The sequence below is a fragment of the Microbispora siamensis genome, assembly GCF_016863095.1.
Classification (GTDB): domain Bacteria; phylum Actinomycetota; class Actinomycetes; order Streptosporangiales; family Streptosporangiaceae; genus Microbispora; species Microbispora siamensis.
The window spans coordinates 1-56,929 of record NZ_BOOF01000004.1 but is presented as its reverse complement, the minus strand read 5'-3'; the positions used below and the strand labels follow the sequence as shown (position 1 = coordinate 56,929).

Here is a 56,929-nt window from a genome sequence, read left to right as displayed (position 1 = left end):
GACGGACCGGTCGGCCGCGCGGGCCCGGATGGCCGAGGTGGAGCACGAGGGGGACGCGGCGCGGGCCGAGCTCGTGGAGACCCTGCGCCGGGTGCTCGCCACCCCCATCGACAGGGAGGACCTGTTCCGGCTGTCCCGGTCCATCGACGACGTGCTCGACCACCTGCGCGACTACGTACGCGAAACCGACCTGTTCGGGCCGGAGGACCTCGGCTTCGCCGTCGAGCCGCTGCAGGCGGTGATCGACGGCCTGGCCGAGCTGGACGCGGCCGTGCTGAAGATGCTCGACGACCCCGGCTCGGTGACCGTCGCCGTGCTCGCCACCCGCAAGTGCTGCAACCGCCTGCGGCAGCTCTGCCAGGCCCGGCTCGCCGAGCTGTTCAGCGGCCCGCTGCGGATGGAGACGCTGCGCGAGCGCGAGCTGCTGGCCCGCCTCGACGCGGTGGGCCGGCGACTCGGCGAGGCCGCCGACGCGCTCGCCGACGCCATGCTCAAACGCAGCCACTGAGCCGCGTCCCACCAGGCGGAAACCCCGCTCCGCCGCGCCCAGAGACCCGACGGCCCGATCCCCGCCCCTTCCCGACATCCCGGCAACGCTGAAAGCGGGGCCCCGCACCCCGGCGGTCCCCGACCTCGAAGGAAGTACCCCCCATGGCTGTTGTGACCAAGGCGGAGACGCCGCCCCGACCACCCAGATCGCGCAGGCTGCTCTATCGGCTGCGCGTCCTGCGCCACGACCCGACCGCCGCGCTCGGGCTGATCCTCGTCGTCCTGCTCGGCTACCTCGTCGTGGCGCCGCTGGTCGCCGTGCTGTCCGACGCCTTCCGCCTGCAGTACGGCGACGACGTGCACGCCGGGCAGGCGGTCGGCGAATGGACCGGCTACTACCTCTGGCGGGTCTTCCGCTCCCAGATCAGCGGGCTGCTGTTCTGGCAGCCGCTGCTCAACACGCTGGTGGTCGCGCTGGGCACCGTGCTGTTCGCCCTGGTACTCGGCGGCGGCATGGCGTGGCTGGTGACCCGCACCAACGTGCCGGGACGCAAGTGGCTGGCCGGCGCGCTGGTGATCCCGTACATGCTGCCGTCGTGGACCTTCTCGCTGGCGTGGCTCACCCTGTTCAAGAACGAGCGCGCCGGCGGTCAGGTCGGGTTCCTCCAGGCGCGGGGCGTGCACACGCCCGACTGGCTGGCGTACGGCGCGCTCCCGATCATCGTGACCCTCGGGCTGCACTACTACCCGTTCGTGCTGCTCCTGGTCGGCAACGCGCTGCGGCGCATCGACGCGCAGCTCGTGGACTCGGCGCGCATCCTCGGCGCGCCCCAGCGCACGGTGGTGCGCCGCATCGTGATCCCGCTGATGCTCCCCGCGCTGTCGTCGGCCGTGCTGCTCGTGGTCGGCCGGGTGCTCGGCACGTTCGGCACGCCGTACGTGCTGGGGCTGCCGGCCGACTTCCGGGTGCTGTCGACGGGGCTGTTCCAGTCGATCCGCGACCGCAGCACGGGCGTGGCCTCGGTGCTCGCCACGGTCATCGTGGTCGTTGGGGTGGTGATCGTGCTCGCCGACACCCGGATGACCCGCGAGCACCGCCGGTTCGTCACGGTCGGCGGCAAGGGCAGCATGGACCGGCTGAGCGACCTGCGCCGCCTGCGCTGGCCGGCGTTCGCGCTCGGCCTGGTGGTCTTCGGCGTGAGCGTGCTGGTCCCGGTCTTCACGCTGCTGCTGTCCACGGTCACCCGTACGCCGCTGGACCTGTCGACCTTCACCCTCGACTACTGGTTCGCCGAGCGGCTGCCCGGGGCGGTCGGGTTCCCGCACGGCGTCTTCCGCGGCTCTGAGCTGTGGGCGGCGGCGTGGAACTCCCTGCGCATCGTCGGCCTGGCCTCGGTGATCTGCGCGGTCGCCGGGCTGCTGGTGGGGTACGTCGTGGTGCGCGGGACGGCCCCGCGCGTCGCCTTCTTCCTCCGCCAGGTCTCCTTCCTGCCCTACCTCGTCCCCGGCATCGCGTTCGCCGCCGCGTCGCTGTCGCTGTTCGCCGTGGCCCGCGGCCCGATCCCCGCGTTGTACGGCACGACGTTCCTGCTGATCCTGGTCATGGCGGTGACCCACCTGCCGTACAGCTCGCGCTCGGGCATCGCGGCGATGACCCAGCTCGGCCGGGAGCCGGAGGAGGCGGCGCAGATCGCCGGCGCCCCCTGGTTCCAGCGGATGGGACGGATCATCTTCCCGATCCAGAAGGGCGCGCTCGTCACCGGGATCGTGCTGCCGTTCATCTCCGGGCTCAAGGAGCTCAGCATCGTGGTCATGCTCACCACGACCGGCACGGAACTGCTCACGACGCTGTCGATCGGCCTCGTGGACTACGGATACACCCAGCTCGCCAACGCGGTCGTCCTCGTCATCGCGTTGGTCTCCTTCACCATGACGTACCTGACCCAGCGGCTGACCAAGAGCAGCCTGGCGTCCGGGCTAGGAGGATAGATGCCAGCCATCACGTTGACCGGAGTCGCCAAGAGCTACGGCGGCGGCGAGCACGCCGTGAAGAACCTCGACCTCACCGTCCCCGACGGCGCGTTCATGTGCCTTCTCGGGCCCTCCGGCTGCGGCAAGACCACGACCCTGCGCATGATCGCCGGTCTGGAGCAGCCCACGGCCGGCACCATCGCCGTCGGTGACCGGGTGCTCGACTCCGTCGAACGCGGCCTGTACGTCCCGCCGGAGAAGCGCGGCATGGGCCTGGTCTTCCAGAACTACGCGCTGTGGCCCCACCTGTCCGTACGCGACAACGTGGAGTTCGGCCTGCGCATGCGCAAGGTGCCGGCCCCCGAGCGCAGGGCCAGGGCCGAGGCGGCGCTGAAGATGGTGCACGTCGACGCCGCCATGGACCGCTACCCCTCCCAGCTCTCCGGCGGCCAGCAGCAGCGCGTCGCGCTCGCCCGCATGCTCGCCGTCAACCCCTCCGTGCTGCTGCTCGACGAGCCGCTGTCGAACCTCGACGCCCGGCTGCGCCTGGAGATGCGCGCCGAGCTCAAGCGCATCCACGAGGAGTCGGGCGCGACGATCGTCTTCGTCACCCACGACCAGCTGGAGGCCCTCACGATGGCCACCGACGTCGCGGTGATGAACGAGGGCGAGCTGCAGCAGGTGGCCGCGCCGATGGACATGTACGACCGGCCCGCCAACCGCTTCGTCGCCGAGTTCGTCGGCAGCCCGCCGATGGTGATCGTCGACGTCGGGCCGTCCCCCGCCGGCCTGGCCGGGTCGCTGCTGCGCTTCGCCGAGTCCCGCCTCCCGGAGTGTTCCCCCGCCGCCGTCGGCATCCGGCCCGAGGCGCTGCGCCTCGGCCCGCCGCCCGGCGCCACCTGGTGCGAGGAGGCCGTCGTCGAGGCCGTGCTGCCGGCCGGGTCGTCCTGGACCGTACGGCTGCGCGTGCTCGACACCGAGCTGTACGCGGTGTCCTACACCCCGGTCGAGGCGGCCCCCGGCGACGTGGTGACCTGCTGGACCGAGCGGATGCACCTGTTCGGCGCGGACGGCGCGCGGCTGTCCGCCTGGGACGGAATGGGAGCTGTGGCGTGATCAGGCCCGTGGCGTTGCTGCTGGACTTCGGCGGCGTGATCGTGGAGACCACCCGCCGCCCGTCCTGGGCGGCCGAGCTCGCCGCCGAGGTGCACGGACTCCTGCGCCGGGCGGGCTTCGACGGCCTCACTGCGGAGGAGGTCGAAAGCGACATCCAGGCGGGCGCGCGCGCCGACAAGTACTGGAAGGACTCGACCTCCCGGCGGTTCGCGCCCGAGGAGATGACACACCGGGAGTTCTGGGCCGACTACGTCGCCGGCGACTGGCCCGAGCAGGCCCGCACCCTGGTGACCGCCGAGGCGACCCCGCTGTGCCGCCGGATGGGCGAGCTGCGCAGCGGGCGCAAGCTGCGGCCGGGGATGGAGGAGCTGCTCGATGCCTGCTGGGCGCACGGCGTCACCCCGGCGATCGTCAGCAACGCGCTGTGCGGCGCCGTCCATCGCGACTTCATGACGACGGCCGGGCTCGACCGCCAGGTGGCCGTGCAGGTCTACAGCGACGAGGTCGGCGTGCGCAAGCCCAACCCCGAGATGATCTGGATCGCCTGCCGGGCCCTGGGTGCCGACCCCGCACAGGTCTGGTACGTCGGCGACAACTACGACCGCGACGTGGTGTGCGGCGCCAGGGCCGGAGTCGGGGCGACCGTCCTGATGGTCTCCGGCAGCACCGACAAGATCCCCTACCGGGTGCGCCAGAGCCCCCAGGCGACCGTGGAGGACCCGCGCGGCCTGCTGACTTTGCTGGAGGAGACATGGACCTGAACACCTCACGTGAGCTGGCCGCCATCGCGGTCAGGGCGGCCAGATCGGTCGGCGACCTGCTCCGCCACGCCTTCCGCTCCAGACCCGAGATCACCACGAAGCGCGACTTCCACGACCCGGTGACCGAGCACGACAAGGCGGCCGAGGCCCGCATCCGGGAGGTCATCGACCGCCTGTGCCCGGGCAGCGTGGTGGTCGGCGAGGAGGGCGGCGTACGCGGCGAGGGCGAGGTCCGCTGGTACGTCGACCCCATCGACGGCACCGCGAACTTCGCGGCCGGGCTGCCGTTCTTCTGCACCTCGATCGCCGCCGCCGTGGACGACGAGGTGGTGGCGGGCGTCGTCTACGACCCGGTGCGCGACGACGAGTTCACCGCCTCGCTCGGCGGGGCCTTCTGCAACGGCGTGCCGCTGCGCAGCTCCGGCGCCCGCACCGACCGGGAGGCGGTGCTGCTGTCCAGCTACCCCACTCCCCGCGACCTCACGGCGGAAGGCGACGACGCGCTGCACCGGTTCGCCCGCATCCAGCACGCCTTCGCCACCACCCGCCGGCCAGGCAGCGCGGCCATGAAGCTCGCGCACGTCGCCGCCGGCTGGTCCGACGTCGCGCACGGCACGAACATCAACGCCTGGGACGTGGCGGCCGGGTCGCTGTTGGTCCGGCAGGCGGGCGGCGTGTTCGTCCCGCTGTCCGGCAGCGTCTTCACCCCCGGCGGTTACGTCGCGTGCGTCGGCGGGTTCGACCTCGCCGGGTCGGTGATGGCCGAGGTCTTCCCGGACATCTCGGCCGCGGTGGCGGCGGGGGCGGCCTCGGGACAGGTGGCCTCGTGATCCGCTGGATCGTGACCGACCTGGACGGCACGCTCGTGGGGCGCGACCTCGCCATGGTGCCGGCCAGCAGGGACGCGCTGCGCCGCTTCCGCGCCGCGGGCGGGGAGGTCGTCATCGCGACCGGGCGGATGGAGCTGTCGGCCCGGCCGTTCTACGACGAACTCGGGCTCGACGGGGCGGCGATCCTCTACAACGGCGCCCGTACGGTGGACCTCGGCACGGGAGCCGTGCTGCGCTCCCGTCACCTGCCGCCGCGTGCGTGGCGGACGCTGCTGGGGATGTTCGGCGACCTGCCCGAGGGCGTCTATCCGGTGGCGTTCTGCGGCGGCGAGGCGCTGGCCGTGGACGACGTGCCCGAGCTGCGGGACTACGCCCGGCGCGACGGCATCGACCTGCGGGATCCCGGCGACTGGTCGGCCCTGCCGCCCGGTGGGATCACCAAGTGCATGCTGATCGGCGACCCGCTCCCCGAACTGGCGATCCCCGGCACCGTGACGGTCCGGTCCGAGGCCACCTACCTGGAGGTGCTGCCGGAGGGCGCGACCAAGGGCACCGCGCTCCGCGCGCTGGCGGCGGCCCACGGCGTGCCGCTCGAACAGATCGCCGCGGTCGGGGACAACCCCAACGACATCGACATGATCGCGATGGCCGGGCTCGGGGTGGCGGTCGGCGACGGCCACCCGGACGTCCGTGCCGCGGCGGACGTCGTGGTCGGCGCGTGCGCCGACGGCGCCGTCGCCGACGTCGTCGAACTCGCCCTCTCCGGCTGAACGGGCACGCCGGGCGGCGAGCCGGTGGGCCGGCGGGGCGCGGTCTTGACGATCAGGGCGGGGGCGATCACTCTGCACTCGGCGCCGGCCCGGGGAGCGTTTCCGGTCTCGCCGGCGGCCTCGTCCGATCCGACGCGAAGGGTGGGCGTTGACCCCCACGTCATCCGCGCCCCGGCCGAAGATCCGCGGCCCGGCGGCCCGTCGTGCCGCCGCGCCGCGGTCGCCATCGGCACCCCTCGCCGCACCCGCGTCCGTGAAACGTTCAGTGCCGCCCGCACGGGGCCCGGCCGGGTGTGACGGCCCGCGGCGTCCACGGGCGGGGAGAAGGAGAGACCGTGCGACACACGCTCAAGGCGGCGCAGGCCGTGCTGGCGCTGACCGCCGCGCTGCTGCCCGCGGCCGCCCACGCCACCACCTCGCCCGAGACGACGGCGGTAGGCAAACCCGCGCCTGCCACGGCGCACACCGCCGGCCGGGTCGAGGTCGTGGGGAACTCGGTGCGGTACAGCTGGCCCGGCGTCTACTTCGAGGGCCGCTTCCGCGGCACCGGCGTCGGGATCGTGATCGACGACGCGGTGAACGACTACGACGTCCAGATCGACGGCGCCACCGTCGCCACCCTGGTGACCCCCGGCCGCACCACGTACTGGGCCGGGAACCTGAGCCGCGGCGTGCACAGCGTGCGGCTCGTCAAGCGCACCGAGAGCCCGTGGTCCACCGGTGAGTTCGGCGGGTTCGTCGCCGCCCCCGGCGGCGCCGTCCTTCCCCCTCCGGCCGGCCGTCGCCGGCAGATCGAGTTCATCGGCGACTCCTACACCGCCGGTTACGGCAACATGTCCGACACCCGCGACTGCCCCGCGCCGGGCCAGATCGACAGGAACACCAACACCGACCTCAGCTTCGGCGCCCTCACCGCGCGCCGCCTCGGCGCCGACTACCAGATCAACGCCTTCTCCGGCCGCGGCATGGTGCGCAACTACAACGGTGTCGAGCCGGGCACCGACTACCGCACCTACTACGACCGGGCCCTGATCGGCGTGCCCGGCGACGTCTGGAAGAACCCGGGCACCTGGCACCCGCAACTGGTCGTGATCGGCCTCGGCATCAACGACTTCTCCACCGCGATCAACCCGGGCGAGCCGTGGACGCCGGAAACCCTGGTCTCCGCGTACAAGACCGCCTATCACGGCTTCATCGACAAGCTCCGGGCCCGGTACGGCAAGCGCGCGGTCATCGTGGTCAGCGCCACCTACATGTACAACACGACGGCGTTCGCCGACGCGGCGCGGCAGATCGTCCAGGAACGCAACGAGCGGGGCGACGACCGGGTCCGCTACTGGTACTACGACAATTCGGAACTGGACTACGGCGGCTGCGACTGGCACCCCTCGGCCCACGACCACCGGATCATCTCCCAGCGGCTCGACGACTTCATCGCCACGCTGCCGCTGAACTGGTGAGCGGAGCGGGGGCCCGGAGGACTCGGGCCCCCGCTCACGTCACAGCAGGCCGTTCTGGGTGAGCCAGTCCTTGGCCACCACGGGCGGGTCGTCCTTGTCGACGGAGATCCGCTTCATCAGGGAGACCAGCGTCTGGGTGTCGAGCTTGGCGGAGACCGCGTTCAGCGTGGAGGTCACGGTGTCGTTCACCCCGGCCTTATAGACGAGGGGCGTCACGTTCTCCGAGCCGAAGGCGTTCTTGTTGTCCTGCAGCGGCACGAGGTCGTTCAGCACGATCTTGGGGTCGGTGGTGAACACGTTGCCCACCTGGACCGTGCCGCTCTTGATCGCGTCAGCGGTGGTGTCCCCGGTCGGCTTCCACTGCTTGAACTCCAGGCCGTAGACGTTCTTGAAGTTCTCCTCCTGGCGCTGCTTGAACTCCGGCGGCCCGCCGACCACGAAGTCCTTCGCCACCTTGGCCAGGTCCTCGATGGTCGTCAGCTTGTACTTGTCGGCCGTGGCCTTGGTGACCGTGAGGGAGTTGTTGTCCTCGGCCGCCGCGGGCTCCAGGATCTCCAGCTCCGGGGGCAGCTTGGCCTTCAGGCCCGAGAGGATCTCGTCCTTGGTCCTGGCCGTGCTGGACTTGTCGACGAACGCCAGCAGCGACCCGGCGTACTCGGGCAGCACGGTCAGGCCGCCGCTCTTGATCTGGTCGTAGACGACCTCGCGGCTGCCGATGTTGGGCTTCTCCTCGACCGTGACCCCCTTGGCCTGCAGGGCCTGGGCGTAGATCGAGGCGAGCAGGACGCTCTCGGGGAAGTTGAAGGAGCCGACCACGACCTTGGCCGCGGCCGCGCCGCCCGAGCCCGACTCCGACGGTGCGGCGGACGCGGTCGTGGACAGCGGGTCGGAGCCCCCGCAGGCCGATAACGAGAGCGCCGCGGCCAGGGCGACCGCCGCGACGCCGATAATACGCCTCATACCAGAAAATCCCTTCATTCTAGGGGGATAATAGCGAGATTAGCGGACCTGGCGGACACCGGGCGAGACGACCACCCGGTCGAGCAGGACGAAGGCGAACTGGACGGCCAGGGCGAGGGCGGCCACCAGGACCGCTCCCCCGATCACGTCCGCGTAGGTCTTGGTGGCCAGGCCGTCGATGATGAACCGGCCGAGCCCGCCCAGCCCGACGAACGCCGCGACCGTGGCGGTCGAGACGACCTGGATGGCGGCGAGGCGCAGGCCCAGCAGGATCAGCGGCAGCGCGACCGGGGTCAGCGTCTGGAACAGCACCTGACGCCCGCGCAGGCCCATGCCGTACGCGGCGTCGCGCAGGTCGGCGTCCACCCCCCGCACGCCCTCGTACGTGTTCACCAGGATGGGCGGGACCGCGAGCACGATCAGCGGGATCAGCACCGGCAGGACGGTCCCCACGCCCGCCAGCAGCACCACGAGCACGAGCAGGCCGAGCGTCGGCAGGGCCCGGGCGGCGTTCGCCGCGACCACGACGAGCAGCGCGCCGCGGCCGGTGTGGCCGATGAGCAGGCCGAGCGGCACGGCGATCAGCGCCGCGACGAGGAAGGCCGCCGCCGAGAACTCCAGGTGCTCCAGCAGCCGGACCGGGATGCCGTCCGGGCCCGACCAGTGCGCCGCGTCGCCGAAGAAGTCGGCCAGCCAGTTCACGCCGTCCTCCTCGCCCGGGACCAGGGGGTCAGCAGCCGCTGGGCGAGCACGAGCAGCCCGTCGGCGAGCACGGCGAGCACGACGATGAGCACGATCCCGACCACGATGGGGGTGTAGAACTGCCGCTGCCAGCCGTCGATGAACAGGTTGCCCAGCCCGCCCTGGCCGATCAGCGCGCCCACGCTGACCAGGCTGATGCTGGACACGGTCGCGACCCGCAGCCCGGCCAGGACCACCGGCACCGCGACCGGCAACTCGACCCGGAGCAGCCGGCGCACGGGCCGGAACCCCATGGCCACCGCCGACTGCCGTACGGGGTCGGGCACCGAGGCCAGGCCGTCCACCACGGCGGGGATCAGGACCGCGAGCGCGAAGAACGTCAGCGGGATGACGACGGTCGACCGGGTGAGCCCGGTGATCGACAGGAAGATCGAGAACAGCACGAGGGACGGCAGCGAGTAGGTGACGTTCATCAGCGCGACCGTCGGCTGGTAGAGCCAGCGCCAGCGTACGCAGGCCAGGCCCAGCGGCAGAGCCACGACCAGCCCGAACAGCACGGGCAGGAAGGCCATCACGACGTGGTTCTCCAGCAGGGCGCTGATCGCGGTGGGGCCGCCGTTGGCCCAGTTGCGCGCGATCCAGTCCCAGCGGACCAGGGGCTCCTCGGTCACGCGGGCGCCCCCTCGGAGTCGCCGGCGCCGGAGGAGGAGCCGCCGCCCGAGCCGCTTGCGCCGCCGCGTGCGGGGCCGGCGGCGGGCGGCGCGTATTCGGCGAGCAGTTCGTCGATCGCGTCCCGGCCGGCCACGCCGCGCACGCGGCCCTCCTCGTCCACGGCGACCGCGGTGCCGTTGGGCGACAGCAACGCGGCGTCGAGCGCCACGCGCAGCGAGTCGGTCTCGGGATTGAAGGTGCCGTACGCCGCGAGCCCGTCCGCGGTCCGCCAGCCGAGCGGCCCGCCGTTCTCGTCGGTCTCCAGGTCGGACGGTGCCGGGCTCAGCCGCACCTCCTTGGCCGAGATGAACGACAGCCGCCGGATGCCGCGGTCGCGGCCGAGGAACTCGCGGACGAAGTCGTCGGCGGGCTCGGTGAGCAGCGTGGCCGGGCCGGCCATCTGGGCCAGCCGCCCGCCGACGCGCAGGACGGCCACCGTGTCGCCGAGCTTGACCGCCTCGTCGATGTCGTGGGTGACGAACACGATCGTCTTGCGCAGCTCCGACTGCAGCCGCAGCAGCTCGTCCTGGAGGCTGGCCCGCACGATCGGGTCGACGGCGCTGAACGGCTCGTCCATGAGCAGCACCGGAGGGTCGGCCGCGAGCGCCCGGGCCACGCCGACACGCTGCTGCTGCCCGCCCGAGAGCTGGAAGGGGTAGCGGCGGGCCAGGCCGGGGTCGAGCCCGACCAGCTCGAGCAGCTCCATCGCGCGGGCGCGCGCCTTCTTCTTGTTCCAGCCCAGCAGGTACGGCACGGTCGCCACGTTGTCCACGATCTTGCGGTGCGGGAACAGGCCCGCCTGCTGGATCACGTACCCGATGCCGCGCCGGAGCGTGGCCGGGTCGATCTCGCGCACGTCCTGACCGTCCAGGGTGATGCGGCCGGAGGTGGCGTCGATCATCCGGTTGATCATCCGCAGCGACGTGGTCTTGCCACAGCCGGAGGGGCCCACGAACACGGTGATCGCACCCGTGGGCACCTCCATGCTGAGGTCGTCCACGGCCACCGTGCCGTCCCGGTAGCGCTTGGTGACGTCTTCGAACGTGATCACGCCGTCTCGCCCTCCGAAAGAGTGTGCGACCAAGGCAACGTCGGGAGGCCTACTCGCTCTTCCCCGTCAACCTCCCCGATATCCAAACGCGACCCGTTCCGGACACACCACCCGGCGGCCAGCCTACGGTGGGAACCTCCGATATCCGGGCCTAGATATCTATCAATAGGGCATCTCATGATGCGTGGCGCGGTGATGTGTTGGCATGATTACTCTCACGCCTCTCCCGTCCCTCCGCCGCGTCCCTCCGATAGGACCAGCCACGAAATACAGAGGAGCCGGTCGTGACTCCACCGCTCACCGGTCAGCGCTCCAGGAGCGAGCTGATCGCCGAGCTCTACGAGCGTCACGCCGCGGGCTTGTTCGCCTACTGCCACGACCAGCTCGGTGAGACCGCGTCCGCCGCCGACGCCGTGGTGGCCGTCTTCACCGCCGCTCCGACCGCCGAGCCGCCCTCGCGCGCCGCGCTGTACGCGCTGGGGCGCCGGGAGATCTACCGCCGGGACGTCAGCTACGCGCTGCCGGCCGTCGACTCCGTCGCCGACCCCGCCACCTCCTTGATCGAGCGGGTGTTCCGGGACATCCGGCCGCACCAGCGGGAGGTCCTGCTGCTGTCGGAGGTGTGCGGCCTCACGGCGCCCGAACTGGCGCTGGTCCTCGATGTCGCGGCCGACACCGCCGAGGAGCTGATCGCGGGAGCGGCGCGCCGCTTCGCCCAGACGCTGGAGACGGCGGTCACCGCCGCGAGGTCGGCGCCGTTCGTGCCCGCCTCCGTCGCGGAGGTCTACGACGCCATCGGCGTCTCCCCCCTCGGCGACGTGCTGGCCCGGCTGCCCTGGCGGCGGCCGGGCGCGTCCGTACGCGACCGGGTGCTTTCCGCGCTGCCGTACGAGGAGCCGGGGAGCGCCACGACGGGCGGGGAGCAGTCCTCCGGGCTGGTCACCAAGAGGCTGTGGCCGACCACTCCGACCTGGCCGCTGCCGCTGAGCGACCCCGACCAGGTCACCAACACGTGCGTGGTCAAGACCGACGCCATCGCGCAGCCCCAGGGCTCGCGGCGCAGGGCCAAGCACGAGGCGACGACCGAGCCCATGCCCCGGCTGCGCGGTGCGCTGCTCAACTCGCTCGGCGAGAGCCGTCTGCGCAGGAAGCGCACCGGGCGGCCCACGCCCGCGGAGCGACCGGCGGCCCTGGCCGCGCCCGTGGAGCCGCAGCCGTCCGCGCAGGAACCCCCGCAGACCGCGCCCGCCACGCCGCCGCCCGCCCCGGAGGTCCCGGAGACCACCGCCAAGCCGTTCGACGCGTTCGGCACGTCGGATGCCTCACATCGCGCGGACCCGTTCGACGCCTTCGGCACCACGGGCGCGCCTCGCCCTGTGGAGCCCTTGGATGCTTTCGGCACCGCCCCGCGCCCGGCGGAGCCCTTCGACGCCTTCGGGACTTCCAGCGCACCCCGCCCCGCGGAACCGTTCGACGCGTTCGGCACCGCCCCGCGCCCGGCAGAGCCCTTCGACGCCTTCGGGACTTCCAGCGCACCCCGCCCCGCGGAGCCGTTCGACGCCTTCGGCGCCGCCCCGCGCCCGGCTGAGCCGCTGGAGGCGTTGTTCGACACGCTCCGCTTCGCCGTGCCCTTCGACGCGTTCCGTACGGCCGAGACGGCGGGCACGCCGCGGCAGGCCGAGTCCACCGGCGCCTTGCCAGGGACCGAGGAGCCGTCCGGCTTCCCACGGGCCGAGGAGCCGTCCGGCTTCTCACGGGCCGAGGAGCCGTCCGGCTTCTCACGGGCCGAGGAGCCGTCCGGCGAGGCCACGCTGACACCGCCCGCCGAGTCGCTTCTCCCGGCCGTTCCCCCCGTGGACGCGTTCGCGCCCGCGCCCCGGGAGGCCGAGCGACCCTCGGAACAGCTCGCCGAGCCCTTCCTCCCCGCCGAGGAGCCGTCGGCGGAGGCGGACGGCGAGCGTGCCGCCGAGGAGCCTCCGGCGAAGACGGACACCCTGGTGCACCCGGCCGCCGCGGCGGTCCGCGTTCCCGCGCCCGCCGCCTCCCGCCGTCAGGGCCGCAAGCACACGGCGAGCAGGAGCACGGCGAGCAGGAGCGCGGGCAGGGGCCGCCGGGGCAAGGGCGACCGGCACTACGACTGGCTGTGGGAAGTCGTCGGCATCCTGATCTGCCTGATCATCGCGCTGATCGTCTTCTTCAACGTGCCGACCGTGTTCACGCCCTGAGCCCGGAACGCCGGTAGCGCCGGGCGCGTCCTCATCGTGGCGGTTTGGGCAGCCCGAGCCCGAGCATGGCGATCAACTCGCGCTGGACCTCGTTGACACCGCCGCCGAAGGTGAGCACGAGCGCGCCCTTGACGCCCCGGTCCACCCGCTCGATCAGGTCGCGCGTCTCCTCGTCGTACGGATCGCCGAAGCGGGCCAGCGTGTCGCCGACGATCCGGCCGACGTCCTGCACCCGCTCGGAGGCGTAGATCTTGGTGGCCGACGCGTCGGGCGCGCCCAGCCAGCCGAGGTCCATCGACGCCGCGACCTGCCAGTTCAGCAGCTCGTTCGTGCGGAAGTACGCGTACACCTCGGCGACGGCCCGCCGTACGTCGGGGTGCTCCCACAGCGGCGCGCCGTCGCGTCCCCGATTGGTCCTCGCCCAGCGGGCGAAACGGTCGAGAGTGTGCCCGATGTTGCCGGCGGGCCCGAGCGTGACGCGTTCGTGGTTGAGCTGGCTGACGATCAGGTCCCAGCCCTTGTCCACCTCGCCGACGACCATGTCGAGCGGGACGCGCACGTCCGAGTAGTACGTCGCGTTGGTGTGGTGGCGGCCGTCCATCGTGATGATCGGCGTCCAGGAGAACCCGGGGTCCGTGCAGTCGACGATCACCATGGTGATCCCGCGGTGCTTCTTCGCCGCCGGATCGGTGCGCGCCGCCAGCCAGACGTAGTCGGCGTGGTGCGCGCCCGAGGTGAACACCTTCTGGCCGTTGACCACGTAGTGGTCGCCGTCCCGCACCGCCGTCGTCCGCAGCGACGCGAGGTCGGTGCCCGCCTCCGGCTCGCTGTAGCCGATCGCGAAGTGGCACTCTCCGGCCAGGATGCGCGGCAGGAAGAACTCCTTCTGCGCCTGCGTGCCGTACCGCATCAGCGTCGGGCCGACCGTCTGCAACGTGATCAGGGGGTACGGCACCTCGGCCCGGGTCACCTCGTTGGCGAAGATCTGCTGCTCGACCGGGCCGTAACCGCCCCCGCCGTACTCCTTCGGCCATCCGAGGCCGAGCTTGCCGTCGCGGCCCAGCCTGCGGCAGTGCGCCATGTACGCCTCGCCGAACGGGTCGCGGCCGATCTCGGCGCGCTGCTCGGCGGTCAGACAGGACGCGAAGTACTCCCGCAGGTCGTCGCGGAGCCGCCGCTGCTCCGCCGTCAGCTCGATGAACATCAGACCAGGGCTCCGATCAGGTCGAGTTGGGCCTGCCCGCCGCCGAGCAGATGGGCGAGGTGCTTGCCCAGGCCGAAGTGACGATGCAGCGGATAGGTCAGGTCGAGCCCGATGCCGCCGTGCAGGTGCTGACAGGTGTAGAGCGCCCGTACGGCATCTGCGGCCGCGTTGTAGGCGGCGACGGCCAGGTCCCGCTCCGCGGGCAACCCCTCGCCCAGCCGCCACACGCCCGTCCACATGGCGACGTCGAGCGCCCGTGAGGCGATGTAGACGTCGGCGATCTGCATGGTCACGGCCTGGAACTCGGCGAGCACCCGGTCGAACTGCCTGCGCGTGGCGATGTGTCCCTTGGTCAGCGCGAGCGCGCCCGCGAGGACCCCGGAGGCGGTCGCGGTCACGGCGGCCAGGGTGTTCAGCCGCAGCGCGGCGACGGCCGCGCCGCCCGGCTCCCCCACCATCTCCCCCGGCGCGTCCTCCAGGGTGACCACGGCCGCGGGCTCCCCCGTCGTCGTCGCCACCGGCCGCACCTGAGCGTCCCCCGGGCGGACGAGGAACAGCGCGGCCTCGCCGCCGGAGAGCGCGGGCACGACGATGGCCGACGCCTCGGCGGCGTACGGGACGATTCCGGGCCGCCCGGTGATCCTGCCGTCCCTGGCCGTCGCGGCCGGCGGGTCGCCGGGGCCCGCCCCGGCCTCGCGGAACGCGACGGTCAGCACCTCCTCCCCCTCGCCGAACGGCGCGAGCGCCCGCCGCTGCGCGTCCGTCCCGTGCCCGGCGACGGTCAGCGCGGCGATCAGGCCGGGCAGCGCGGGGACCGGCGCGACGCGGGCCCCCACCTCCCGCAGGATCACCGCCGTCGCGAGCGGGCCGAGCCCGGCCCCGCCCGCCTCGGGCGGCAGGCACGCGCCGAGCAGGCCCGCCTGCGCCAGCGCCTTCCACGCCCCCGCGTCGTACGGCCGGCCGCCGCGCTCGTGCGCCTCGATCCTGGCCTGGTCCGCCTCCCGGTCCAGCACCGACGCGGCCAGCGCGCGCAACTCCGCATGGGTCTCGTCGAGATCGAAGTCCACCGGACCTCCCGCGTGTTCCACGGACCTGTCTGCGGGGCGGGATCCCCACCCAGAACCGCAAACTAGAACGGATTCTAATCTCTGTCCAGAGGGAGGCTCACGAACCGGCGACGACACGCGACTGAAACACCAAAGTCATATAGCCGCCAGCGCTTTTGTGACTCACGGGTAACCATCCGGAAGGAGCGGAAATCAGATAACGTGTTCCTATGCGCACTTCGCATGCAGTCGCCGACGCTCCACCACCGCTTCCCGAAGGCCCCTCCGCCGCGGCCGGCCATCCGGCCCCGGCCACCCCCGGGGTCCGCACGCGGAGCCAGCACCAACGGCGCCGGCGCATCGTCCAGGCGGCGGCCGCCCTCGCCTCCCGCGGAGGCGTCGAGGCGATGCAGATGCGCACGGTCGCCGAGCGCGCGGGCGTCGCCCTGGGAACGCTCTACCGCTACTTCCCCTCGAAGATGGACCTGGTCGTGGCGGTGGTCGGCGAGGAGATCGACCTGCTGGAGTCCAGCATCGAGCGGCGCCCGCCGCACGCCGCCCACCCCGCCGGCCGCGCGGTCGACGTGCTGATGCGGGCCACCCGGGGCCTGATGCGCGAGCCGGAACTCGCCGACGCGCTCATCCGCTCCCTGATCATGGCGGAGGTGGAGGCGCCGTTCGGCGACCGGATGGCGAGCCTGCTGCTGCGCGTCGCCACCGACGGCCGCACGGTGAACCTTCCCGCGGAGGACCAGCTCGCGCTCACCGGCTCCCTGGCGGGAGTCTGGGTGCAGGAGTTGCTGGAGATGCTGCGCGGGCGGCGCACCTACGAGCAGATCCAGCACCGCATCGAGATCGCCGCCGAGCGGCTGCTGGCGGGTTTCTAGATTCTCCCCGGCCACGCGATGAAATTCGCGCGGCCCCGCGGTGACGCGACGTCCGCGGCCACGGGTAAGACGGATATGCCAGATGGGCCGGCCGTCGTCTCACACTAGAACGAGTTCCAGTCTTATTGGAATAAAATTCCAATTGCGGGAAAGCGCCTGGACCGGCCCTGCCGGTTCTGGTTCCATGACAGGGTGACGAGCACCCCCGAGATCCCGGCGGCCCGACGGGACGCCGCCGCTCCGCGCATCCCCTCCGCCCGCGCGGCCTGGGGGCCGCTCTCCCTGTCGTACGCGACGGCGCAACTCGTCGAGGTGTTCCTGCACGAGGGATCACACGCGCTGGCCGCCCGGGCGCTGGGGTTCCATCCTGCCATCGGCCAGTTCGTCGAGTTGCACGTGCCCTCGCCACACCGCGCGCAGGAGGCCCTGGTGGCCGCCGCCGGCCCGGTCGGCAGCCTCGTCACCGGCCTCGTCTGCTGGGCGCTGTACCGCCGGCGCGGGCCCTCCTATCCGCGACTGCTGCTGATGTGGCTGGCGATGACCGGCGTCGTGGCGTTCCTGGGCTACCTGGTGGTCACACCGCTGCTCACGGTGGGCGACACCGGGGTTCTGGCCCGTCTCTACCATGTGCCCGTCGCCGTCCAGTTCCTCGTCGCCGCCGCCGCGATGGCGGTTCTCTACCTGGTCACGCGGCCGCTCAGCCGGATGTACCTCGACTCGCTGCCCGCGAGCGTGCCCCTGGACACCCCGCGCGCCCGCAAGGCGGCCGTGACGCGCCTGTGGATCCCCTACCTGATCGGCCTGGCGCTGCTGGTGCCCGCCGGTCTCGGCGGCGACCCCGAGGTGGTCTTCTACGGCATCCTCGGCTGCTGGGGGCCGGGAATGGCGCTGGTCGGATTCATGACGCCGAGCGCGGGCCGGCCGTACGAACGCGAGGAGAGGCCGGGCACCGGCTGGCGGCTTCCCGTGTGGGCGTTTTTCGGCTACGCCGCGGTGGTCGCGTTCTATCTGCTCGTGCTGCGGCCCGGCCTGAATATCTGACCTCCCGGAATACGCATACGTACGCCCCCGGGATCCGGATGCGTAATAACCGGAATCACCCTGGACGGCCCCCGGGACATGGCCGATGATGCGTTCGCCGAATTCTTTTTCCCTCGGGGAGCCGTCATGGGACTGGGCAACATCCGCCTCATCGTGCCGCTGGTGTACGCGATCGCGGTCGTCGTGTCGCTGATGATCGACAAGACCGTGGGGGTGGTCGTCGTGATCGTCGGGGCGCTCCTCGTGGCCGCGTTCTTCATCTGGTTCCGCCCGCGGAGCGGGACCGGCCGTCCCTGACTCCGAACAGCGCGCCCCACGGGTCGCGCACCACCGCCTCACGCCCGTCGTCCCCCGCCTCGGCGACCCGGCCGCCTGCCCGTTCCACGGCCACGGCCGCCGAGGGCACGTCGTCCACGAGGAAATACGACACCCACTGCGGGGACACGCCGTGCGGCACGCCGCGCACCTCCCGCCCGTGCCCCGGATCCTCCCCGAAGAGCCCCGCGTAGAAGGCGCGGGCGGCGGCGGGATCGGCCGCCCACAGCTCGTGGCCGCAGGTCGCGCCGTACTCGTCGATCAGGACGATGCCCTCCGCCCAGTGCCCCTGCCAGAAACCGACCGACACCCCCGTCGCGTCGACCGCGAACAGGAACCGCCCGTCCTCGCCGGCGCCGAGCGGCCCGAACACCACCGTGCCGCCGAGCGCGGTCACCCGCCCGGCCACCGCGTCGGCGTCCTTCGCCGCCAGGTAGGTGTTCCAGGTGGGCGGCAACCCCCGTCCCGGTGGCACCCGGCCGAATCCTCCCACCACCTCCCCGGCCTGCCGCGCCAGGCGATAGCCGTACTCCTCGGGCTCGTCGAAGGTCCAGCCGAACAGGCGCGCGTAGAAGTCCCGCGCGCCCTCCGGGTCGGCCGCCATGTAGTCCACCCAGCAGGGCGAGCCCTGCGCGTACGTCTCACGCCTGGGCATCTGCCCGGCTCCTTTCCAGGTGGGACCGGATGAGCCGCGCGGCGGCCTCCGGGCGCTCGATCAGGCACAGGTGGCCGGCGTCCGCCATCTCGACCACCCGGCAGCGGGGGACGAGCCCGCCCAGCCGGTCGGCGTTGGCCGCGAACGTCGGCATCTCGGCGTCCCCGACGAGGACCAGGGTGTCGGCCCTGATCGCGCCGAGCGCCTCGTCGGTATGCGTGTGCCGGTGGAACGCCGCCATCGCGCCGGTGCGCAGTTCGTCCCAGCCGTGCCGGGCGATGACCGTCCGCAGGCTCGCCCGCAGCCGGGGGTGCGCCTGGGTGCCGCGGAAGATGTCGGGCGGGGAGGACATCCAGACGTCCGCAAGCGCGGCGCCGTCGGCACCGGCCCGCCGCAACGCCATCAGCTCGCGGTAACGCGGGGCCGTCCCCGGCTCGCTGGGGGCGCCCGCGATGGTGGGAGCCGCCACGACGAGGCGCCGTACGACGTCGGGCGCGTCCACGGCGAGCTGGATCCCCGCCAGCGACCCGAAGGACAGGGCCACGACGTCGTGCGCCCCCTCGGCCCGCGCGACGGCCGCGATCTCGGCCGCCAGGTCCGGCAGCGTCGTGCCCGGCCACATCGGACCGGACCCTCCGTGGCCCGGCAGGTCGACGCCGACGTGCCGCCGGCCGGGCAGCAGCGCCCACAGGTCGCGCCAGGTGGAGGAGTCCATCGTGTAGCCGTGGAGCCACAGCACGGCCGGGCCGCTCCCGCTCGCGTGCACTCGCATCACGCCTGCTCCCCCGTCACCGCCGCGGAAGGGGTTCCGGCCGGTGGAACGGCGCCGAAGGTCGCGCAGAACCGGCGGAAGGCCAGCACGGGCCGGTCGCCGGCGTCGTAGCGCTGCGGCGCGTCCGGATCGAGGTGGTCCCAGACGACGCGGTCCTGCTCGAAGGCGTACCGCGCGCCGTGGACCAGCGCGTCGAGCGCCTCGGCGCGCTCCGGCGGCAGTGCGATGGCGACCCGCCCCACACAGCCGCCGGAGGTGGGCACCGCGCCCGTGATGATCGTGTACGGCGCGTCCGCGGTGCCCAGCTCGGTCACGACGAGGCTGGGACTGAACGCCCGGGCGTAGAACCGGGAGGCGAAGTCGAGCCGGCGCTCCCGCTCCCACGGCGGGGCCTTGGTGCGGAACTCCCCTTCGATCGCCAGCTCGCCGTCGGGGCAGGGCGAGACCCGCATGCCGATCACCCGGGGCACGAGGTGGACCTGGTGGAAGTGCTCGGCGTCGAAGGCGTTCTCCACCACGTACTCCGAAGGGACCGCCACCGGCTGGATCACCGCGCCCACGACGAGGTTGCCGTCGGCCACCTCCTTGATCGCCCGCTGGAAGCCCCGGTCGTCATCCGCGGACAGCCGCACGAACACCGCCGCGCCCGCCCGCTCGACCGCGTACTCGGCGACCGACCAGCGTCGCGCCGTGTCCCCGAGTGCCACCCGCTTGCCGTGGAAGGGGCAGATGACGCAGTCGCCGTCCAGGGTGCCGCCGTGGCCCAGGGCCGCACCCCGGTGCGGGCACAGCCCGTCGAACACGCGGATTCGCGACCCGTCCCGTACGGCGAGCAGCCTGCGCCCGCCGAGCAGCAGAGGGTTCAGCCCTTCGGCGAGTTCCTCCTCGAACGCCAGCAGATACCAGCCCGTGTGCACTTTCCCGATCATCGCCCTACCGCCTCCAGGACCTCTCCGGCCGCGCGGTCACCGCTGGCCATGGCCGCCTGAACCATCGGGACACCGGCCGCCGTGGCCTCGCCCGCGAAGAACACCGTGCCGCCCATCGGCTCCGCCCACGCCGCCCGCGCCCACAGGCCGCCGACCCGGGGATAGGTGAACGCACCGGTCGCCCAGGCGTCCGCGCCCCAGTCGGCCGCCTCGACGTGCTCGGACCGGGCGTCCCCGGCCCAGGGCAGCACCCGGCCCAGTGGGGGCGGCCCTCCGCGGGCCGCCTCGCGCGCCCGCGCGGCGGCCCCGGCCTTGGCCACCACCAGGACGCGTGTGCTGCCGGCGGTGCAGGTGACGAAGCCGAGCCCGCCCTCGGCGTCGAACACGACGGCCGACTCCGGGGCGGGCCGCGACAGCGTCACCACCCCGCACCAGGCGTCGCCGAGGCGCAGCGACTCGGCCGCCGCCCGCTTGCGGTCCGGCATGTCCGCGATCGCGAGCGCCCCGCCCGCGACCACGGGCGGAGGCACGGTCACCACCGCCGCCGTGGCCGTCACCGCGCCCTCGTCGAGCCGGGCCTCCACCCGGCCAGGCGACCAGGCGATGCTCCTGGCCGGGCTGCCGGGCCGTACGTCGAGCCCGTGGGCCAGCAGGCCGGGCAGCCGGTCGAACCCTCCGCGGACGGCGAACCGGCCCTCGCCGACGTCGTCGGCGCGGCGTCCGGCGGCCATGCCCGCCTCGCTGAGGGACTCGGGGTCGGCGGCCCAGTTCTGCCGCAGCCACTCGGCCTGGGCGCCGGAGGTGAGCCGCCCCGCGACGGGCACGTCCTCCCCCGGGTCCCGCAGCAGACTCTGCTCGACCGCCCACGGCGGCCGTCCCCGCCGGGCGAGCACGCCCAGCGGCAGCACCCGCCCCGCCGAGGCGACAAGGGCCGTGCCCGGCCGCAGCGGCTCGGCCGCGTCCGGTTCCAGCACGTCCCACACGGGGTTGCGGTCGCCGTGGACGACCTGAGCCCCCAGCTCCATCGGGGGGCCGCCGTCGCCGGGGCGGTAGGTGCGTACCCGCCCGCCGACGCGGTCCCTGGCCTCCAGCACCGTGACGGCGAGACCGGCGGCGCGCAGCCGCCGTGCGGCGGTCAGGCCGCTGACGCCCGCGCCCACGACCACTACATCGACCCGCATCGCTGCCTCCCACTGGCCCGTTCGGTCCGCAGTTGTTCGCATTCATCCCGGCGGCGGCCACTCTGTAGTAGCGTGGCCGTGCCGTGATCTTGTAGCCCGTGATCGTGTGACCCGTGATCTTGTGAGCTCAGCACCGAGGGACCGCCGATGACCGCTCCCCTCCGGCTTCCGGCCGGTCTGGCCCACCCGTTCTCGCCTGCGGGGAGATCCGACCCGTATCCGGCGTACGACTGGCTGCGGGCCAACGATCCGGTCCACTTCGACGTCACGTCCCGGATGTGGCTGCTCACGGCGCACGAGCACTGCGCGAGCGCGCTCAGGGACCCCCGGTTCTCGGCCGCCCTCGGACAGCGCGAGCGGGTGCGCGACGACGACCTGCCCGCGTCGATGCTGACCACCGACCCGCCCGAGCACAATCGGCTGCGCGCCCCCGGCATGGCCCTGCTCGGCCCCGCCGCGGTGCGCGAGCTCGCCGACGGCATCGCCACTGTCGTGGACGGCCTGCTCGACGGGCTGGCGGACGCGGTGGAGGTCACCCGGGACCTCGGCGAGCCGTTCGCGACCGGCGTGCTGGCCCGGACGCTGCTCCTGCCTCGCGAGGACGAGGCGGCCTTCGCGGACCTGGCGCGGCGGGCCTCGGTCAACCTCGACCCGCTGGCCGGGCCGCAGGCCGCGCGGGAGGGCCGCGTGGCGATGGGCGAGCTGACCCGCTTCCTCGACGCGCACGTGGCGCGCGGGCCCGGCGGGTCGATCGGGCGGCTGGCCGCGGACGAGCGGCTGACCCGGCCCGAGATGCTGGGCATCCTCTCGCTGGCCGTCGTCGGCGGCTGGCGCCCGCTGGCCGAGATGGTGGGTAACGCGCTGTTCTGGCTGCTGCCCCGCCCCGAGGCCCTGGCGGCCCTTCGCGAGGGCGGCGACGACCTCGCCCGTACGGCGGTCGACGAGCTGCTGCGGCTGGAGGCGCCCATCCCCTTCACGGCGAGGGTGACGACCGCGGAGGTGTCCTTCGGGGACGCGGTCATTCCCGCCGGGGCGCGGGTGCTCGCCGTGGTCGCGGCGGCCAACCGGGACCCGGCCGTCTTCGACCGCCCCGGCGACCTGGTGCTGACCCGGTCTCCCAATCCCCACCTCGCCTTCGGCGCCGGCACCCATTTCTGCCTGGGCGCGCCCCTCGTCCGGCAGGCCGGCGCGCTGCTGCTGCGCGGCCTGGCCGAGCGCTTTCCCGCGATCCGCCCGGACGGCGCCCCGCCCGCCTGGGCGCCCGTGCTCGTGCCGCGTCGGCTGAACGAGTTCCGGATCCGGCTCTCCTGACGGTCAGCGGACGTTGGGCCCGCGCCAGCGGAAGGTCAGGAAGCTCAGCGCGAGCCCGGCGAGGCACCACGCGGCCAGCACGAGCGCCACGCGGTCGAGCTCCCACACGCCCGCGGGCTCGACGCGGGCGAAGTCGTTGGGCAGGAACACCGAGCGCAGTCCCTGGGTCATCCACTTGAGCGGGAACAGGGCCGCGACCGTCTGCATCCACGCCGGCAGCTGGCTGTAGGGGAAGAACACCCCTGAGATGAACTGCAGCACCAGGAACGGCAGGGTGACGATGGCCGAGGCCGACCGGGCGTTGGGGATGACCGAGCTGAACGCCACGGCCAGCAGCGTGCAGGCCACCGCGCCGAGCAGCAGCACCCACACGAGCGTCTCCCAGCGGGCGGTGGTCGAGGGCAGCGGCAGCCCGAACGCCACCACGGCCACCGCGAGCAGCAGGAGCGTCTCCAGGGTGCCGGTCACGGCCACCCTGACCACCTTGCCGATGAAGTAGGCGGACTTCGGCATCGGGCTGGAGGCCAGCCGGCGGATCATCCCGGTGTCGCGCTCGATGGCGACGCTGATGGCCAGCCCGTTGAAGCTGACGCTCATCACGCCACAGCCGATGATGCCCGCGATGAACATCTGCTTGAAGTCGGTGTGAGTGCCGGGCACGGTCCCCGAGAAGATGGAGCCGAGTACGACCAGCAGCACGACGGGCAGCAGCAGCGTGAAGACCAGCGACTGCCGGTTGCGGAAGAACGACTTGAGCTCGACCGACGACCGCGAGACGGCCGCCCGCCACACGATCGAGCGGGCGGGATCGAGCACCACCGCGCCGCTCTCCTGGGTGAGGGCCGCGTTGGGAGCGCTCATCACACGACACCGCCTTCCTGGTTGCTCCGGATGAGGTCCAGGTAGATCTCCTCGAGCGACGGCCGGTGGATGCGCAGGTCCGGCAGTTCGCGCACGCCGGAGGCGGCCGCCCAGGGCAGCAGCGCGGCCATGGCCTCGGTGGGGTGGTGCGTGCGTACGACCACAAGGCCCTCCGCCTCCTCCACCACGGCGTCGCCCGGCAGCGCGGGCAGGCTCCGGTCGAGCCCGTCCGTCCTGGCGAAGCTCACGGCGGCGGGTGTCGCGCGCCGGCCGCCCAGCTCCGCGACCGGGCCCGACTCGACGACCCGCCCCCCGACGATGACGGCCGCCCGCTGCGCCAGCGCCTCGACCTCGTCCAGGTAATGGGTGGTGAGCACGGTGGTCTTGCCACGGTCGGCGAAGTAGCGGACGAGGTCCCACGCCTCCCTGCGGGCGACGGGGTCGAGTCCCGTCGTCGGCTCGTCGAGGAAGATCAGATCGGGGTCCCCGACAACGCCGACCGCGACGTCGAGCCGCCGGGCCTGCCCACCGGAGAGCGTCTGTGCCTGCTTGCGCGCCTGCTTGCCGAGGCCGACCATGTCGATCACCTCGGCCACCGGCAGCGGCGCGGGGTAGAACGCGGCGAAGTGCTCGACCACCTCGCGCACGGTCAGGTCGGTGTACGCCCCCGTCGTCTGGGGGACGACGCCGATCCGCGCCCGCCACTCGGGCGCGTCCTCGGCCGGGTCGCGGCCGAGGACGCGCACGTCGCCGGAGGTCCGCCGGCGAACCCCCACCAGGATCTCGACCGTGGTGGTCTTGCCGGCGCCGTTCGGCCCGAGGAGGGCGAACACCTCGCCGCTCCGCACGTCGAGGTCCACCTCCTCGACCGCGTTCACCGGACCGTACCGCTTGCGCAGGGAGCGCACGTGGACGGGGTTCGCCTGCTCGGCGACCGTGGACATGATCTGCCCTCCGAGTGTGTCGTGATCGTCAGGTGCAGCAGCAGCAGGGGCAGCAGCAGCAGTTGATGTCGATCGACTCGGCCGAGGAAACGCCGGCCGCGATGGAGTCGAGGTCGCCCTCGTTGAGCTCGGCCATGTCGACCTGGGGCGTCTCGGGGATGTGCAGTTCGAAACGGCCCGTCTCGAGGCCCCGCTCCCACAGCGCGACCTGTACCTCGATGTTGCTGTCGTGGTGGCCTTCGGGGATGTTGCGGACGAGCACGACCTCGGCTCCCGCCGGCAGCTCCAGACCGGACTCGGCCAGAGCCGAGCGGGGGTCGGAGTCCAGCCGGGCCGAGTATTCCTCACTCGACCACGCCGTGATCAGAACGCGGGTGTACGCGTTCACGAATTCCGCGCGCTGTCTCGGGTCCAAAGACATAGCCTGCCTCCCGGCTTTTTCGCGGGCAATGTGTCCCGCTGCTTTCGAAATGAAGTCTTACACGGCCGGACGGGAACGCACAGACTTAATTTCCGGGCCACTCGCATAAGTATTGAGGACGCGAACCGCGCAGACTATGCTCCGATCAGGAAATATCACCGGGTACGTATTCACTCCGAATCGCATGCGCAATTCACCGGCGAATACGTATTCAAAAAAGTGAGGGTGGGCATGGCCGATACGCACAGCGGTTACGTATCCCTGCCGCCGGGTCCGGACGGCGCCCAGAGCCTGCGCAGCATGCGGGAGGACCCGCTGCGCTTCGTCACCGAGATGGCCGCCTACGGCGACGTGACGAGGCACGAGGCCGAGGGAGCGCCCGTCTACATGCTGCACCGGCCCGACCTGGCCCGGCACGTGCTGAAGGACAACGGCGCCAACTACACCAAGGACCGCACGCCCGACGACGACATGCTGCGCCCCCTGCTCGGCAACGGGTTGCTGACCAGCGGCGGCGAGGAGTGGGCCAGGCAGCGCAAGATGATCGCGCCGGCCTTCCGCCCGACCGAGGTCGAGCGGTTCGACCAGGTCATGACCGACGCCGCGGCCCACCTGGCCGGCCGGTGGCGGCGGGCCGGCGAGGACGGCGAGGCCGTACGCGTCGACCACGACCTGACCGCGCTCACGCTCACCGTCATCGCGCGGGCGATGCTCGGCGCGGACATCGCGGGCGTCGGCGACGGCTTCGGACGGGCGGTGGACGAGGTCAACCGCTTCATCGGCCACTTCGACCCCGCCTCCGAGGGAGGCGGGCGGGAGGGGTTCCGCCGGGCGAAGGCGTTCCTCGACGCCGTCACCCGGACGATCGTGGCCGCCCGCCGGGCCACCGGGCAGGAGGGCAACGACCTGCTCGGCGCGATGCTGGCCTCGGGGCACGCGATGACCGCGACCGACCTGCGCGACCAGGTGCTGACGATCGTCATGGCCGGGCACGAGACCACGGCCAAGGCGCTGACCTGGACGCTCTACCTCCTCGACCGTCATCCCGACGCCGCCCGGGCGGTACGCGCGGAGGTGGACGAGGTGCTGGACGGGGACCGGACCCCCACCGCCGCCGACCTGCCCCGGCTGACGGCCTGCCAGCGGGCGATCAGGGAGGCCATGCGGCTGTACCCGCCCGTGTGGCTCATCTCCCGGCGCTCCGTGGAGGCCGACGTCGTCGGCGGCTACGCCATACCTCCGGGCACGCTGGTGTGCGTCAGCCCGTACGTACTCCACCGGGATCCCCGGTACTGGCCCGACCCGGAGACGTACGCACCGGACCGGTTCGCGGCCGAGCACACCCACGCGGGCCACCAGTACCTCCCCTTCGGGGGCGGCCCCCGGGTGTGCGTCGGCCGCCACTTCGCGATGGTCGAGGCCACCCTCGTGCTGGCCGTGCTGCTGCGCACCGTGCGCCCGGAGCTCGTCCCCGGCTTCCCGGTCGAGCCCGAGGCCCTGGTCACGCTGCGCCCCCGGCACGGCATGCTCATGGTCCCGAGGCCCAGGCAAGCGCGGAGGCCGCGGTGACCGCCGTGACGGGCGCCGGGTCGTACGACCCGGCCACGACGACCGCCGGGGGCCTGCGCGGCGAGCTGGCGCGCCTGGAGGCCCAGGCCGAGCTCTCCTTCGACGAGGAGCTGCGCGTCCTGCTGGACGTCGGCGTCCCAGCGCCGCTGCTGGAGCTCGGGGCGGGCTCCGGCGCCGTCACGCGGCGGCTGCGGGCCGCCCTGCCGGACCTGCCCATGATGGCCGCCGACATCGACACGGCGCTGCTGGCGCACGCGTCCGGCGCGCGGGTTCCGCTGCTCGGTTGCGACGCCGTACGGCTGCCGCTGGCGGACGGGGCCGTGGGCACCGTCCTGCTCCGGTACGTACTGCAGCACGTGGCCGACCCGGCGACGGTGGTGGCCGAGGCCCTGCGGGTGCTGCGGCCGGGCGGACGGCTGATCGTGATCGAGGTGGACGCGATGCTCTGGGGCCTGGCCGACCCGATGTACCCCGAGATGGCCGGCGTCCACAACCGCATGACCGGCGCGCAGCGGCAGGCGGGCGGCGACCGGCTGATCGGGCGCAAGCTCACCCGGCTCCTTCGCCGTGCGGGCTTCGGCGACGTGGTCCTGCGCCCGTTCGCCACCACCAACGACGACCGCCCCACCGAGGCGTTCGCCCCCCACCTGGGCCCGGAGCGGCTGGCGCCGCTGGTCGCCTCCGGGGCCCTGTCCCTGCCCGAGCTCGCCCTGGCGGCCGACCGGTGGCGGCGTTTCCGCGCCGACCCCGACGCCTGGGTCATGCTGCTCGGCCTCGTCGTCGCCGGGACCGCACCGGGCGGTCCCGCCGAGTCCGAACGGAGTACGTCATGAGCCCCTTCTGGAAAATCTTCGTCGCGATCTTCTGTTACATCAGCGGCATCGTGGGCCTCGGCCTGGCCGTCGCCAACGCCAGCGTGAAGCCGCCCGCCACCACCCACGCCTTCGTGTACGGCGGGCTCGGCCTGGTGTTCCTCATCGCCGGAATCGTGTTGAGCCGCAGGCCCCGCTACTGAGCACGCGAGAACCGCCGGCGGACCGTCCCCGGTCCGCCGGCGGTGCGCACGTCCCCGGCCTCAGATCTGCCGTCGCGCCAACCGGGCGAACAGCCCCTCGGCGTCCTCGAGCAGCTCGTGGTACTTGCCCTGCTGGACGATGCGCCCGCGGTCGAGCACCACGATCTTGTCGGCGTCCCTGATCGTCGAGAGCCGGTGCGCGATCACGATCCGGGTCGCGTTGAGCTGGCGGGTGCTCTCCGTGACGATCTTCTGGGTGGGGTTGTCCAGCGCGCTGGTCGCCTCGTCGAACAGCACGATGCGGGGGTGCGAGACGAGGGCGCGTGCGATCATGATGCGCTGCCGCTGCCCGCCCGACAGCGTGTTGGTGCCCTCCGACAGCACCGTGTGCATGCCCATCGGCATGTTCGCGATGTCGTCGGCGATCCCCGCCATGCCGGCGGCGTCCCACGCGTCGTCGACCGTGTGGTCGGTGCTGCCGATGATGTTGGCCTTGATGTCGCCGGCGAGCAGCGCGCTGTTCTGCAGGACCACCCCGCACTGGCGGCGCACCGCGCCGATGTCCAGCTCGCCCAGGTCCTGGCCGTCGTGCAGGACCGTCCCCGAGGACGGCGACTCGAAGCCCAGCAGCAGCCGCAGGATCGTCGACTTGCCGCTCCCGGTCGGGCCGACGATCGCGACGAACTCGCCGGGCTCGACCGACAGGTCCACCCCGTCCAGGACGAGCGGCCCGTCCTCGCCGTACCGGAACGACACCCGCGACAGCTCGATCCGGCCCGACAGCTCGCCCGGGTCGGCCTTGCCGGCGTGATCCTCCGGCTCGGCCGCCAGGATCGGCCGCAGCCGCTCCAGCATGGGCACCACGCTCATCGCGGTGATCGCCGCGCCGGTGAACTGCAGCACCGAGGCCAGCAGCAGGTTGAACGCGGCGAAGAACGCCAGGAACGCCGGGACGGTCACGTCCCCGAGCATCGGCCCGGCCACCACGGCGAAGACGATGACCGACGCGACCAGCGGGAAGCCGGCGTTGAAGGTCGTGACGAGGTTCTGCACCCGGCGGGCGGACACGCCGAGGCTGCGCGCCTTGAGGAACTCCGACGACCAGACCCCGAAGGCCCGGTCCTCGGCCGCCGCCACCCGCAGCTTCGGCACGGCCGTCAGAAGCTGGAAGACCCGCGACGACAGCCGCTGCTCGTGGGTGTAGATCCGGCGTTGCAGCCGCACCTCGAAGTAGCCGGCGACCGCGCACACGAGCACCCCGGCCAGCACGAGCGCCGTCGCGATCAGCGCCAGCCGCACGTCGTAGAAGTAGACGAGCACGAGGTTGGCCAGGCCGGCGAACAGGCCGAGTGCCGCCGTCGTCATGACGCCGGACAGCGTCTCCTGCACCGCGCTGACGCCGAGGACCGTGGTGCCCAGCTCGGCCGTGGAGTAGTTGGTGAAGAACGTCGCCGGCAGCGACAGCAGCCGCATCCACGCGCCCGCCTGCAGGCGGGCCGACGACCTGCCCTCGATGCGCAGCGCGGCGAAGTTCTGCACCACCGACAGCGCGGCCGCCACGAGCGAGCCCGCGATCACCAGCAGCGCGCCCTGCACGATCATCTCGCGCTCGGCCCTGGCCACGTACGTGCCGAGCACGAGGCCGGTCATGGCGGGCACCAGCAGGCCGATGCAGGCCACCAGCGTGCCGAGGCTGAGCAGGGTCCACAGGTCCTTGCGGTTCTTGGCCAGGCCGAACCGCAACAGCCCGCCCACTCCGGTGACGGCCGGCGGCAGCGGCTCGTACAGCACGTCGGCGTGCCGGGTCAGCGTGCCGGCCACCGCCGCGGTGACCGGGGTGACGCGCTCCTCCCCCGGCGCGGCCACGACGTAACGCGACCCGATGGGCAGCAGCGCCACCGGCGCCCCGTCGGAGGAGCGGTAGCCCACCATCGGCCCGATGTCCCGCCGCCACCAGCGGTCGTCCAGCCTGATGCGGCGGGTGCGCACGCCCGAGGCGAGCGCGATGGCCTGCAGCGGGTCGATCCGGCCGCCGTGCGCGCCTCCCGGCGGCGGCGCGGTCACCGAGAAGCCGGCGTGCGAGGCCACCAGGCGCGCGGCGGCCAGCGCGGGCGGGTCCCCTGCCACGTCGGCGAGGCGGACCCGCGCCTCGGTGTCGCGCACCAGCGTGTCGAACCCGCGTGCGGTGGTGCGCAGCACGTCCCCGCCCCGCTCGGCCCGGCTCGTCAGCGCCCTCAGCTCGGTCGAGTTCCGGCGTTCGATCCGCCGGTCGATCATGTAGAGGAAGCGGGTGGTGTGCTCGACCCACCGGTGCCACAGCTCGCCCGCGCCCAGCAGGTCGAGGGTCGACCGGGCGCGCAGCCGGGCCGGGCCGAGTGCCGCCAGCCAGTCCCGCTCGGTGACGCAGACCTCCGCGCCCGCGCTGAGCTGACCGGCGACGCCCTCCGGCATCTCGACCACGCCGTCCTCTACGGTGATCCACCGGACGCCGTCGACCGACCGGACGGCCTCGCCCTTGCGGACGACGGTGGGCTCCTGCGGCGACAGCGGGACGAAGTCGCGAGGGGGCAGCGTGTCGCGCATCGACGCGGCGAGCGCCACCACCCCGGCCTCCAGGCCCCGCACGAACTCGCGCACCGCCAGGCCGTACTCGCGGGTGGGCAGGGCGCGGACCGCCTTCCCCGACTCGGACGGGCCGTCGACGCGCCGGGCCGACAGTCCCTCCAGCCGGGCCAGCGGCAGGCGCGACACGCGGGTGCCGAGCACCGGCCGCCCGACGATGCTGTGCCTGGGCCCCCGGGGCGAGCCGAGCACCAGCGCGCCCTGCCGCACCCGGCACAGGTAGTTCCACCTGCCGACCGGCCTGCCGTTCTCCAGGCGTACGGCGAACAGGTCGACCGCGCCGCGCTCGACCAGCAGCACCTCGCGCAGGTCGGCCAGCACGAGCAGCCGGTCGGCCGAGTAGTCGACGGGCGTGGCCGCGTCGGTGAAGAACGGCGAGAACGCCGAGGACGGCGTCACGGCCGAGACGCTCATTGGTCCGCTCCCTCACCGCCCGGCTGGGCGTTCTCTATCAGCCGCGCGTAGTGCCCGCCGAGGCGCACGAGGTCCTCGTGCGTGCCGCGCTCCACCACCTCGCCCTGGTACAGCACGAGGATCTCGTCGGCGTCCCGTACGGTCGACAGCCGGTGCGCGATGATCAGGCAGGCGCATCCCCGGCGGCGCAGGTTGTCGGCGATGACCCGCTCTGTCTCCGGGTCGAGCGCGCTGGTCGCCTCGTCGAGGACGAGCAGGGTCGGCTGCGCGGCCAGCGCCCTGGCCAGCTCCAGCCGCTGGCGCTGCCCGCCGCTGAAGTTGCGCCCGCCCTCGCGCACCCGGCTGTTGAGCCCGCCGGGCCGGGCGGAGATGACGTCGAAGATGGCCGCGTCGTGCAATGCGGCGGTGACGACCTCGTCGGAGACGTCCTCGCTCCACAGCGTGAGGTTGTCGCGCACCGTGCCCTCGAACAGCGAGATGTCCTGGTCCACGTACGCGACCGAGGCCGCCAGCTCGGTCCTGGAGATCTCCTCGCGGTCGCGCCCGTCGAGCAGCACCCGGCCCGACGCCGGCCGGTACAGCCCCGCCACGAGCCGGCCGATGGTCGACTTCCCGCTCCCCGAGCTCCCGACGATCGCCACCCGCCGGCCGGGCACGACCGAGAACGACACGTCCTTGATCACCGGCTTGGCCAGCGGGTTGTACCCGAACGTCACGTGCTCGAAGGTGATCGCCCCGTCGAGCCGGCTGCCGGCGGGCCTGTCCGGCCGGTCGAAGACGGGCGAGCGGGGGTGACGCTCCACGTCGTACAGCCGGGTGATGTCGGCCGAGATGTCCTGCAAACGCCCGCCGAGGTTGGTGAGCTGGGTGACCGGCCGCGACAGCGCGCCGAGCAGGCTCTGGAAGGCCACCAGCAGGCCGACGCTGACCGCGCCGTCCACCACCCGCAGGCCGCCGACGAGCAGGATGAGGCCGCTGTTGACCCCGGCGAGCAGCGGAGGCACGACCGTGATGACCGCGCTGGGCACGCCCAGCCGCTGCCGGGCGGTCACGGCCTTGGCCAGGAAGCCCGCCCACCGCTGGAACGCGCTGGGCTCGGCGCCGGTGGCCTTCACGGTCTCCACGAGCTGCAGGGTGTTGAAGGTGGCCGACGTGAGGTTGCCGAGATCGGCCCGCAGCGCGGCCACCGCGTCGGTCCTGGCCCTGGACACCTGCCGCAGCACCAGGATGTTGAGCAGCGCCATGCCCACGCCGATGAGGCCGAGCAGCAGGTCGTACCGGATCAGGACGACCGCGTAGAAGAGCACGAGGACGAGGTTGACGACGGTGATCGCCAGGTCCCTGGACAGGATCTCGGCGACCGTGTCGTTGGCCGACACCCGCCTGGCAACCTCGGCGGGCCTGCGTTGCAGGAAGAACTCCACCGGCAGGCGCAGCAGATGGCGGAAGAAGCGGGCGGAGCTGACCAGCCCCAGCCGTATCTCCATCCGCAGCAGATAGTGCCGCTGGACCGAGGTCAGCACGAACATCGCCAGGGCGGTCATCGACATCGCCAGCAGCAGCGGCAGGATGAAGCCGGGGTCGCGGCCGGTGAGGATGTGGTCGATGAACACCCGGCTGAACGCCGGCGCGATGATCCCGGGCACGACCAGCAGCAGGCTGGCCAGCAGCACCAGCGGCAGCGCCCGGCCGGAGGACATGCGGCGCGACAGCAGCGCCTCGGCCACCCGGGTGGGCCGGCCGCCGGGCCGGAACCCGGGCCCGGGCTCGAAGGTCAGCACGATGCCGGTGAAGCCCGAGTCGAACTCGTCCCAGTCGAGCAGGCGCGGGCCGCTCGCGGGGTCGTTGACCGCCACCACCGGCCTGCCGAAGCGGGTGCGGATGCCCTCGACGACCATGAAGTGCTGGAACGCCCAGAAGATGATGGCCGGTTTGACGATGTCGCGCAGGTCGTCCAGCTCCATCTGGAAGCCCTTGGCCTCCAGCCCGTACGTGCGGGCGGCGGCGATCACGCTGGACGCCTTCGCGCCGTCCCGGGACACCGCGCAGGCGGCCCGCAGCTCCTCCAGGGGCACGAACCTGCCGTAGTGGCCGAGAACCATGGCGAGGGCGGCGGCCCCGCACTCGACGGCCTCCATCTGGATGACGGTCGGCGTGCTCCCGCGCCGGCCGCCCCGTTTGCGGGGACCGCGCCTGCTCGGGGCGCGGGGCGGTGAGGCGTCGGCGCGGGGGGCCGTGACCTGGCTCATCCGTCTCCTTCTCAGCGTCCGAGTAGCAGGTTGAAGGGCGTCTGGCTGCTGAGCGTGACAGTGCCCGTCACCGTGACCTGCGACCGCAGCTTCATCGGGGGACCGGTCTCGGTCGTCCAGGAGTAGCCGGAGGTCGTCCCGGGGTCGGGGAGGAGGTCGACGACCACCAGGCGGGGCGGCTCCGCGGTGACGTAGCCGCGGGCCGCGAGGTCCCCGCCGACCAGGCCGGCGACGCCCTCCGCCATCAGCGGGTAGGGGCTGATCGAGGTCACCCTGCCGCGCAGCAGCCCGAACACGCCGGGCGGGGCGTCGGAGACCGCGAGGTCGACCGTACGGCCGGGGGCGATGCCGAGCGCGTGGTCGCCCGGCACGAACAGCATCGCGACCAGGCGGTCGCGGGGGGCGTCGGTCCGCTCCATCGCGAGCAGCCCGTCGCCCTCGCGGACCATCGCGCCCTCGCTCGCCGAGGTGGTGACGACCTCGCCGGTGAACGGGCTGCTGACGGTGCGCACCGTGCCGTCGGCCCGCAGGACCTCCGCCACCGCCTGCCCGCGCACCACCCGCCGGCCGGGACTCACCATCATGGTCCGCACGGTCCCGGTGTACGGGCTCTGCAACTGGGCGGTGCCCGCCGGATGGGTCAGCAGCCCCTTGGCGGTGACGGTGACCGGCAGCCGGCCGACGAACGACCACACCCCCGCGGCGACGACCACGATGAGCACGACGAACGTGGCGATCCAGCCGCGAGGGGAGGCGAGCAGGGTCGGGGAGTCGAGCTCGTCGGGCTCCCGCATCCGCTGCAGGGCCTTCAACCGGAACTTCACGCCGGCACCTCCGGGGACCATCCCGGAGGCGTCCCCGCCGCACCGCCCCGTCTGCTGCCGAGCAGGAGCTCGCCCACACTGCCCTCCGCGTGCGGGTCGAGCCCGCTGGCCGCGGCGAACTCCGCCGCGTCCCCGCCGCCGAGCCCGCAGACCGCCAGGCCCATGGCCGTGGCCACCAGGTAGAAGGTCTGGTACAGCACGCCCACGTGCTTGAGGATCAGGGAGTAGGCGATGGTCTCGTACTTCCACATCACCCGGCCGAAGCGGGCGGTCACGATCAGCAGGACCTGCGGGTCCTCGGTCATCATGGCCGCCGACCTCGCCCGGTCGAGCAGCGTCCGGGTCGCCGGGCCGGGATCGGCCACCCGTTCCAGCACGTGCGCGTGGGCGGCGTAGTGCCACAGCCCGGGCTCCAGCCCCTCGCAGGAGACGACGAGGGGATAGACCTCCAGCTCGTGGACGGCGCCGCCGGACGGGTAGGGCCGGTCGGCCAGCTCCTGGCCGTCCTCCCCGGTGAACGTGCGCCGCTGGCGCATCGTGCGGTAGAGCAGCTCGCCCAGGCGGTCCAGGGTGATCGGATCGGCGGCGTCGTGCTCGCGGATCGAGCGGCGGGCCTCCAGCACCTCGGTCAGGCTCGCCTCGGTCTTCGCGATCACGTCCAGGTCCGGCGGCTCCAGGGCGATCCGGGGGCCCGCGAAGGCGGGCGGCGCCACCGGCAGCGGATCCTGCACGCCCCGCAGTGGATAGGTCCCGCCATAGCGCCCGGTCATGCGCGGCTCCCGGGTGCGGGTGTGCAGCCACAGGTCGGCGGGCGACCACTGGGCGAGCGGGGCGGCGCCGCGCTCGGGGTCCTCCCCCTCCGGCGTCGGCCGCACCAGCAGCCCGGCCTCGGCGAACAGGCCGAGGACCGCCGCCGTGGTCCCGGCCGGCAGGCCCGGGCAGGTGAGGCCGGCCGGAGTCGTCCAGTCCGCGAGCAGGCCGAGCAGCGGGGCGGCGGCCGGGGCGAGCTCGACCCCGAGGGGACTGCGGGGCGCGCGCACCACGAGCCTGCCGTCCTCCGGCGCCGCGACGGCGAACCTCGACAGGCGCACGCGCGCGTCCGCGGCGAGCGGCGCGGCCGGGCGCACCGGGCCGCCGCCGTAGGGGCGCAGCACGGCCACCGGCTCGCCCCCGGAAGGCACCACCTCTCCGCCGGACGGCACCCCCTCTCCGCCGGACGGCACCAGGACGGCCCGCTCCAGCAACGCCCCGGCCGACAGCTTGCGCAGCAGCAGGTGCCAGCGCAACAGCCCGCCGTCGCCGTCGTGCTCGGTGACGGTCCTGGCCAGCTCGTCCTCGCTCGCGCCGCCGGCGAGCGCGCGCAGCGCGGCGACCGTGCCCGGAGGCAGGCCCCGCAGCGCGGCGGGGCCGAACGGCGTGGCCAGGGTGACCGCCCCCGGCGTCTCCTCCGGTTCTGACAGGCCGGCGTCGCGGCGCAGCCGCACCTGAACGGTGTGCATGGGCTCCCCCTATCGGGTCAGAAGAAGACGCTGGTGGGGTTGAGCTCCTCTTCCAGAGCCGGTTCCGTCCGCCAGCCGAGGGCCACCGGGACGTCGTACAGGCGGCCCGGGCCGAGCCGGCGCCAGAAGTGCCGCATGCCGGGGACCAGCACCCGGGCGACGTTGAGCTCCAGATCCGGCCGCGTCTGGTCGACCGCGATCACCTCCAGGCCGCACGCGGCGGCCCGGGCGACACAGGTCTCCACGTCGGCCGCGAGGTCGGCGCCCTCGGACACCGGGTAGTCCGCGAGCGTGCGGGGGCGCTGCGCGGGGTCGGGCAGCAGCCAGGGGTCGCTCTCGACAGTGGTCTCCTTCCACCAGCGGAGCGTGGCGATGTCGTCGTCGTGGTAGATCGTCTCGCCGTTCTCGTCCCTGCGGCGTACGGACGGGAGGAACTGGTTGACCTCGGTCAGCGTCCGCAGCGCGGCGATCCGGGGATCGAGGTGGGCGCCGAAACCCACGATGACGTCCTGCACCGGGTGGTCGAGCCGGTGGGAGACGCCGGCGAAGGCCGGGACGCCGAGATCGGTCGTCAGGTCGAGCAGCCACAGGCTGCGGCCCATGTCGGCGTAGAACTCGCGCAACGTGTCGACGTACGGGTCCTTGAGCGAGTCGAGGTCGAAGGCGGGCCGCCGGACCCGGTTGTACCACCACAGCGCGACCGCGTCCCGCTCCACGACCTCGCAGAACCCCTGCAGGATCGCCTCCTCCAGCGTGTTGCCTGAGGCGCTGCCGTTGGAGTCGCCGACGCAGTAGAAGTGGCGTTCCAGGTCGGGATGGCCATACCAGGCGTAGCCGGCGGGGACCAGCCGCTCCTCGTCGGCGGTCAGCGACCAGGCCCGCGACCAGTCCAGCGGCAGGTCGGTGCGGAACCGCTCGGGCACCAGGTGCAGCCGGTGCGAGGGGTCGCTGTTCCAGGCGTCCCGGTCGCCGTACTGCTTGTCGGAGAACAACAGCAGGTCACTCGGGTGGACCGCGAGACCCTCCTCGAGGTCGGCGTGGGCCGCCTTGAGCACCGGCTCCTCGCCGCGCCACACGCCCGAGTAGCGCTCGATCGCCTCACACAGGGCGCTGACCTTGGCCTGGATCTCGGTCCGGCCCTTGCCGCCGCTCTGCCCGCGCAGGTTGCGGCGCAGCAGGTCCATGTTGTCGCCGAGCATCGCGAAGTTGTGACCCGCGGTGAAGCTGTAGGTCACGCCGTTGTCCTCGTCGGCCCACGGGCGCAGCCGGGTGACCGCGCCCAGGTAGGGGCTGATGTGCCGCTCCAGCCGGGCGTACGTCGCCGAGGGCAGCTCGACCCGGTAGCCGCCGTCGGTCACGTGGCGGGCGGACCGGGAGGCGAGCGTCACCTTCGGCTCGCGCTCGCGGATCAGCGAGGGGTCGCCGCACACCGGACACTGCGGCAGCCGGATCAGCTGGTGCTCGGCGCTGGTGAGCGTGCGCAGGTCGACGGTGATCATCTTGCCCTGCAGGGTCGACGGCAGGCCCGTGGCGGCGGTCCGCACGAGCTCGGCCGCCAGCAGCCCGCCCACCGCCGCGGCGCCGCCCTGGAGGGACTCGCGCACCGGGTGATACGGCGGCAGCCCGTCCCCCCGCTTGCCCGCGAGGTAGCGCTCGACCTGGCGGTTGCCCTCGATCCGCTGGGACATGCACGCCCAGCAGCCCGTGCTGCCCGGCTGGAACAGCGGTCCCAGCCAGGCCACGGTGCCGGCCGGCCTGACCAGCACCCAGGGCCGCCCGGCCGCCAGGCACTCGGCGTTGAGCTCCTCCAGGCCCGGGTCCAGGTAGTCGTCGACCACCGCCACGACCGTGCCGTCGCCGTCCGGATCCGTGCGCAGCCCGTGCTCGCGCAGCAGCGCCTCGACCGGGCCGGGGTCGACGCCCGCGCCCACGAACAGCCGGAAGGACGTCCGCTCCAGGGCCGTGACGACGGCCGCGGGGTCGACGCCCTGCGCGTCCCAGAAGGCGAGCACCGGGTCGGTCAGGGGCGGCCGGCCCTCGACCAGGTGACCGGCGGCCTCGTAGCGCCGGATGGCGAGCACCGCCTGGGCCGGGGACAGTTCGCCGGCGAGGGCCTGGACGATGTCCATCACGGTGTGCCGGCCGTCGAGATAGGGAAGGACGCGGCCCGAGCCCGCGCCGCGTACGAGATAGTGCTGGCCTTCCGCCAGAAGGAAGACTTTCGCGTCGTCGAGGACTTCGGTACTGAAGTGCGCCTTGAGTCGTGGCCGTTCCATGCCCCCCGCCATTCACTGCGCGATTAGCCGATGAGCGGAGAATTCCATCGGATTCCGCAAAAAGTAAAGACGTATTTGTCATCACGCCGACGCATACGTACACCCGGCGCGCACAAAGCGGGACCCGGCCCTGTGCGTACGGTGATGCGTACCGCGGGCGGCGCGGCGGGATACGTATGCGGACCGCCTCCCGGGGTCTGTGCCGCCGACCTGCCGCGATGATTCGGCCGCCCGCATCGCCGACGCCGAAGGGGTTCCGGCTCGGACGGGCGGCCTCCCCTATCCGGCGGACAGGAAATCATGACAAGAGGTTGCTTTCACGAGTCAGCAATATTGTGTTTACTCATACCGATTTCAAGTATTGACAACCCGCTGGCCCTGTCCGGCATGATCCGTATGTCGAGAAAAATCAGTATGTGCTCCGGGGGTAGGGATGGCCTCAGGGCGGCCGGTACTACTGCACCGGGACAAGGAGCTAGGGGTCGTCGACGAGGTACTGGCCGGGCTTGCCGAAGGGAAACCGGCCGTACTGGTGATTCAGGGCACGCGAGGGATCGGGAAGACGCGGCTGCTGCACGCGGCGCTGGCGCGCAGGCCGGGCGGTGTCGTGCTCAGCGCCCGGGGCCACGCCGACGAGAGCTCCTTCGCGTTCGGCATCGTCCGGCAGTTGTTCGACCCGATGATGAGCGGCTCGAAACGGGCCGACCCCGGCGCCCCCGCCGCCGTCCTCGACGGAGGTGTGCGCACGCCCGCACTGGCGGCGGTGCCGTACGACGGGAGCGCCCCCGTCGTGCCCGCCGCACTGCTCGACGACCTCTACCGGGCCACTCGCTCGCTGACCGCGGGACAGCCGCTGATCATCGCGGTCGACGACCTCAACCACGCCGACCCGCAGTCGGCGCAGTGGTGCTCCTACATCGCCAGGCGGCTCGACGGCCTGCCCATCGCGATGATCCTGACCTGCGACGTGGAGGACCGCAGCGCCGGCGACGCGGTCTGGGACATCCTGGCGTTGCCGTACGCGCGGTCACTGCGGCCCTCGGCACTGTGCCGGAGATGTGCCGCCACGCTCATGGAGTCGGCACTGGGCGCTCCCGTGGACGACGAGATCGTGACGGCCTGCCACCGCCTGACCAAGGGCAATCCGCTGCTCCTGCTGGAGACGGCGGGACGGCTGGCCGCCGCCGACGTCCTGCCGGACAGGTCCGAGCTGCCCCGCGTGATGCGGATCGGCGCGACGGCCCTGTCGGAGACCGTCCTCGAATGGCTCGGCGGCAGGTATCCGTCCCTTCTCGCCCTCCTGCAGAGCCTGGCCATCATCGCGCCGTACGCCGGGCTGGAGACGGCGGCGATGCTGGCCGGGTACGGCGCGGTCGCGGCCGAGGAGGCGGGCCACGCGCTCGCCGGGGCGGGCCTGCTGGAGGGCAGCCCGCCGCAGCGGTTCACGCACGACCTCGTCCAGTCGACGATCCTCGCGCGCATGGACCCCCGCGCGCGCGACGAGTTGCACCGGCGGGCGGCCTCGCTGCTGCACCGCCTCGGCTCGCCGCCCAAGCGGTCGGCCCGGCACCTCCTGTCGGCGAGCCCCACCGGCGACCCGTGGGCCGTTTCCGTGCTGCGCGAGGCCGCGCGGGAGGCGGTCTCCGAGAACGCCTGGGAGGACGCGACCCGCTATCTGCACCGCGCGCTCGCCACGGCCAAGGACCAGGCCGTCCTGCAGGTGACGGCCGAGCTGGGCGCCGTCGAGGTGCACCTCGACATCCCGGCCTGTCTGCGGCACTTCCGCACGGTGACCGCCCTCGCCGGCGACACCGGCGAGCGGGCGGACTCCCTGGCGCCCTTCGCCACCGCCCTGCTCACGCTCAACTCCCCGGAAGCGGCCTCGGCCTTCTGCGACATCGCCCGGGGCTTCGACGACGATCCGACCGGCCGGCTCCCCGACCGCGAGGTGCTGCTGCGGCTCAGCGCGCAGGCGCTGCTGACCGGCCAGTCGTACGGCTCACGCGCGGCGATGCGGCAGCTCAACGCCGAGCCCGGCGCCGCCACGAGCGCGGGGGCGCGGGACTACCTCGCCACCGCCGCACTGTCCGGCGCGGCCAGGGGCAGGCACCTCCACCGCACGCTGACCCTGGCCCGGCGCTGCCTCGACGGAGGCGGGCCGATCCCGCCGACGCTGGTCATGGCGCTGCTGTGGGCGGGCCGGGTGGACGAGGCGGCGTACTGGTCGGAGCAGGTGGCCGCCGAGGCGCGGGCGCACGCCTCGATGACCGGTCAGGCCCTCGCCGGCACGCTGCTGTCGGACGTCGCCTACCGCAAGGGGAAGCTGCGCGCGTCGCTGGCGCACGCCCGCGAGGCCATCCACTTCGCGCGGGGGTCGCACGCCCCCGGGCTGCACGTCGCCGCCGTGTCCTGCGCGGCCCGCGTGCTCCTCGAGCGCGACGAACTCGACGTCGCCCACGCGCTGTTCGACGAGGTCGCCGCGCGCGAACCGGTGCACCCCCTCCTGCAGGGGACCCTGCTGGAGGCCCGGGGCCGGGTGTCGATCGCCAGGGGCGAGGTCCGCGAAGGGCTGCGCGCCCTGCTGGAGGCCGGACGGCAGCTGCTGTCGGCCGGGGTCGTCAACCCGGCGTGTGCGGGCTGGCGGGGCCAGGCGGCGCTGGCCTACCTGCGGCTCGGCCAGCACGGGACCGCCCGCCGCCTGGCGGAGGAGGAGCTGGAGCTGGCCAGGGCCTGGGGCGCCCCGGACAGCATCGGCCGCGCGCTGAGCATCGCGAGCACGACCGTCGAGGGCAGCCGAAGGCTCGACCTGCTCACCGAGGCGATGACAGTGCTCGACGGGCCGGGCGGGGCCATGGAGCGCATCCGAGCGATGCTGCGCCTGGGCATCGCCCTGCAGGCCGCCGGGGAGGCGCGCCGCGCCCACGACACGCTCAACGAGGCATACGCGCTGGCCGACGGCTGCGGCGCCGTACGGCTCGCCGCGCTCGCCGAGCGCAACCTCGCAACGGCCGGCGGCCGAGCCCGCGGCGGGCAGGCCGACGGCCCGTCGCCCCTGACGGCCGGGGAGATGCGGGTCACCGAACTGGTGTTGCGCGGCATGAGCAACCTCCAGGTCGCGACCGAGCTGTCCATCAGCAAACGGACCGTGGACACCCACCTCGCCCGCATCTACCGCAAGCTCGGCATCCACACCCGCGCGGAGCTGGCCGAGATCATCAAGCGGCTCGGGGACCACCAGGCCGGGATCGGCTCCCCGCCCGACCAGAAGGAATGGCCCGGCCAGAAGGAGTGGCCCGGCCAGGACGAATAGGGCCCGGCCGTACAATTCCCCGGGGACGCCTCTGGGCGGCCCCCGGACGAAGGCGCGCGGCAGGGAGACGGGGCGTGGCGGTCACCGACGCGGCGATCAGCAGTATCAAGGACATGATCCTGTCGGGCGAGCTGGGTCCGGGCGACCGGCTGCCCCGGGAGGCCGACCTGGCCGAGCGGCTGGGGCTGTCCCGCAACTCGCTGCGGGAGGCCGTCCGCGCGCTCGCCCTGATCAACGTGCTCGACGTGCGGCAGGGCGACGGCACCTACGTCACCAGCCTGGATCCACGCCTGCTGCTGGACGCCCTGTCGTTCGTGGTCGACTTCCACCAGGACGACACGGTCCTGCAGTTCTTCGAGGTGCGGCGCATCCTCGAACCCGCGGCCACCGCCATGGCGGCGACCCGGATGACCGACGAGGACGTCGCCGAACTGCGCGACATCCTGGACGCGTTCCCGGAGAAGCCGAGCACGGAGGACTTCGTCGCCAACGACCTGCGATTCCACCAGCGGATCGCCCTGGGCTCCGGCAACCCCGTGCTCAGCTCGCTGATCGAGAGCATCTCCGGCCCCACCGCGCGGGCCCGCATCTGGCGCGGCCTCACCCAGGAGGGCGCGGCCGAGACGACGCGGGCGCAGCACACCGCCATCTACGAGGCCATCGCGGGGCGCCGGCCGGAGATCGCCCAGGCGTGGGCCACCGTCCACATCGCGGGCGTGGAGGAGTGGCTGCGCCGCGCGCTGTGACCGCACCCCGCCGCGCGCTAGGTGTATTGACCCGCAGGGTTGTTGACACGACTGATGGGTGGTCGGCCATCCAGTGCGGTGTGGCACCGGTGGTAGTTGTAGGTATGGAGGAAGTCCGCCAGAGCCTTGGTGCGTTCGGCGTTGCTGGAGTACGGGCGCACGTACGCCCACTCGTCGAGCAGAGTGCGATTCAGGCGCTCGACCTTGCCATTCGTCTGCGGGCGATATGGTCGCGTGCGCTTATGGACGATCCCGGTGGCGTCGAGAGTCTGGGCGAACAGCCGGGATCGGTAGCAGGAGCCGTTGTCAGTGAGGACGCGCTCGACGGTGATGCCGTGCGCGGAGAAGAAGGCGTTCGCTCGCTCCCAGAAGGAGGCCGCAGTCTCCTTGCGTTCGTCGGTCAGGACCTCGCTGTAGGCGAGCCGGGAGTGATCATCGACGGCTGTGTGGACGAAGCTGTAGCCGATCACGGGACTACCGCCTTTGCGCGCGTCGGTCGTGGCCTGCCGGTTGGTGGCGGCCTGCTGGCGAGGCATGATCCGGTGGCCTCCGCCGTCGGGGATGTTGCCGAGCTTCTTGATGTCGACGTGGACCAGTTCGCCGGGACGCTCGCGTTCGTAACGGCGAATGACCTGGCCGGTGGGCCGGTCCATCCATCGCAGCCGGTTCAGCTGGTGGCGGGTCAGAACGCGATGGACTGTCGAGGCGGGCATGGCCAGGATCGGACCTATGCGTGCGGGGCCGAGCTTGCGCTCGCGCCGCAGCTCGCAGATGCGGCTCTCGATGTCGGCGGGGGTGCGGTGCGGTGTGGTCAGCGGACGGCTGGAGCGGTCATACAACCCTGCGTCGCCCTCGGCTCGCCAGCGCCGGACCCACTTGTGGGCGGTGGTGCGGGAAATACCCATCTCATCAGCGACATGGGCGACGGGCCTACCGCCGCGGACACGCTCAACGAGGAGACGCCTGCCGTGGACCGTCAACCGCGCATTGGGGTGGGACACCTGCACCTCTGGGTGGTATGAGGATCTAGAGAGCAGGCCGCGACCGGGACGCTCTGGCGAACATCGCGGTTGCGACACGCGATCCTATTGATCATTTCGATAGGCGGCATCGCCCGATGACGGAGTGCGGGGCCGGTTCCTCGGGTGCCGGATGAGGCGGCTGTGCCGGGCGCCGACCGGCGTGCTGGTCAGGACTGGACGGCCGGCTTCAGGACGTTCTGGCACCACTGACGGAAGTCGGTGGCCGTGGCCGGGTCGCGGGGTTCGGCGTCGTAGATGCCGTTGTTCTGCGCGTTGACCATGTCGGCCATGTCCTGGGCCAGCGAAGGGCTCGCGCCGCGCTGCACCATCCGGGCCTGGAAGTCGGCGAGCGGCACCTGCTGGTAGCGCACCGTGCGGCCCAGGGTTTCGGAGATGATCTCGGCCATGGCGTCGGGCGTCAGGCTGTCGGGGCTGACCAGTGGAACGCGGGCCTGACCGTTCCAGGTGATGTCCAGCAGAAGGGCTGCCGCCGCCGCGGCCACGTCCTGGGTGGCGACGGTCAGCAACGGCCGGTCCGCGGTGTTCGCCATGGAGAACACACCCTGCTGTGCGATCGGCTGAGCCTGGCGCAGGACATTCTCCATGAAGAACGGCAGCGCCAGCGCCCGGTACTGCACGCTGGTGCTCTCGATCAACTCGTCCATGTCGAGCGCGGCCGACAAGAGTCCGGCCTCGCCGTTGTACCCGTGCCCCAGGGAGGTGACGTGCACCATCCGCACGCCCCGGCTCGCGGCTTCCTGGGCGGCGGCCCGGGTGAAGTCCAGGTAGTAGCTCACGGCAGGGCCGGCGTCCCGGAAGCCGGCCGGGGGCACGAGCCAGAACAGGCGGTCAGCGCCCTCCAGCGCCTTCGCGATCGTGTCAGCGTCGGCGTGTGAGCCCTCCACCACCTCTGCCTGCGCGCGCACGTGCTCCGGGAGGCGGGAGGAGTCGCGGGCGATCACCCGGACCGGCTCACCGCTGTTCAGGACACGGTCCAGGACCTGTCGGCCAATGTCACCGGTCGGCGTAGTAATAACAATCATGAGTGGCTCCATGCGTGGCGGTCGACGGCGAACCCCCGGCGGCGCGCCGGGCGGTCGCTTTCGAGTGAACCCGGCGCAACGGCGCAGGTGAAGGACCACCTTGGTCGCTATTGATACCCTGGAGGTATGAATGATCTGGAGGTGCGACAGCTCCGCTACTTTGTCGCGGTCGCGGAGGAGCTGCACTTCGGGCGAGCCGCCGACCGGCTGGGCATGGCGCAGCCCCCTCTGTCCCGAACCATCCGGGATCTGGAACGACAGCTCGGCGTGGCGCTGTTCGAGCGGACCACCCGGCAGGTGAAACTCACCGGCGCCGGAGAAGTTCTGCTGCGCGACGCCAGAACCGCCCTGGAGGCGGTCACCGCCGCCGCCCACCGGGCCCGGCATGCAGGCAGCGCCTCGCCCCGGCTGCGGATCGCACTCAAGGCCGACATCGACGGCGGCCTGCTGCCGCAGATCCTGGACGCCTACAGCACCGACCCCGCAGCCCTGCCCGCTGAACTGGTCCTCGGAGGGTTCGGCGCTCAACCCCAGGCACTGCGCGATGGCCTCGCCGACGTCGCACTCGTGCTCAGCCCCATCGACGACCGCGGGCTGGACAGCGAGCCGCTGCTGACCGAGCCAGTCCTGGTCGCCATGGCCGCCACCGACCCGCTGGCCGCCCGTACTCAGCTGTGCCTGGCGGACCTGGCCGGCCGGAACCTCCCCAGCGGCGCGCCGGCCGACGACGGCCGAACCGCGCCACCCCCGCCCGGGGCAACAAGACCAGCCTCCAACTTGTCGGAGATCTTCAGCCTCGTCGAAACGGGCAGCATCGTGTTCTTCGCGCCCGCCTCGGTCGCCCGACGCAACCCGCGCCCCGGGGTCGCCTACCGGCCGGTCAGCGACCTGCCGAACTGCACACTGGCCATCGCGTGGCCCCAGGACGCCCGCTCACCGGCCGTCGCCGCCTTCGTACGCGCCGCTTGCGCGATCGCAGTCGCCCACCACGCACAAGCGGAGACCCACATGCAGAGCACGACCGCCTGAGCACCGTCACCATCGATACAAACACCGGCTGCGGGGTCGGGCCCACAGCAGCGAGTCGGCATGCAAGCCTGCGACAGGCATCGAGTCGCCTGCCCGTTGTCAACAACGCTTGTGGTCAATACAGCTAGGAGCGGGATTCGTGCGCCTCGACGAGGGACTTCGGCGCGGTGAGGCACCACGCCTCGGTGACCAGCTCGAACAGCTCGTCCGGGTCGATCTTCTCCAGATGGACCACGACCCAGCCGAAACGCCCGGCGGTGAACTGTGGCTCGAACACCTCGGGCCGCTCGGCCACCAGCGCGATCTGCTCCTCGATCGTCGCCTTGAGGCCCACCGTCTCGGTGCGCTCCCACAGGTAGCCGAAACCCTTGCCGCGCACCTTGAACGAGACCCAGTCGCCGCCCTCACCCTGGCTGACCTCGGGCAACCGGTCCAGCATGGCCAGGAACTCCTCGACGCTCACACCCATGTGCCCAGTCGTACCAGAGCCCACCGACAAGGCGGCGGCAGCGATCCGTCACCTCCGGGTCGCTTGACGGGCCGTCACCCACGTAATAGAACACGTTTCAGAATCAGCACGAACAAGCGCTTGATCACACTATCGGCGGGCGCCGACAGGGCGATCGTCCCTCTTATCAAGGGCAGCCAAACCCGATTAGGTGGATGCATGGAAATCAACCTCGTCGACAAGGACCGCTACGCGCGCAGCGGGGTGCCGCACGACCAGCTCCGCTGGCTCAGGGACAACGCGCCCGTCTACTGGCACGAGGGACAGGGCGACTGGCCCGGGTTCTGGGCGGTCACCAAGCACGCGGACGTCGTCCACGTCTCCCGTCACTCCGACCTGTTCTCCTCGGCCCGGAAACTGGCGCTGTTCGACGAGATGCCCGAGGAGCAGCGCGAGTTCCAGCGGCTGATGATGCTCAACCAGGACCCGCCCGACCACACCCGGCGCCGCTCGCTGGTCAACCGCGGCTTCACCCCCCGGCAGATCGGGCGGCTGGAGGAGCACATCCGGGACATCTGCCACGCGCTGGTGGACGAGGTCCAGGCCAAGCCCGAGGTCGACTTCGTGCGGGACATCGCCGCGCCGCTCCCGCTGTACGTGATCTGCGAGCTGCTCGGCGCTCCGGTCGAGGACCGGGACAAGATCTTCGAGTGGTCCAACCGCATGATCGGCAGCGACGACCCCGACTACTCCACCAGCCCGGAGGAGGGGCAGGCCGCCGCCTTCGAGGTCTACTCGTACGCCCACACGCTGGCCGCGGCCCGCAGGCAGGACCCGCGCGACGACATCGTCACCAGGCTCCTGCAGCCCGACGAGGACGGGCAGACGCTGACCGAGGACGAGTTCGACCTGTTCGTCCTGCTGCTGATCGTGGCGGGCAACGAGACCACCAGGAACGCGGCGTCCGGAGGCATGCTGACCCTCTTCGAGCACCCGGACCAGTGGAAGCGCCTGGTGGACGGCCCCTCCCTCGCCAGGACCGCCGCCGACGAGATCGTCCGCTGGGTGTCCCCGGTCAACCTGTTCCGGCGTACGGCCACGGCGGACACCGAGATCCGCGGCCAGAAGATCGCCGAGGGCGACAAGGTGGTGGTCTTCTACGCGTCGGCCAACCGGGACGAGGAGGTCTTCGAGCGGCCCGACGAGTTCGACATCGGCCGCGACCCCAACCCGCAGATCGGCTTCGGCGGTGGCGGGGCGCACTTCTGCCTCGGCAACCACCTGGCCAAGCTGGAGCTTCGGGTGCTGTTCGAGGTGCTGGCCCAGCGCCTGCCCGGCATCCGGCGCAGCGGCGAGGCCACGCGGCTGCGGTCCAACTTCATCAACGGCATCAAGACGCTGCCCGTCACACTCGGCTGAGGACTCTCAGGACAGCGGGGTCAGGGCCAGGCGCGGCCGGGCCGCAGCCTCGCCGTACCTGCCGGCGGATGAATCGGCGGGGCCGGGCTCCGGCTCCGCGGCCGGGTAGCGCGACAGCAGCGGTGACTCCCCGAGCGCCAGGGCGACGCCGCCGAGGGCGCCCGCGACGTCGCCGAGCGCCGCCCGGCGCAGGGTCAGCCGGTGACGCGAGATCGGCACCGCGCCCGCGTCCAGGGCCTCCTGGACGGGCCCAAGGAGCGGAGCGCCGACCTCGGCCAGTTCGCCGCCGATGACGATCACCCTCGGCCCGATCGCGTTGGACAGCGCGGCGAGCACCCGGCCGATCTCGGTGCCCACGTTGCGCAGCAGGCCCAGCGCGATCGGGTCTCCCGCCTCCACGGCGGCCGCCAGCGCGGGCAGGTCGTCGCCGCGCCCGCCCCTGGCGCGGTACGCGTCGAGCACCGCCCTGATCGAGGCGACGGTCTCCAGGCACCCCCTGCCGCCGCACTCGCAGGGCCTTCCCCCCGGGTCCACCGGAATGTGCCCGATCTCCCCCGACACCCCGTCGGCGCCGCGGTGCAACACCCCTCCGGCCACCACCCCGCCGCCGACGCCGTACGAGAGCCGCAGATAGAGCGCGTCCTGGTCGCCGGTGGCCGCGCCCCACGTCGACTCGGCGAGCGCCGCGAGCCTGGTGTTGTTGTCCAGCAGCACCGGCCCGCCGAAGCGCTCCCCGAGCAGGGCCCCGACGCCGGAGAGTGTCCCGGTCCGCGCCCCGGCCACCGGCCCCACGACGCCCACGCCCACACCTTTGAGCACCCTCTGCCACGACCCGCCGCCGACGAGCCTGCGGACGAGCCGTTCGGCGAGCGCCACCCGGTCGGCCCACGGCAGGCCGGGCGCGTGCGCCTCCCCCGCCGAGCCCACGATCTCGTACGTCACGCCGACGGCCGCGACGTGCACCGCGCGGCGGGCGAAGTCGATGCCGATGGCCTGGCCGACCGTGGGATTGAGGGCCAGCTTCTCGGCGGGCCGGCCCCGGCCGCGCGGCGCCTCGTCGGGCATCGCGCTGATCACCGCGCCCGTCGCCAGCAGCCCGCTGAGCGTGTCGTGCAGGGTCGTGCGCGACAGGCCGCACCGCCGGCTGAGCTCGCCCCGGTTGAGCGGGCCGTGCGCGCGCAGCAGGCCGAGCACGGCCTGCTCGTGCCCGCGCCGCGCCGGAGACACGGCATCCGGCCTGGATTGCCACATGCACAAAAGCATGCACAATTGGTAGGTTTTGTGTCAATCTTGGGACGACCGGCTGGAGCGCGACGGCGGCGCCGCCGGGCTACCGGTGAGCCCCGTCCCGGACGTCAGGCCCAGGAGGAGTCCTGCTCGGGATCGCCGCCGTCGGCGAGCAGGCGCAGGTCGGCCTCGACCATCATCGCCACGAGCTCCTCGAACGACACCGTCGGCTCCCAGCCGAGCTGGGTGCGGGCCTTCTTCGGGTCCGCACACAGCAGGTCGACCTCCGCCGGACGGTGCAGGGACGCGTCGCAGACGACGTGCCGCTCCCAGTCCAGGCCGGCGGCGGCGAACGCCGCCTCGACAAGCTCGCGCACCGAGTGCGTGCGCCCGGTGCCGATGACGTAGTCCTCGGGCTCGGCGGCCGACAGCATCATGTGCATGGCCCGGACGAAGTCGCCGGCGAACCCCCAGTCGCGGCGCGCCTCCAGATTGCCCAGGCGCAGCTCCGTGGCCATGCCGAGCTTGATCCGCGCGACGCCGAGGGAGACCTTGCGGGTGACGAACTCGGCTCCCCTGCGGGGCGACTCGTGGTTGAACAGGATGCCCGACACCGCGAACATGCCGTACGACTCGCGGTAGTTCTGGGTGAGGAAGTGCCCGTACGCCTTGGCCACGCCGTACGGCGACCTGGGGTGGAAGGGGGTGCGCTCGGTCTGCGGCGTCTCCCTGACCTGGCCGAACATCTCCGAGGACGACGCCTGGTAGAAGCGGATCTGCCCGGCCGACGAGCCGCGCGAGGCAGTGATGCCCGAGCAGACGCGGATGGCCTCCAGCACCCGGAGCACGCCCATGCCGGTCACCTCGGCGGTCAGCTCGGCCTGCTCCCACGACATGGGCACGAACGAGATGGCTCCCAGGTTGTAGACCTCGTCCGGCTGCACCTTCTCCACCGCCGAGATCAGCGACCCCTGGTCGAGCAGGTCGCCGCGGACCAGCCGTACGTCCTGCAGGAGCCGGCGCACGCGCGGGACGCGGGGGTTGGCCTGCCCGCGGACCAGGCCCCAGACCTCGTATCCCTCGCTCAGCAGGTGTTCTGCGAGATAGGAGCCGTCCTGACCGGTGATGCCGGTGATCAGCGCACGCCTGGCCAACGGATCCTCCTCGTAGCGCCCAACTTGGCCTATGAGAGGCGAATGTACCGCCCTGCCCGGCCGTGCCTACATATACGCGCTAGAACGTGTTGCACCGAATCTCGTTCGGGTAAGCTAACACCCCAGGTCGGGCAGGGTGAGAGTCGAGCGAGGACCCTTTCCACCTCACCTACCCCATCTAAGGTCAAATGGTAGTGTTCCTGGCAGCAGCCCCACGGGGGCACGGCTGGAAACCGGCTGGAAAGGGGTGCCTCTTGGCGGAGAGGCTGCGAGTCGCGCTGCTGTCCTACCGCAGCAAGCCCACCTGCGGCGGCCAGGGGGTGTACCTGCGCCACATAAGCCGCGAGCTCGTCGCTCTGGGCCACCACGTCGAGGTCTTCTCCGGCCAGCCCTACCCGGAGCTGGACGAGGGCGTGATCCTCAACAAGGTGCCGAGCCTGGACCTCTACCGCGACGAGGACCCGTTCCGCACACCGAAGCGCGACGAGTATCGCGACTGGATCGACGCGCTCGAGGTCGCCACGATGTGGACGGCCGGCTTCCCCGAGCCGCTGACGTTCAGCCTGCGCGCCTACCGGGAGCTGAAGAGGCGGCGCGGCGACTTCGACGTCGTCCAGGACAACCAGACGCTGGGCTACGGCCTGCTCGGCATCCAGCGGCTGTTCCCCGTGGTCGGCACCATCCACCATCCGATCAGCGTGGACCGGCGGATCGAGCTGAAGGCCGCCAAGGGCTGGAAGCGGCTGTCGATGCGCCGCTGGTACGGCTTCGTGCGCATGCAGAGCATCGTGGCGCCCCGGCTGAGCCCGATCCTGACCGTCAGCGAGTCGTCGCTCGCCGACATCCACCGCGACTTCAACGTGCCGCAGTCCAACATGCGGCTGATCCCGCTCGGCGTGGACACGCGGTTCTTCCACCCCCGGCCGGAACTGCCGAAGCGGGAGAACTCGATCGTGGCCGTGGCCAGCGCCGACTCGCCCATGAAGGGCGTGGCGACCCTGCTGCGGGCGGTCGCCAAGCTCGCCACCGAGCGCGAGGTCAACCTCACCGTGGTGAGCAGGCCCACTCCCGGAGGACCCACGGAACAGCTCGTCAACGAGCTGTCGCTGCACGACCGCGTACGGTTCGTGCACGGCATCCCCGACGAGGAGCTGGCGGAGCTGATCGCCACCTCCGAGGTCGCGGTGGTCCCCTCGCTGTACGAGGGGTTCTCGCTGCCGGCCGTCGAGCACATGGCGTGCGGCACGCCGCTGGTCGCCTCGCGTACGGGTGCCCTGCCCGAGGTGGTCGGCGACGCGGCCGTGCAGGTCACACCGGGCGACCCCGAGGAGCTGGCCGCCGTGCTGCGCCGCCTGCTCGACTCCCCCGAGGAGCGCGCGGAGTTCGGCCGGCGCGGCTACGACCGCGTGATGGAGCGGTACGCGTGGCCGGTCGTCGCCCGCCGCACGGTCGAGGCCTACCACGAGGCCATCGCCGCGCGCCGCGTCTCCCGATGAGCGTCTCCCGGTGACTCCCCAGAACCGGTGACCCCAGAACCGGTGACTCCCCAGAACCCACGAAAGGCAGGCACCGAGTGCTGACCGTCGACTTCAACCGGCTGCCCGTCGGACCGGGCGACCGCGTCCTCGACCTCGGGGCCGGTGGTGGCCGGCACGCCTTCGAGGTGCTGCGCCGGGGCGCCGACGTGGTCGCCTTCGACATGGACGCCGCCGAGATGGAGAACGTGGCGGCCATGTTCGCGGCAATGGACAAGGAGGGCGAGGTGCCGGCGGGCGCGACCGGGGACGCCGTCGTCGGCGACGCCCTCGACATGCCGTTCCCCGACGCGTCGTTCGACCGCGTCATCGCCGCCGAGGTGCTGGAGCACATCCCGGACGACATGGCCGCGATGCGCGAGATCGTACGCGTGCTGAAGCCGGGCGGCCGGGCCGCGATCACGGTGCCGAGCTTCCTGCCCGAGCGGATCTGCTGGGCCCTGTCGGAGGACTACCACACCGCCCCCGGCGGACATATCCGGATTTATACGTTGGCGGAGCTCCAGGCGAAGCTGAAGGCGTCCGGACTGGAGGTCGGCGGCCACCACCACGCCCACGGCCTGCACTCGCCGTACTGGTGGATCAAGTGCGCGGTCGGGGTGAACGACGACCAGCACCCGCTGGCCAAGGCCTACCACGAGCTTCTCGTCTGGGACATCATGAAGCGCCCCCTCGCCACCCGGCTGGCCGAGGCCGTGCTCAACCCCCTCATCGGCAAGAGCGTCGTGGTCTATGTCCGGAAACCGGCATGAGGCGGGTGCCGGACGTACCGGGGATCATCACCGCAGAGCAGGTCGTCCGTACGGCCGAGAGCATCGCCGCCGTCCAGGACGACCAGGGCGGCGTGCCCTGGCCCGAAGGCCACATCGACGCCTGGAACCACATCGAGTGCCTGATGGCGCTGACCGTGGCCGGGCTGCGCGAGGAGGCCCGCAAGGGCTACGACTGGCTCGTACGGCACCAGCGCCCGGACGGCTCCTGGCCGATGAAGGTCCGCGACGGCGAGCCCGCCGAGGCGGCCGGGGAGTCCAACCACGCGGCGTACATCGCCGTGGGGGTCTGGCACGACCTGCTGGTGACCGGGGACGAGGACTTCGCCCGGTCGATGTGGCCGGTGGTGGCGCGGGCCCTCGACTTCGTCATCGGCCTGCAGACCGCGCGCGGCGAGGTCCTGTGGCAGCGCGACGCCGAGGGACGTCCGGCGGAGTACGCCCTGCTCACCGGGTGCTCGTCGATCCACCAGGGCCTGCGGTGCGGGGCGCTGCTCGCCGAGCGGCTGGGCGACCCGCAGCCCGACTGGGAGCTCGCCGCCGACCAGCTCGGCCACGTGATCGCCGACCACCCGGAGGCGTTCGCCGACAAAAGCCGGTTCTCGATGGACTGGTACTACCCCGTGCTCGGCGGCGCCGTACGCGGGACGGCGGCGGCGCGGCGGTTCGACCTGGAGTGGGACACCTTCGTCGTGCCCGGCCTCGGCGCGCGCTGCGTCTCCGACCAGCCCTGGGTGACCGGCGCGGAGTCGTGCGAACTGGTGCTCGCGCTCGACGCCGCCGGGCTGCGGGAGCGCGCGCTGGCGGTGTTCGCCGACATGCAGCACCTGCGTCACGAGGACGGCTCCTACTGGACCGGCTGGCAGTTCGTGAACGAGCGGCACTTCCCCAACGAGCGGTCGGGATACACGGCCGCCGCGGTGGTGCTCGCCGCGGACGCCCTCGCCCGCGCCACCCCCGGCTCGGGGATCTTCCGCGACGCCGGCGGCCGGGAGGCCCGCATCACCGGCGAGTGCGGCTGCGAGCGCGCCCGCGCCTGACAAACCGGCCGTGCGGCTTGGAATCCCCCGTGCCGCCGCGGCGGGACACGCCGTCAGACGCGTTCGAGTACGCGCAGCGACCCGACGACCCGCACCTCGCGGAAGGCGCCCGACTCCAGCGCGCGCAGGTAGACCCGGTACGGCGCCTGCCCGCCGTCGGCCGGGTCGGGATAGATGTCGTGGAAGACCAGCGCGCCGCCCCGCATGACGTGCGGCGCCCATCCCTCGTAGTCGGCCGTCACCGGCTCCTCCGAGTGGCCGCCGTCGATGAACAGCACGGCCAGCGGAGTGGACCAGTGGCGGGCGACCGTGGCCGACGGGCCCACGATCGCGATCACCTCGTCCTCCAGGCCGGCGGCGGCGATCGTGTCGCGGAAGAACGGCAGCGAGTCCATCCGGCCGGTCCTCGGGTCCACCAGTTCGGGGTCGTGGTGCGGCCAGCCCGGCTGGATCTCCTCGGAACCCCGGTGATGGTCCACCGTGAAGACCACCGTGCCCGCCCGCCGCGCCCCGGCGCCCAGGTAGACGGCCGACTTGCCGCAGTAGGTACCGATCTCGCAGATGGGCCCGCGGGAGCCGTACGCGCAGGCGGTCTCGTACAGGGCCTCGCCCTCGGCGGGCGGCATGAAACCGCGCGCCTCCTCGGCGGCGCGGCGCAGGTCGTCGGGCATCGGGGTCACCATGCCGGGCACCCTACCCAACAAGCCGAACGATGTTCGGGACTGCCCCTTGTCCGCCCTGATGGAACGTGTTCTACTTTGCTTCGTGAACCAGCGCGCCCGCATCGCGATGAGCGAGGAAGAGATCGCCGGGCTCCTGCGGGACGCCCGCAAGCTCCAGCTCGGCACGATCAATCCCGACGGCACGCCTCACCTGGTCACGATGTTCTACGGACTCGACGACGGCCGCGTCACGTTCTGGACGTACGCCAAGTCGCAGAAGGCCCGCAACATCGAGCGCGATCCGCGGGTGAGCTGCCTGATCGAGACCGGGGACGAGTACGCGCAGTTGCGCGGCGTGCTCGTCTACGGCAAGGCGCGGCTGATCGACGATCCGGCGGCCGTCCTGGAGGTCGGCCTGGACGTCACCCGGCGGATGACCGGCATGCCCGTCGACGGCCCCGAGGCGCGGGCGTACGTCGAGCACACGGCACGCAAGCGCGTGGCCTACCTGGTCGAGCCGGCCCGCGTCGTCTCCTGGGATCACCGCAAGCTCGGCGGCGATGGGTCTGTCCCGCGGATCTCGCCGTAGCGAGGATCGGCCAGGTGGATGCGTCGCAAGGCGGAGGAGGAGGCCATAGCGGAGCTATGGGCGACGACGACAACGCAGCGAGGCGCCGCCTGGCCGACCGCAGTAGGCGGAAGATCCAAGGGACAGGCCCTAACGTGAACTCCAGCGCGACGTGACGCACAGGAGGAGGACGCGCCATGAAGATCAAGGTCGACTACGACGTGTGTGAGGCCAACGCCGTCTGCATGGGCCTGGCGCCCGAGGTCTTCGAGGTCGACGACGAGGACAACCTCCACGTGCTGATGCCCGAGCCGCCCGCCGAACTGCTCGACCGGGTCCGCCACGCGGTCCGGTCCTGCCCAAAGGCCGCGCTGTCGCTCGATGACGAGTGACGCGCGGCACCCACCACCGAAAGACCAGGAGGTCCCCATGCGCGGCGCGCTTCTCCACGCGGTCGGCGACGAAAAGCTCGACATCAGAGACGACTTCACGCTGACGCCGGTGGGCCCGGGTGACGTCCGGGTGCGGGTGAAGGCCACCGGCGTCTGCCACTCCGACCTCTCGGTGCTCACGGGCGTACTCCCCATGCCGCTCCCGATCATCCCCGGTCACGAGGGCGCGGGCGAGGTCGTCGAGGTGGGCGACGGCGTGACCACCGTGCAGCCGGGCGACCACGTCATCATCAACTGGACGCCCGCGTGCGGCGCCTGCCCGAGCTGCGTGGGCGGCCAGCCGAACCTCTGCATGACGTACATGATGAAGAGCTTCACCGAGCCGCGGTTCCTGTTCGACGGCGCGACCCCGGCGTTCGGCATGGCCGGGTGCGGCACCTGGGCCGAGGAGATCATCGTGCCGTGGCAGGGGGCGATCAAGGTCGACTCCGACGTGCCGTACGAGGCGGCGGCGCTGATCGGCTGCGGCATCACGACGGGCGTCGGCGCGGTGCTCAACACCGCGAAGGTGCGCCCCGGCGCGACCGTCGCGGTCGTCGGCTGCGGCGGCGTCGGCCTGTCGGTGATCCAGGGCGCCCGCATCTCCGGCGCGACCACGATCCTCGCGATCGACCCGCTGGAGTCCAAGCACGCGCTCGCGAAGAAGGTCGGAGCCACCCACGCCTGCACCCCCGACCAGCTCATGGACGCGATCGGCACGCTGACCGGCGGCCAGGGCTTCGACCACGGCTTCGAGGTGGTCGGCAAGTCGGCCGCGATCATGACGGCCTGGCAGGCGACCCGGCGCGGCGGCGACGTCATCGTCGTCGGCGCGGGCGCCATGGACGACCAGGTGCCGCTGACCGCCTTCAACCTGCTGTTCGAGGGCAAGAACATCCTCAGCTCGCTGTACGGCGACGCCGACGTCCGCAGGGACTTCCCGCGTTTCGTGAACCTCTACAAGGCGGGCAAGCTCGACCTGGACAGCATGATCAGCTCCCGCATCAGGATCGGCGACCTGAACGACGCCGTCGACGCCCTGCGCGGCGGCGAGGTGCTCCGGCAGATCGTGCTGTTCGACTGACGCCACGGCCCGCCGGAGATCTCCCCGGCGCGGGGGATATCTCCGGCGGGCCGGGGTAACCCGAGCGGCGACATGCAGACGTTCCTGCCGTACCCCGACTTCGCGGCCACCGCCCGCGTCCTCGACCCGCTCCGCCTCGGCAAGCAGCGGGTCGAGGCCCTGCAGATCCTGCGCACGCTCACCATTCCCGGGTACGGCTGGCGGCACCACCCGGTGGCGCACATGTGGGCCGGGTACGAGGAGGCGCTGGTCCGCTACGGCCTGGAGATCGTGGCGGCCTGGTGCGACCTGGGCCGCGCCGACACCTGCGCCGGGACGATGACCAGGGAACTGCTCGACTGCCGGGGCATCGCGACGCCCCGCACCCAGGCGGCCCTCGCGGAGGCGGACGAACTGCCGCCCTGGCTCGGGGACCCCGCCCTCCACCTCAGCCACCGCTCGGCCCTGCTGCGCAAGGACCCGGAGTTCTACGGCCCGAAGTTCCCCGGAGACCCCGACGACCTCCCCTACGTCTGGCCCGGCTCCGACCGCGTCAACGCCCTGCTCCCACCCCGCCGCACCCTGTAATGCCCAAGCCGACCGCGAGGCCGACGCGACGATGCGCGCCGCGGTGAAGACCGTCCGATCCGACCCTGACGCAGTGGCGAAGGTGCGGCGGATGACCGAGCACGTGCTGGCGCATCGGACCTGGAGCTCGACGGCGCGCGCGTAGCGGAGATCGCCGACCCCGACGAATAGCCGACAACGCGGCGGCGACCCTCGACGTCGGCCCGCGCGCCTGTGTCCGTACGGCGAGTGTGTAGATTGCATCTACGTAGATGTCATCTACATAAGGGGTACGGTGAGCGCGGTTCCTTTCATCGGCAGGCGGCGAGAGCTGGCTGCCCTGACCAAGCGCCTCGACCGGGTCAGCCGGACGGGTGCCGGCTCCGCCATGGCCATCAGGGGACGCCGCCAGGTCGGCAAGTCCCGGCTGGTGCAGGAGTTCTGCGACAGGGCCGGTGTGCCGTACCTGTTCTTCACCGCGACCAAGGGGATGTCGCCGGTCGAGGCGGTCGAGGCGTTCTGCGCCGAACTCAAGGAGTCGTGCCTGCCCGCCGATCCCGAGCAGGTCGTCCGCGTCACCAGCGGAAGCTGGCCGGAGGCGTTCCGGGTGCTGCACGCGGCGGTCCCGCCGACCCCCTCGATCGTCGTCGTCGACGAGATGCCCTGGCTGGCGGAACAGGACGACCTGTTCGACGGCGCGCTGCAGACGGCCTGGGACAGGCTCCTGTCGGGCAAGCCCGTTCTCCTGCTCCTGCTCGGCAGCGACCTGCACATGATGGAGCGGCTGACCGCCTATGACCGGCCGTTCTACGGGCGCGCCGACACCATGGCGCTCGACCCGCTCGATCCCGCGGAGACCGCCGGGGCGCTGGGCCTGACCGGAGGTGACGCGATCGACGCGTACCTCGCCAGCGGAGGGCTGCCCGGGATTCTGCGCGCCTGGCCGCACGGCACTCCTCCACTGGAGTTCATCCGGCAGGAGTGCGAGGACCCGGCGTCGGCCCTGTTCGGCGTGCCCGAGTCCGTCCTTCTCGCGGAGTTCCCCACTCCCGACCAGGCCCGCCGGGTGCTGGAAGCGGTCGGCAGCGGCGACAGGACGCACGCCGCCATCGCCGCGACGGCGGGCGGGCGCGAGGGGCCGCTGCAGTCCGGATCACTCTCCCCTCTCCTGCGCAGGCTCACCGGCGAGAAGCGCGTGCTGGCGATGGACGAGCCGCTGTCCGTCCAGCCGGGCAAACCGGCGCTGTACCGCATCCGCGATCACAATCTGCGGATGTACCTGGGCGTCCTGCGCGCCGCGGCGGAACACGCGCATCGGGGGCGTCCCGACCTCGCGTTCCGGCTCGTACGGCGACGCTGGGCGAGCCTACGTGGACGAGCCGTCGAACCGGTCGTCAGAGAGGCGCTGGGCATGGCCGCCGCGGCGGGAGAGCTGCCCTGGCCGGACGCGGAGGCCGTCGGCGGATGGTGGAACCGCCGGTTTTCCCCGGAGGTGGACCTGATCGGCGCGGACCGGGCACCGGTGGCACGACGGGTGCTGTTCGCGGGCTCGATCAAATGGCTCGGCACGCCGTTCGACGGTCACGACCTGGCCGCGCTGCGCCGCGACGCCGCACAGGTGCCGGGCTTCGACGCGGAGGCGGGCGGCCTCGCGGTGGTGTCGCTGTCCGGGGTCCATCCCTCGGTGGAGGGCGTCGGCCTGGCGTGGGGCGCCGACGACGTGGTCGCGGCGTGGGGGTGAGGGCAGGCCGGAGGGCCGGGCGCACCTGACGGAGCACCCGGCCCGGACCTCGCGAGAGCTGGGGAGAGAGAAG

At 72.4% G+C, this 56,929-nt stretch carries 51 protein-coding genes (1 of these 51 cut by a window edge); 27 read left to right on the top strand and 24 right to left on the bottom strand.

Annotated features, from left to right (window positions below):
• The 7 genes from Msi02_RS04650 to Msi02_RS04620 form a co-directional block, all read left to right on the top strand.
• A protein-coding gene (locus Msi02_RS04650; protein WP_204047227.1) for a DUF47 domain-containing protein crosses the window boundary here: on the top strand, positions 1-508 show its 3' portion. 152 nt of this gene lie to the left of the window's left edge; 508 of the gene's 660 nt are visible here — the last part of the coding sequence; its start codon lies beyond the left edge, outside the window; its stop codon occupies positions 506-508.
• Positions 509-651: 143 nt separating this feature from the next.
• On the top strand, positions 652-2,478 hold the full coding sequence (locus Msi02_RS04645) for an ABC transporter permease (protein WP_204047226.1): 1,827 nt from the start codon (positions 652-654) through the stop codon (positions 2,476-2,478).
• On the top strand, positions 2,479-3,576 hold the full coding sequence (locus tag Msi02_RS04640; protein WP_204047225.1) for an ABC transporter ATP-binding protein: 1,098 nt from the start codon (positions 2,479-2,481) through the stop codon (positions 3,574-3,576). It begins immediately after the preceding gene.
• Positions 3,573-4,337 (top strand): HAD family hydrolase, encoded by a 765-nt coding sequence (locus Msi02_RS04635; RefSeq protein ID WP_204047224.1) that lies wholly within the window; start codon positions 3,573-3,575, stop codon positions 4,335-4,337. The genes Msi02_RS04640 and Msi02_RS04635 overlap by 4 nt, the downstream gene beginning before the upstream one ends.
• Positions 4,328-5,167, top strand: a complete 840-nt coding sequence (locus Msi02_RS04630) for an inositol monophosphatase family protein (protein ID WP_204047223.1) — start codon at positions 4,328-4,330, stop codon at positions 5,165-5,167. Before Msi02_RS04635 ends, Msi02_RS04630 begins: the two co-directional genes overlap by 10 nt.
• Positions 5,164-5,937: a Cof-type HAD-IIB family hydrolase gene (locus Msi02_RS04625; protein ID WP_204047222.1), complete on the top strand. Its 774-nt coding sequence runs from the start codon at positions 5,164-5,166 to the stop codon at positions 5,935-5,937. The genes Msi02_RS04630 and Msi02_RS04625 overlap by 4 nt, the downstream gene beginning before the upstream one ends.
• 335 nt (positions 5,938-6,272) lie before the next feature.
• Positions 6,273-7,397: an SGNH/GDSL hydrolase family protein gene (locus tag Msi02_RS04620; RefSeq protein ID WP_204047221.1), complete on the top strand. Its 1,125-nt coding sequence runs from the start codon at positions 6,273-6,275 to the stop codon at positions 7,395-7,397.
• Positions 7,398-7,436: 39 nt separating this feature from the next.
• Here Msi02_RS04620 and Msi02_RS04615 read toward each other — a convergent pair whose 3' ends face one another.
• Genes Msi02_RS04615 through Msi02_RS04600 form a run of 4 tightly spaced genes read right to left on the bottom strand, consistent with a single transcriptional unit; the run spans position 7,437 to position 10,821 of the window.
• The gene (locus Msi02_RS04615) at positions 7,437-8,357 is read right to left on the bottom strand and encodes an ABC transporter substrate-binding protein (protein ID WP_204047220.1); all 921 of its coding nucleotides are present in this window, start codon (positions 8,355-8,357) and stop codon (positions 7,437-7,439) included.
• Positions 8,358-8,396: 39 nt separating this feature from the next.
• Positions 8,397-9,059 carry an ABC transporter permease gene (locus Msi02_RS04610; protein ID WP_079316752.1) on the bottom strand — a complete coding sequence of 221 codons (663 nt, stop codon included), beginning with the start codon at positions 9,057-9,059 and terminating at the stop codon, positions 8,397-8,399.
• Positions 9,056-9,730, bottom strand: a complete 675-nt coding sequence (locus Msi02_RS04605) for an ABC transporter permease (protein ID WP_204047219.1) — start codon at positions 9,728-9,730, stop codon at positions 9,056-9,058. The genes Msi02_RS04610 and Msi02_RS04605 overlap by 4 nt, the downstream gene beginning before the upstream one ends.
• Complete coding sequence (locus Msi02_RS04600; RefSeq protein WP_204047218.1) at positions 9,727-10,821, bottom strand: ABC transporter ATP-binding protein; 1,095 nt, start codon at positions 10,819-10,821, stop codon at positions 9,727-9,729. The genes Msi02_RS04605 and Msi02_RS04600 overlap by 4 nt, the downstream gene beginning before the upstream one ends.
• 284 nt (positions 10,822-11,105) lie before the next feature.
• On the opposite strand from Msi02_RS04600, the gene Msi02_RS04595 reads away from it, so the two are divergent.
• Positions 11,106-13,046: a hypothetical protein gene (locus Msi02_RS04595; RefSeq protein ID WP_204047217.1), complete on the top strand. Its 1,941-nt coding sequence runs from the start codon at positions 11,106-11,108 to the stop codon at positions 13,044-13,046.
• Between the two features lie 31 nt (positions 13,047-13,077).
• On the opposite strand, the gene Msi02_RS04590 is transcribed toward Msi02_RS04595, so the two are convergent.
• Both Msi02_RS04590 and Msi02_RS04585 read right to left on the bottom strand, forming a co-directional pair.
• Positions 13,078-14,250, bottom strand: coding sequence for an acyl-CoA dehydrogenase family protein (locus Msi02_RS04590; protein ID WP_204047216.1), 1,173 nt, complete (start codon positions 14,248-14,250; stop codon positions 13,078-13,080).
• Positions 14,250-15,317 carry an acyl-CoA dehydrogenase family protein gene (locus tag Msi02_RS04585; protein ID WP_204047215.1) on the bottom strand — a complete coding sequence of 356 codons (1,068 nt, stop codon included), beginning with the start codon at positions 15,315-15,317 and terminating at the stop codon, positions 14,250-14,252. The genes Msi02_RS04590 and Msi02_RS04585 overlap by 1 nt, the downstream gene beginning before the upstream one ends.
• 209 nt (positions 15,318-15,526) lie before the next feature.
• Here Msi02_RS04585 and Msi02_RS04580 point away from each other — a divergent pair, with 209 nt between their 5' ends.
• The 3 genes from Msi02_RS04580 (at position 15,527) to Msi02_RS04570 (ending at position 17,521) form a co-directional block, all read left to right on the top strand.
• On the top strand, positions 15,527-16,183 hold the full coding sequence (locus Msi02_RS04580; RefSeq protein WP_079320580.1) for a TetR family transcriptional regulator: 657 nt from the start codon (positions 15,527-15,529) through the stop codon (positions 16,181-16,183).
• 192 nt (positions 16,184-16,375) lie between these two features.
• Positions 16,376-17,224 (top strand): zinc metalloprotease, encoded by an 849-nt coding sequence (locus Msi02_RS04575; protein WP_204047214.1) that lies wholly within the window; start codon positions 16,376-16,378, stop codon positions 17,222-17,224.
• Between the two features lie 126 nt (positions 17,225-17,350).
• Positions 17,351-17,521 carry a hypothetical protein gene (locus Msi02_RS04570; protein ID WP_179155554.1) on the top strand — a complete coding sequence of 57 codons (171 nt, stop codon included), beginning with the start codon at positions 17,351-17,353 and terminating at the stop codon, positions 17,519-17,521.
• Here the strand turns inward: Msi02_RS04570 and Msi02_RS04565 are convergent.
• From Msi02_RS04565 to Msi02_RS04550, 4 genes are read right to left on the bottom strand one after another with little or no spacing between them, the layout of a single operon-like run.
• The gene (locus tag Msi02_RS04565; RefSeq protein WP_204047213.1) at positions 17,481-18,194 is read right to left on the bottom strand and encodes a VOC family protein; all 714 of its coding nucleotides are present in this window, start codon (positions 18,192-18,194) and stop codon (positions 17,481-17,483) included. The genes Msi02_RS04570 and Msi02_RS04565 overlap by 41 nt on opposite strands.
• The gene (locus Msi02_RS04560; RefSeq protein WP_239108172.1) at positions 18,181-18,966 is read right to left on the bottom strand and encodes an alpha/beta fold hydrolase; all 786 of its coding nucleotides are present in this window, start codon (positions 18,964-18,966) and stop codon (positions 18,181-18,183) included. Before Msi02_RS04560 ends, Msi02_RS04565 begins: the two co-directional genes overlap by 14 nt.
• Entirely contained in the window at positions 18,966-19,895 is a 930-nt protein-coding gene (locus Msi02_RS04555; protein ID WP_204047211.1) for a Rieske 2Fe-2S domain-containing protein, read from the bottom strand. Before Msi02_RS04555 ends, Msi02_RS04560 begins: the two co-directional genes overlap by 1 nt.
• On the bottom strand, positions 19,892-21,118 hold the full coding sequence (locus tag Msi02_RS04550; RefSeq protein WP_204047210.1) for a flavin monoamine oxidase family protein: 1,227 nt from the start codon (positions 21,116-21,118) through the stop codon (positions 19,892-19,894). Before Msi02_RS04550 ends, Msi02_RS04555 begins: the two co-directional genes overlap by 4 nt.
• A 105-nt stretch (positions 21,119-21,223) precedes the next feature.
• Between Msi02_RS04550 and Msi02_RS04545 the strand changes: the two genes are divergently transcribed.
• Positions 21,224-22,387 carry a cytochrome P450 gene (locus Msi02_RS04545; protein WP_204047209.1) on the top strand — a complete coding sequence of 388 codons (1,164 nt, stop codon included), beginning with the start codon at positions 21,224-21,226 and terminating at the stop codon, positions 22,385-22,387.
• A gap of 3 nt (positions 22,388-22,390) precedes the next feature.
• Here Msi02_RS04545 and Msi02_RS04540 read toward each other — a convergent pair whose 3' ends face one another.
• From Msi02_RS04540 to Msi02_RS04530, 3 genes are read right to left on the bottom strand one after another with little or no spacing between them, the layout of a single operon-like run.
• Entirely contained in the window at positions 22,391-23,248 is an 858-nt protein-coding gene (locus Msi02_RS04540; protein WP_204047208.1) for an ABC transporter permease, read from the bottom strand.
• On the bottom strand, positions 23,248-24,192 hold the full coding sequence (locus Msi02_RS04535; RefSeq protein WP_204047207.1) for an ABC transporter ATP-binding protein: 945 nt from the start codon (positions 24,190-24,192) through the stop codon (positions 23,248-23,250). The genes Msi02_RS04540 and Msi02_RS04535 overlap by 1 nt, the downstream gene beginning before the upstream one ends.
• A gap of 28 nt (positions 24,193-24,220) precedes the next feature.
• Positions 24,221-24,607 (bottom strand): hypothetical protein, encoded by a 387-nt coding sequence (locus tag Msi02_RS04530; protein ID WP_079320571.1) that lies wholly within the window; start codon positions 24,605-24,607, stop codon positions 24,221-24,223.
• Between the two features lie 237 nt (positions 24,608-24,844).
• On the opposite strand from Msi02_RS04530, the gene Msi02_RS04525 reads away from it, so the two are divergent.
• Genes Msi02_RS04525 through Msi02_RS04515 form a run of 3 tightly spaced genes read left to right on the top strand, consistent with a single transcriptional unit; the run spans position 24,845 to position 27,197 of the window.
• Positions 24,845-26,182 carry a cytochrome P450 gene (locus Msi02_RS04525; protein WP_204047206.1) on the top strand — a complete coding sequence of 446 codons (1,338 nt, stop codon included), beginning with the start codon at positions 24,845-24,847 and terminating at the stop codon, positions 26,180-26,182.
• Positions 26,179-27,015, top strand: coding sequence for a class I SAM-dependent methyltransferase (locus Msi02_RS04520; RefSeq protein WP_179155553.1), 837 nt, complete (start codon positions 26,179-26,181; stop codon positions 27,013-27,015). The genes Msi02_RS04525 and Msi02_RS04520 overlap by 4 nt, the downstream gene beginning before the upstream one ends.
• Entirely contained in the window at positions 27,012-27,197 is a 186-nt protein-coding gene (locus Msi02_RS04515) for a hypothetical protein (RefSeq protein WP_030506179.1), read from the top strand. The genes Msi02_RS04520 and Msi02_RS04515 overlap by 4 nt, the downstream gene beginning before the upstream one ends.
• 60 nt (positions 27,198-27,257) lie before the next feature.
• Here Msi02_RS04515 and Msi02_RS04510 read toward each other — a convergent pair whose 3' ends face one another.
• The 5 genes from Msi02_RS04510 to Msi02_RS04490 are packed head-to-tail and all read right to left on the bottom strand — an operon-like array spanning position 27,258 to position 37,081.
• Positions 27,258-30,233, bottom strand: a complete 2,976-nt coding sequence (locus Msi02_RS04510) for an NHLP bacteriocin export ABC transporter permease/ATPase subunit (protein ID WP_204047205.1) — start codon at positions 30,231-30,233, stop codon at positions 27,258-27,260.
• Positions 30,230-32,482, bottom strand: a complete 2,253-nt coding sequence (locus Msi02_RS04505; protein ID WP_204047204.1) for an NHLP family bacteriocin export ABC transporter peptidase/permease/ATPase subunit — start codon at positions 32,480-32,482, stop codon at positions 30,230-30,232. The genes Msi02_RS04510 and Msi02_RS04505 overlap by 4 nt, the downstream gene beginning before the upstream one ends.
• Positions 32,483-32,493: 11 nt before the next feature.
• Positions 32,494-33,306: a DUF2118 domain-containing protein gene (locus Msi02_RS04500; RefSeq protein WP_204047203.1), complete on the bottom strand. Its 813-nt coding sequence runs from the start codon at positions 33,304-33,306 to the stop codon at positions 32,494-32,496.
• Entirely contained in the window at positions 33,303-34,805 is a 1,503-nt protein-coding gene (locus tag Msi02_RS04495) for a SagB/ThcOx family dehydrogenase (protein ID WP_204047202.1), read from the bottom strand. The genes Msi02_RS04500 and Msi02_RS04495 overlap by 4 nt, the downstream gene beginning before the upstream one ends.
• Before the next feature lie 17 nt (positions 34,806-34,822).
• Entirely contained in the window at positions 34,823-37,081 is a 2,259-nt protein-coding gene (locus Msi02_RS04490; RefSeq protein WP_204047201.1) for a TOMM precursor leader peptide-binding protein, read from the bottom strand.
• Positions 37,082-37,514: 433 nt separating this feature from the next.
• Here Msi02_RS04490 and Msi02_RS04485 point away from each other — a divergent pair, with 433 nt between their 5' ends.
• Positions 37,515-40,391: a helix-turn-helix transcriptional regulator gene (locus tag Msi02_RS04485; protein WP_204047200.1), complete on the top strand. Its 2,877-nt coding sequence runs from the start codon at positions 37,515-37,517 to the stop codon at positions 40,389-40,391.
• A 74-nt stretch (positions 40,392-40,465) separates the two neighbouring features.
• Positions 40,466-41,137, top strand: a complete 672-nt coding sequence (locus Msi02_RS04480; RefSeq protein ID WP_079320528.1) for a FadR/GntR family transcriptional regulator — start codon at positions 40,466-40,468, stop codon at positions 41,135-41,137.
• A gap of 17 nt (positions 41,138-41,154) precedes the next feature.
• Here Msi02_RS04480 and Msi02_RS04475 read toward each other — a convergent pair whose 3' ends face one another.
• Both Msi02_RS04475 and Msi02_RS04470 read right to left on the bottom strand, forming a co-directional pair.
• Positions 41,155-42,138, bottom strand: coding sequence for an IS481 family transposase (locus Msi02_RS04475; protein WP_204047199.1), 984 nt, complete (start codon positions 42,136-42,138; stop codon positions 41,155-41,157).
• A gap of 188 nt (positions 42,139-42,326) precedes the next feature.
• Positions 42,327-43,202 (bottom strand): NmrA family NAD(P)-binding protein, encoded by an 876-nt coding sequence (locus Msi02_RS04470; protein ID WP_204047198.1) that lies wholly within the window; start codon positions 43,200-43,202, stop codon positions 42,327-42,329.
• 126 nt (positions 43,203-43,328) lie between these two features.
• Between Msi02_RS04470 and Msi02_RS04465 the strand changes: the two genes are divergently transcribed.
• Positions 43,329-44,231: a LysR family transcriptional regulator gene (locus Msi02_RS04465; protein WP_204047197.1), complete on the top strand. Its 903-nt coding sequence runs from the start codon at positions 43,329-43,331 to the stop codon at positions 44,229-44,231.
• A 124-nt stretch (positions 44,232-44,355) separates the two neighbouring features.
• On the opposite strand, the gene Msi02_RS04460 is transcribed toward Msi02_RS04465, so the two are convergent.
• Positions 44,356-44,700, bottom strand: coding sequence for an MmcQ/YjbR family DNA-binding protein (locus Msi02_RS04460; protein ID WP_079320527.1), 345 nt, complete (start codon positions 44,698-44,700; stop codon positions 44,356-44,358).
• Positions 44,701-44,898: 198 nt separating this feature from the next.
• On the opposite strand from Msi02_RS04460, the gene Msi02_RS04455 reads away from it, so the two are divergent.
• A complete protein-coding gene (locus Msi02_RS04455; protein WP_204047196.1) occupies positions 44,899-46,098 on the top strand; it encodes a cytochrome P450 in 1,200 nt (399 codons plus the stop codon).
• A 6-nt stretch (positions 46,099-46,104) separates the two neighbouring features.
• Here Msi02_RS04455 and Msi02_RS04450 read toward each other — a convergent pair whose 3' ends face one another.
• Entirely contained in the window at positions 46,105-47,349 is a 1,245-nt protein-coding gene (locus tag Msi02_RS04450; protein ID WP_239108123.1) for an ROK family transcriptional regulator, read from the bottom strand.
• Positions 47,350-47,453: 104 nt separating this feature from the next.
• On the bottom strand, positions 47,454-48,479 hold the full coding sequence (locus tag Msi02_RS04445; RefSeq protein ID WP_079320525.1) for a GDP-mannose 4,6-dehydratase: 1,026 nt from the start codon (positions 48,477-48,479) through the stop codon (positions 47,454-47,456).
• 254 nt (positions 48,480-48,733) lie between these two features.
• Here Msi02_RS04445 and Msi02_RS04440 point away from each other — a divergent pair, with 254 nt between their 5' ends.
• The 3 genes from Msi02_RS04440 (at position 48,734) to Msi02_RS04430 (ending at position 51,824) form a co-directional block, all read left to right on the top strand.
• Positions 48,734-49,975, top strand: a complete 1,242-nt coding sequence (locus Msi02_RS04440; protein WP_239108122.1) for a glycosyltransferase family 4 protein — start codon at positions 48,734-48,736, stop codon at positions 49,973-49,975.
• Between the two features lie 77 nt (positions 49,976-50,052).
• The gene (locus Msi02_RS04435) at positions 50,053-50,766 is read left to right on the top strand and encodes a class I SAM-dependent methyltransferase (protein WP_079320523.1); all 714 of its coding nucleotides are present in this window, start codon (positions 50,053-50,055) and stop codon (positions 50,764-50,766) included.
• A complete protein-coding gene (locus Msi02_RS04430) occupies positions 50,763-51,824 on the top strand; it encodes a prenyltransferase (RefSeq protein WP_204047195.1) in 1,062 nt (353 codons plus the stop codon). The genes Msi02_RS04435 and Msi02_RS04430 overlap by 4 nt, the downstream gene beginning before the upstream one ends.
• Positions 51,825-51,877: 53 nt before the next feature.
• Here Msi02_RS04430 and Msi02_RS04425 read toward each other — a convergent pair whose 3' ends face one another.
• The gene (locus Msi02_RS04425; protein ID WP_204047194.1) at positions 51,878-52,507 is read right to left on the bottom strand and encodes a class I SAM-dependent methyltransferase; all 630 of its coding nucleotides are present in this window, start codon (positions 52,505-52,507) and stop codon (positions 51,878-51,880) included.
• An 82-nt stretch (positions 52,508-52,589) separates the two neighbouring features.
• On the opposite strand from Msi02_RS04425, the gene Msi02_RS04420 reads away from it, so the two are divergent.
• The 5 genes from Msi02_RS04420 to Msi02_RS04400 all read left to right on the top strand — a co-directional run bounded on the left by Msi02_RS04420 (position 52,590) and on the right by Msi02_RS04400 (position 56,856).
• The gene (locus Msi02_RS04420) at positions 52,590-53,075 is read left to right on the top strand and encodes a pyridoxamine 5'-phosphate oxidase family protein (RefSeq protein WP_204047193.1); all 486 of its coding nucleotides are present in this window, start codon (positions 52,590-52,592) and stop codon (positions 53,073-53,075) included.
• A 176-nt stretch (positions 53,076-53,251) separates the two neighbouring features.
• Complete coding sequence (locus Msi02_RS04415) at positions 53,252-53,446, top strand: ferredoxin (protein WP_169984313.1); 195 nt, start codon at positions 53,252-53,254, stop codon at positions 53,444-53,446.
• A 37-nt stretch (positions 53,447-53,483) separates the two neighbouring features.
• Entirely contained in the window at positions 53,484-54,569 is a 1,086-nt protein-coding gene (locus Msi02_RS04410; RefSeq protein ID WP_204047192.1) for an alcohol dehydrogenase catalytic domain-containing protein, read from the top strand.
• Between the two features lie 72 nt (positions 54,570-54,641).
• Positions 54,642-55,136 (top strand): MSMEG_6728 family protein, encoded by a 495-nt coding sequence (locus tag Msi02_RS04405; RefSeq protein ID WP_204047191.1) that lies wholly within the window; start codon positions 54,642-54,644, stop codon positions 55,134-55,136.
• Between the two features lie 274 nt (positions 55,137-55,410).
• The gene (locus Msi02_RS04400; protein WP_204047190.1) at positions 55,411-56,856 is read left to right on the top strand and encodes an AAA family ATPase; all 1,446 of its coding nucleotides are present in this window, start codon (positions 55,411-55,413) and stop codon (positions 56,854-56,856) included.
• Positions 56,857-56,929: the final 73 nt, after the last annotated feature.

Bases quoted from the DNA above. Each gene is read 5' to 3' on its own strand.
- Msi02_RS04545 (WP_204047209.1), top strand. From the start codon at position 21,224: ATGACCGCTCCCCTCCGGCTTCCGGCCGGTCTGGCCCACCCGTTCTCG.
- Msi02_RS04515 (WP_030506179.1), top strand. From the start codon at position 27,012: ATGAGCCCCTTCTGGAAAATCTTCGTCGCGATCTTCTGTTACATCAGC.
- Msi02_RS04495 (WP_204047202.1), bottom strand. From the start codon at position 34,805: ATGCACACCGTTCAGGTGCGGCTGCGCCGCGACGCCGGCCTGTCAGAA.
- Msi02_RS04410 (WP_204047192.1), top strand. From the start codon at position 53,484: ATGCGCGGCGCGCTTCTCCACGCGGTCGGCGACGAAAAGCTCGACATC.
- Msi02_RS04540 (WP_204047208.1), bottom strand. From the start codon at position 23,248: ATGAGCGCTCCCAACGCGGCCCTCACCCAGGAGAGCGGCGCGGTGGTG.
- Msi02_RS04460 (WP_079320527.1), bottom strand. From the start codon at position 44,700: ATGGGTGTGAGCGTCGAGGAGTTCCTGGCCATGCTGGACCGGTTGCCC.
- Msi02_RS04470 (WP_204047198.1), bottom strand. From the start codon at position 43,202: ATGATTGTTATTACTACGCCGACCGGTGACATTGGCCGACAGGTCCTG.
- Msi02_RS04590 (WP_204047216.1), bottom strand. From the start codon at position 14,250: ATGTTCATCGAGCTGACGGCGGAGCAGCGGCGGCTCCGCGACGACCTG.
- Msi02_RS04565 (WP_204047213.1), bottom strand. From the start codon at position 18,194: ATGCCCAGGCGTGAGACGTACGCGCAGGGCTCGCCCTGCTGGGTGGAC.
- Msi02_RS04465 (WP_204047197.1), top strand. From the start codon at position 43,329: ATGAATGATCTGGAGGTGCGACAGCTCCGCTACTTTGTCGCGGTCGCG.
- Msi02_RS04405 (WP_204047191.1), top strand. From the start codon at position 54,642: ATGCAGACGTTCCTGCCGTACCCCGACTTCGCGGCCACCGCCCGCGTC.
- Msi02_RS04645 (WP_204047226.1), top strand. From the start codon at position 652: ATGGCTGTTGTGACCAAGGCGGAGACGCCGCCCCGACCACCCAGATCG.
- Msi02_RS04555 (WP_204047211.1), bottom strand. From the start codon at position 19,895: ATGATCGGGAAAGTGCACACGGGCTGGTATCTGCTGGCGTTCGAGGAG.
- Msi02_RS04455 (WP_204047196.1), top strand. From the start codon at position 44,899: ATGGAAATCAACCTCGTCGACAAGGACCGCTACGCGCGCAGCGGGGTG.
- Msi02_RS04580 (WP_079320580.1), top strand. From the start codon at position 15,527: ATGCGCACTTCGCATGCAGTCGCCGACGCTCCACCACCGCTTCCCGAA.
- Msi02_RS04535 (WP_204047207.1), bottom strand. From the start codon at position 24,192: ATGTCCACGGTCGCCGAGCAGGCGAACCCCGTCCACGTGCGCTCCCTG.
- Msi02_RS04560 (WP_239108172.1), bottom strand. From the start codon at position 18,966: ATGCGAGTGCACGCGAGCGGGAGCGGCCCGGCCGTGCTGTGGCTCCAC.
- Msi02_RS04505 (WP_204047204.1), bottom strand. From the start codon at position 32,482: ATGAGCCAGGTCACGGCCCCCCGCGCCGACGCCTCACCGCCCCGCGCC.
- Msi02_RS04510 (WP_204047205.1), bottom strand. From the start codon at position 30,233: ATGAGCGTCTCGGCCGTGACGCCGTCCTCGGCGTTCTCGCCGTTCTTC.
- Msi02_RS04640 (WP_204047225.1), top strand. From the start codon at position 2,479: ATGCCAGCCATCACGTTGACCGGAGTCGCCAAGAGCTACGGCGGCGGC.
- Msi02_RS04570 (WP_179155554.1), top strand. From the start codon at position 17,351: ATGGGACTGGGCAACATCCGCCTCATCGTGCCGCTGGTGTACGCGATC.
- Msi02_RS04430 (WP_204047195.1), top strand. From the start codon at position 50,763: ATGAGGCGGGTGCCGGACGTACCGGGGATCATCACCGCAGAGCAGGTC.
- Msi02_RS04630 (WP_204047223.1), top strand. From the start codon at position 4,328: ATGGACCTGAACACCTCACGTGAGCTGGCCGCCATCGCGGTCAGGGCG.
- Msi02_RS04415 (WP_169984313.1), top strand. From the start codon at position 53,252: ATGAAGATCAAGGTCGACTACGACGTGTGTGAGGCCAACGCCGTCTGC.
- Msi02_RS04485 (WP_204047200.1), top strand. From the start codon at position 37,515: ATGGCCTCAGGGCGGCCGGTACTACTGCACCGGGACAAGGAGCTAGGG.
- Msi02_RS04615 (WP_204047220.1), bottom strand. From the start codon at position 8,357: ATGAGGCGTATTATCGGCGTCGCGGCGGTCGCCCTGGCCGCGGCGCTC.
- Msi02_RS04490 (WP_204047201.1), bottom strand. From the start codon at position 37,081: ATGGAACGGCCACGACTCAAGGCGCACTTCAGTACCGAAGTCCTCGAC.
- Msi02_RS04525 (WP_204047206.1), top strand. From the start codon at position 24,845: ATGGCCGATACGCACAGCGGTTACGTATCCCTGCCGCCGGGTCCGGAC.
- Msi02_RS04550 (WP_204047210.1), bottom strand. From the start codon at position 21,118: ATGCGAACAACTGCGGACCGAACGGGCCAGTGGGAGGCAGCGATGCGG.
- Msi02_RS04425 (WP_204047194.1), bottom strand. From the start codon at position 52,507: ATGGTGACCCCGATGCCCGACGACCTGCGCCGCGCCGCCGAGGAGGCG.
- Msi02_RS04450 (WP_239108123.1), bottom strand. From the start codon at position 47,349: ATGTGGCAATCCAGGCCGGATGCCGTGTCTCCGGCGCGGCGCGGGCAC.